This is a genomic window from Gardnerella greenwoodii 00703Dmash (assembly GCF_000263635.1).
Lineage (GTDB): Bacteria > Actinomycetota > Actinomycetes > Actinomycetales > Bifidobacteriaceae > Bifidobacterium > Bifidobacterium greenwoodii.
Genome location: NZ_ADEV01000009.1, coordinates 115,343 through 173,013, shown reverse-complemented (window position 1 = coordinate 173,013; position 57,671 = coordinate 115,343). Strand labels below are relative to the sequence as shown.

45 protein-coding genes and 1 pseudogene (2 of these 46 running past the window's edge) are annotated in these 57,671 nt (G+C 40.2%); 21 read left to right on the top strand and 25 right to left on the bottom strand.

The genetic code is table 11. The features are described 5' to 3' along the window. Positions 1 to 1,070, top strand: the final stretch of a protein-coding gene (locus NG78_RS01595) for a DUF2075 domain-containing protein (protein ID WP_004134992.1). 1,123 nt of this gene lie to the left of the window's left edge; only the last 1,070 of its 2,193 coding nucleotides appear in the window; its start codon lies off the left edge, out of view; it ends in the stop codon at positions 1,068 to 1,070. Positions 1,071 to 1,327: 257 nt separating this feature from the next. Here NG78_RS01595 and NG78_RS01600 read toward each other — a convergent pair whose 3' ends face one another. Next, entirely contained in the window at positions 1,328 to 1,717 is a 390-nt protein-coding gene (locus NG78_RS01600) for a hypothetical protein (RefSeq protein WP_004134990.1), read from the bottom strand. Positions 1,718 to 1,862: 145 nt separating this feature from the next. Between NG78_RS01600 and NG78_RS01605 the strand changes: the two genes are divergently transcribed. Then, on the top strand, positions 1,863 to 2,066 hold the full coding sequence (locus NG78_RS01605; protein WP_308410043.1) for a type IIL restriction-modification enzyme MmeI: 204 nt from the start codon (positions 1,863 to 1,865) through the stop codon (positions 2,064 to 2,066). A gap of 83 nt (positions 2,067 to 2,149) precedes the next feature. On the opposite strand, the gene NG78_RS01610 is transcribed toward NG78_RS01605, so the two are convergent. The 6 genes from NG78_RS01610 to NG78_RS01635 all read right to left on the bottom strand — a co-directional run bounded on the left by NG78_RS01610 (position 2,150) and on the right by NG78_RS01635 (position 10,338). After that, positions 2,150 to 4,756 (bottom strand): ATP-dependent Clp protease ATP-binding subunit, encoded by a 2,607-nt coding sequence (locus tag NG78_RS01610; protein ID WP_004134987.1) that lies wholly within the window; start codon positions 4,754 to 4,756, stop codon positions 2,150 to 2,152. Between the two features lie 137 nt (positions 4,757 to 4,893). Next, positions 4,894 to 6,213 carry a DUF3027 domain-containing protein gene (locus NG78_RS01615; RefSeq protein ID WP_004134984.1) on the bottom strand — a complete coding sequence of 440 codons (1,320 nt, stop codon included), beginning with the start codon at positions 6,211 to 6,213 and terminating at the stop codon, positions 4,894 to 4,896. A gap of 17 nt (positions 6,214 to 6,230) precedes the next feature. Further along, complete coding sequence (locus tag NG78_RS01620; RefSeq protein ID WP_004127843.1) at positions 6,231 to 6,620, bottom strand: cold-shock protein; 390 nt, start codon at positions 6,618 to 6,620, stop codon at positions 6,231 to 6,233. Between the two features lie 128 nt (positions 6,621 to 6,748). Continuing rightward, positions 6,749 to 8,695, bottom strand: a complete 1,947-nt coding sequence (locus tag NG78_RS01625) for a sensor histidine kinase (RefSeq protein WP_004134982.1) — start codon at positions 8,693 to 8,695, stop codon at positions 6,749 to 6,751. 14 nt (positions 8,696 to 8,709) lie between these two features. After that, a complete protein-coding gene (locus NG78_RS01630) occupies positions 8,710 to 9,438 on the bottom strand; it encodes a response regulator transcription factor (RefSeq protein WP_004127837.1) in 729 nt (242 codons plus the stop codon). Between the two features lie 75 nt (positions 9,439 to 9,513). Further along, positions 9,514 to 10,338, bottom strand: a complete 825-nt coding sequence (locus tag NG78_RS01635; protein WP_004134980.1) for a hypothetical protein — start codon at positions 10,336 to 10,338, stop codon at positions 9,514 to 9,516. A 127-nt stretch (positions 10,339 to 10,465) separates the two neighbouring features. Between NG78_RS01635 and NG78_RS01640 the strand changes: the two genes are divergently transcribed. After that, positions 10,466 to 10,759 (top strand): WXG100 family type VII secretion target, encoded by a 294-nt coding sequence (locus NG78_RS01640; RefSeq protein WP_004134976.1) that lies wholly within the window; start codon positions 10,466 to 10,468, stop codon positions 10,757 to 10,759. 124 nt (positions 10,760 to 10,883) lie between these two features. Here the strand turns inward: NG78_RS01640 and groL are convergent, their stop codons facing one another. Further along, complete coding sequence (groL, locus tag NG78_RS01645; protein WP_004134974.1) at positions 10,884 to 12,509, bottom strand: chaperonin GroEL; 1,626 nt, start codon at positions 12,507 to 12,509, stop codon at positions 10,884 to 10,886. A 247-nt stretch (positions 12,510 to 12,756) separates the two neighbouring features. Beyond that, positions 12,757 to 13,428, bottom strand: a complete 672-nt coding sequence (locus NG78_RS01650; protein ID WP_004134972.1) for a LytR C-terminal domain-containing protein — start codon at positions 13,426 to 13,428, stop codon at positions 12,757 to 12,759. A 129-nt stretch (positions 13,429 to 13,557) separates the two neighbouring features. On the opposite strand from NG78_RS01650, the gene NG78_RS01655 reads away from it, so the two are divergent. The 12 genes from NG78_RS01655 to NG78_RS01710 all read left to right on the top strand — a co-directional run bounded on the left by NG78_RS01655 (position 13,558) and on the right by NG78_RS01710 (position 26,274). Continuing rightward, positions 13,558 to 14,274: a uracil-DNA glycosylase gene (locus NG78_RS01655; protein ID WP_004127821.1), complete on the top strand. Its 717-nt coding sequence runs from the start codon at positions 13,558 to 13,560 to the stop codon at positions 14,272 to 14,274. A gap of 144 nt (positions 14,275 to 14,418) precedes the next feature. Next, positions 14,419 to 15,486: an AAA family ATPase gene (locus tag NG78_RS01660; RefSeq protein ID WP_413422822.1), complete on the top strand. Its 1,068-nt coding sequence runs from the start codon at positions 14,419 to 14,421 to the stop codon at positions 15,484 to 15,486. Then, positions 15,483 to 16,427, top strand: coding sequence for a DUF58 domain-containing protein (locus NG78_RS01665; RefSeq protein WP_004134968.1), 945 nt, complete (start codon positions 15,483 to 15,485; stop codon positions 16,425 to 16,427). The genes NG78_RS01660 and NG78_RS01665 overlap by 4 nt, the downstream gene beginning before the upstream one ends. Next, on the top strand, positions 16,427 to 16,957 hold the full coding sequence (locus tag NG78_RS01670; protein WP_004134966.1) for a hypothetical protein: 531 nt from the start codon (positions 16,427 to 16,429) through the stop codon (positions 16,955 to 16,957). The genes NG78_RS01665 and NG78_RS01670 overlap by 1 nt, the downstream gene beginning before the upstream one ends. Next, positions 16,957 to 18,090, top strand: a complete 1,134-nt coding sequence (locus NG78_RS01675; protein WP_004134965.1) for a vWA domain-containing protein — start codon at positions 16,957 to 16,959, stop codon at positions 18,088 to 18,090. The genes NG78_RS01670 and NG78_RS01675 overlap by 1 nt, the downstream gene beginning before the upstream one ends. After that, on the top strand, positions 18,087 to 19,241 hold the full coding sequence (locus tag NG78_RS01680; RefSeq protein WP_004134963.1) for a vWA domain-containing protein: 1,155 nt from the start codon (positions 18,087 to 18,089) through the stop codon (positions 19,239 to 19,241). Before NG78_RS01675 ends, NG78_RS01680 begins: the two co-directional genes overlap by 4 nt. Next, a complete protein-coding gene (locus NG78_RS01685; RefSeq protein WP_004134956.1) occupies positions 19,238 to 19,828 on the top strand; it encodes a DUF6466 family protein in 591 nt (196 codons plus the stop codon). The genes NG78_RS01680 and NG78_RS01685 overlap by 4 nt, the downstream gene beginning before the upstream one ends. A 176-nt stretch (positions 19,829 to 20,004) precedes the next feature. Next, positions 20,005 to 20,193: a hypothetical protein gene (locus NG78_RS01690; protein ID WP_004134955.1), complete on the top strand. Its 189-nt coding sequence runs from the start codon at positions 20,005 to 20,007 to the stop codon at positions 20,191 to 20,193. A 1-nt stretch (position 20,194) separates the two neighbouring features. Beyond that, the gene (locus tag NG78_RS01695) at positions 20,195 to 21,847 is read left to right on the top strand and encodes an alpha/beta hydrolase (RefSeq protein ID WP_004134954.1); all 1,653 of its coding nucleotides are present in this window, start codon (positions 20,195 to 20,197) and stop codon (positions 21,845 to 21,847) included. Between the two features lie 52 nt (positions 21,848 to 21,899). After that, complete coding sequence (purB, locus tag NG78_RS01700) at positions 21,900 to 23,342, top strand: adenylosuccinate lyase (protein WP_004134953.1); 1,443 nt, start codon at positions 21,900 to 21,902, stop codon at positions 23,340 to 23,342. A gap of 16 nt (positions 23,343 to 23,358) precedes the next feature. Continuing rightward, on the top strand, positions 23,359 to 25,794 hold the full coding sequence (locus NG78_RS01705) for a lysylphosphatidylglycerol synthase transmembrane domain-containing protein (protein WP_004134952.1): 2,436 nt from the start codon (positions 23,359 to 23,361) through the stop codon (positions 25,792 to 25,794). A gap of 198 nt (positions 25,795 to 25,992) precedes the next feature. Beyond that, on the top strand, positions 25,993 to 26,274 hold the full coding sequence (locus NG78_RS01710; RefSeq protein WP_004119480.1) for an HU family DNA-binding protein: 282 nt from the start codon (positions 25,993 to 25,995) through the stop codon (positions 26,272 to 26,274). 99 nt (positions 26,275 to 26,373) lie between these two features. On the opposite strand, the gene NG78_RS01715 is transcribed toward NG78_RS01710, so the two are convergent. The 3 genes from NG78_RS01715 to NG78_RS01725 all read right to left on the bottom strand — a co-directional run bounded on the left by NG78_RS01715 (position 26,374) and on the right by NG78_RS01725 (position 29,621). Further along, the gene (locus tag NG78_RS01715; RefSeq protein WP_004134951.1) at positions 26,374 to 28,725 is read right to left on the bottom strand and encodes a RelA/SpoT family protein; all 2,352 of its coding nucleotides are present in this window, start codon (positions 28,723 to 28,725) and stop codon (positions 26,374 to 26,376) included. A gap of 122 nt (positions 28,726 to 28,847) precedes the next feature. Next, entirely contained in the window at positions 28,848 to 29,327 is a 480-nt protein-coding gene (gene dut, locus NG78_RS01720; RefSeq protein WP_004134950.1) for a dUTP diphosphatase, read from the bottom strand. Beyond that, positions 29,328 to 29,621 (bottom strand): DUF4193 domain-containing protein, encoded by a 294-nt coding sequence (locus NG78_RS01725; RefSeq protein WP_004128217.1) that lies wholly within the window; start codon positions 29,619 to 29,621, stop codon positions 29,328 to 29,330. Positions 29,622 to 29,779: 158 nt separating this feature from the next. Between NG78_RS01725 and sepH the strand changes: the two genes are divergently transcribed. Then, entirely contained in the window at positions 29,780 to 31,048 is a 1,269-nt protein-coding gene (gene sepH / locus NG78_RS01730; RefSeq protein ID WP_004134949.1) for a septation protein SepH, read from the top strand. Between the two features lie 50 nt (positions 31,049 to 31,098). Here sepH and NG78_RS01735 read toward each other — a convergent pair whose 3' ends face one another. Next, on the bottom strand, positions 31,099 to 32,355 hold the full coding sequence (locus NG78_RS01735; RefSeq protein WP_004134947.1) for an alkaline phosphatase family protein: 1,257 nt from the start codon (positions 32,353 to 32,355) through the stop codon (positions 31,099 to 31,101). A 229-nt stretch (positions 32,356 to 32,584) separates the two neighbouring features. Between NG78_RS01735 and NG78_RS01740 the strand changes: the two genes are divergently transcribed. Together NG78_RS01740 and NG78_RS01745 are read left to right on the top strand one after the other, a co-directional pair. Then, positions 32,585 to 35,248, top strand: coding sequence for a DNA gyrase/topoisomerase IV subunit A (locus NG78_RS01740; RefSeq protein ID WP_004128207.1), 2,664 nt, complete (start codon positions 32,585 to 32,587; stop codon positions 35,246 to 35,248). Positions 35,249 to 35,453: 205 nt separating this feature from the next. Continuing rightward, the gene (locus tag NG78_RS01745; protein ID WP_004128204.1) at positions 35,454 to 37,205 is read left to right on the top strand and encodes a PASTA domain-containing protein; all 1,752 of its coding nucleotides are present in this window, start codon (positions 35,454 to 35,456) and stop codon (positions 37,203 to 37,205) included. A gap of 31 nt (positions 37,206 to 37,236) precedes the next feature. Here NG78_RS01745 and NG78_RS01750 read toward each other — a convergent pair. The 5 genes and pseudogenes from NG78_RS01750 to NG78_RS06255 form a co-directional block, all read right to left on the bottom strand. After that, a pseudogene (locus NG78_RS01750) lies at positions 37,237 to 39,451 on the bottom strand (cell surface protein). 174 nt (positions 39,452 to 39,625) lie between these two features. Then, positions 39,626 to 39,919, bottom strand: coding sequence for a type II toxin-antitoxin system YafQ family toxin (locus tag NG78_RS01755; protein WP_004134942.1), 294 nt, complete (start codon positions 39,917 to 39,919; stop codon positions 39,626 to 39,628). Between the two features lie 26 nt (positions 39,920 to 39,945). Further along, complete coding sequence (locus NG78_RS01760; protein WP_004134941.1) at positions 39,946 to 40,203, bottom strand: hypothetical protein; 258 nt, start codon at positions 40,201 to 40,203, stop codon at positions 39,946 to 39,948. A gap of 145 nt (positions 40,204 to 40,348) precedes the next feature. After that, positions 40,349 to 42,109 (bottom strand): InlB B-repeat-containing protein, encoded by a 1,761-nt coding sequence (locus NG78_RS0105880; RefSeq protein ID WP_004134940.1) that lies wholly within the window; start codon positions 42,107 to 42,109, stop codon positions 40,349 to 40,351. Beyond that, entirely contained in the window at positions 42,084 to 42,395 is a 312-nt protein-coding gene (locus tag NG78_RS06255) for a hypothetical protein (protein WP_004134939.1), read from the bottom strand. Before NG78_RS06255 ends, NG78_RS0105880 begins: the two co-directional genes overlap by 26 nt. A gap of 361 nt (positions 42,396 to 42,756) precedes the next feature. On the opposite strand from NG78_RS06255, the gene NG78_RS01765 reads away from it, so the two are divergent. After that, a complete protein-coding gene (locus tag NG78_RS01765; protein WP_004134937.1) occupies positions 42,757 to 43,725 on the top strand; it encodes an Abi family protein in 969 nt (322 codons plus the stop codon). Between the two features lie 192 nt (positions 43,726 to 43,917). Here the strand turns inward: NG78_RS01765 and NG78_RS01770 are convergent, their stop codons facing one another. The 7 genes from NG78_RS01770 to NG78_RS01800 all read right to left on the bottom strand — a co-directional run bounded on the left by NG78_RS01770 (position 43,918) and on the right by NG78_RS01800 (position 55,498). Continuing rightward, entirely contained in the window at positions 43,918 to 46,299 is a 2,382-nt protein-coding gene (locus tag NG78_RS01770) for an InlB B-repeat-containing protein (protein ID WP_004134935.1), read from the bottom strand. Next, on the bottom strand, positions 46,274 to 46,474 hold the full coding sequence (locus tag NG78_RS01775; RefSeq protein WP_032837833.1) for a hypothetical protein: 201 nt from the start codon (positions 46,472 to 46,474) through the stop codon (positions 46,274 to 46,276). The genes NG78_RS01770 and NG78_RS01775 overlap by 26 nt, the downstream gene beginning before the upstream one ends. Positions 46,475 to 46,638: 164 nt before the next feature. Beyond that, positions 46,639 to 47,826, bottom strand: coding sequence for an MFS transporter (locus tag NG78_RS01780; RefSeq protein WP_004134932.1), 1,188 nt, complete (start codon positions 47,824 to 47,826; stop codon positions 46,639 to 46,641). A 182-nt stretch (positions 47,827 to 48,008) separates the two neighbouring features. Then, the gene (locus NG78_RS01785; RefSeq protein WP_004134930.1) at positions 48,009 to 50,294 is read right to left on the bottom strand and encodes an InlB B-repeat-containing protein; all 2,286 of its coding nucleotides are present in this window, start codon (positions 50,292 to 50,294) and stop codon (positions 48,009 to 48,011) included. Positions 50,295 to 50,516: 222 nt separating this feature from the next. Then, positions 50,517 to 52,904: a DNA gyrase/topoisomerase IV subunit B gene (locus tag NG78_RS01790; RefSeq protein WP_004134928.1), complete on the bottom strand. Its 2,388-nt coding sequence runs from the start codon at positions 52,902 to 52,904 to the stop codon at positions 50,517 to 50,519. A 92-nt stretch (positions 52,905 to 52,996) separates the two neighbouring features. Next, on the bottom strand, positions 52,997 to 54,502 hold the full coding sequence (locus NG78_RS01795) for an RNA polymerase sigma factor (RefSeq protein ID WP_004134926.1): 1,506 nt from the start codon (positions 54,500 to 54,502) through the stop codon (positions 52,997 to 52,999). Between the two features lie 105 nt (positions 54,503 to 54,607). Next, positions 54,608 to 55,498, bottom strand: a complete 891-nt coding sequence (locus NG78_RS01800; RefSeq protein ID WP_004134923.1) for a hypothetical protein — start codon at positions 55,496 to 55,498, stop codon at positions 54,608 to 54,610. A gap of 234 nt (positions 55,499 to 55,732) precedes the next feature. On the opposite strand from NG78_RS01800, the gene NG78_RS01805 reads away from it, so the two are divergent. Then, positions 55,733 to 56,839: a polyprenyl synthetase family protein gene (locus NG78_RS01805; RefSeq protein ID WP_004134921.1), complete on the top strand. Its 1,107-nt coding sequence runs from the start codon at positions 55,733 to 55,735 to the stop codon at positions 56,837 to 56,839. A 107-nt stretch (positions 56,840 to 56,946) separates the two neighbouring features. Then, positions 56,947 to 57,671, top strand: partial view of a protein kinase domain-containing protein gene (locus NG78_RS01810; protein ID WP_004134919.1) — the beginning only. It continues 1,489 nt past the right edge of the window; the window shows 725 of its 2,214 coding nt (coding positions 1–725); the start codon lies at positions 56,947 to 56,949; its stop codon lies off the right edge, out of view.

Here is a 57,671-nt window from a genome sequence, read left to right as displayed (position 1 = left end):
ATATGTTATCTGATATCTTACGTAGGTCTCGAATTGTTATTGCAGCTTTTGATCCTAATCAAATTTTACAGAGTAACCAACGGTGGAATTCAGAAGAGTTAGAAAAATTATTGGGAGCATGTTACAGGGATAAAAAGTCTTCAGACAATAATACTAATAATGCCGAAGCGTTATCATTAAATAATAATTCAATAAGCGCGAATGTTCATCGTTTTATTCTTGAAAAGCAGATGCGTATGAACGCTAATGAAGATGTTCTAAAATGGATTAAAAATTTTGTATACAATGGTTGTATTGATACTCTTCCACTATGTAATAATTCTGAAACAAAAGATGCAGATTCGGATACTGAAAATAAAACTTTTGATTTCAAGGTATTTGATTCTCCTATTAGACTATTTAATGCTATTAAAACTAAATCTAAAGAAAAAGCGTCTGGGTGTAATGGGCATGGATTATCACGTCTTGTTGCAACATACGACTGGGAGTATAAGAGCAATAAGAATAACCCTAATGCGGTAAATGGTACTTGGAATGTAGATTTACATTGTGATAGCAATGGAAAATGGCATATGGGACTTGGAGAATGTTCTGATGCCAGTAGTTCCGAGTTAGAAATTTTGGAACAAGAAGGTAAGGTTTTTAGCCATCCATGGAATTATCAATTGTCTTCGCAAGATAGCCAAAAGCATTCACATTCAATAAAAGAATCAAAAAAATCATGGGCAGAACAGCATCATACTATAAATGAGATTGGATCTACATTTACTGTTCAAGGATTTGATCTAAATTATGCTGGAGTAATAATTGGGCCGTCAGTGCAGTATCGTAATGGCAAAGTTGTTTTTTGTCCGGAAAATAGTCGAAACGATAAAGCAACTAATAAAAGGCATGCTAAAGATTTATTATCAAATAAGAAAATTGCACTAGATTATTCAATTGATAATCTTAAAAATGAGCTCAATGTATTATTAAAACGTGGAGTTAATGGATTATATATTTTTGCTGTCGATACTGAATTAGAAAAAGCATTATTAGAAGCTCAACGCAAGCGTGATTCATTAATTTAAGTTGGATACTTTTTTGAAAAGAATCTTCAAGCGTATTTATCGCAATTGTGTGGTTGCGCTATATACGTGTAAGCGGCAAAAGTGCGTAAAGCTAAGCTGGTGAACATAGCGTACTAATGCAGTGCGCTACTGCTTAGTACGCATATAGTTGCACACGCCATGGAAAAGCATGGAAAAAGTCAAGTAAAATCTGCAAATTACTCAATATTTGTAAGAATTATATATTCTATAGGAGAATAAAAATACGAAGGATAAAATCATTGTCGTTCAAAAACGTATTCGCCGACAGTATCCCCTTTACCTGGAATTATGCATACTGTTATGAAGTTCCCTCTTTTGTTTTCGTGTGTATTTGAGAAAACACCAGAAGAAGTAAATTTAGAAGAATTCTCAGTAAATGTAATTACAGAATCATTGAGCTTCCAAGTTCCAGAAAATGTGCCATCATTGTTCGTATATATGTATGTACCGTCATCTTTTATTTTTAAAATACGCTCAGGATGTGCATAGTCGTGATCTGGATTATATTCATACCAAGTTCCTACAACTTTCGATGAACTACCACAACCTGCTAATGAAACGCAAAAACTCAGCAATAGCATCATAATTAAAGCCGAGGATGAGAATTTGCAAATTGCTTTTTTCATATTCATGCCCTCCTAAGTGTTATTTATATAATATGTATTCGTTTACTAGTCGTCAATAATTACACTCAAGTACTATAGGAACCCAGCTTAAAGAAGTCGTAGCGAGTCAAATCTTTTAACGATGGCCTTTGTTGAACAACGCTAAATCAAGGGCAAAAGCGCAAGTCGTCCTCGCCAATCATTAGAAGACCTGTATAGTCCAACATACATGCCTCAAGATTTGCGCAAAGCTCATGACGAGCTAGATAAAGTAGTAGATGTTGCTTTTGGTTCTGCAAAGCCTTGCTCTAATAATGACGAGCGCTTGGAAATTCTATTCAAATCCTATATTCGCATGACTAAGGAATGAAATTAAGTTAAATAAGTAGAAAAGCCCGACGAGATTTATGCGCCGGGCTTTTAGTGTATTCAGTTAGTTATTGCGTAGATTACTTATTTTTTGCTGATATCTTCTTTATCTGCACTATCTTCAGACTTATTATCTTCAGCATCATCATTACTAGATTCATCTAACTCCGCAACATCATTAGAATCCTTACTAGATTCATCTAACTCAGCAACATCAAACTGCTGGCTTTTAAAAGTAAACTCCCCCAGCAATCCTTCGCCTTCAGCGTCAACCTCAATTCGCTCGCCGTCAGAAATTTCGTTCAGCAAAATCTTCTCGGAAATAATATCCTCAATATCTCGCTGAATTACGCGACGCAATGGACGCGCGCCCAGCAAAGGATCAAATCCCTTTTGAGCGAGCAAATTCTTAGCAGCGTCTGTCAACTCCAAAGACATATGGTGGTCAAACAGCCTATTGTTAAGCAGCTTTATGTCCATATCAACAATTTGGCGCACTTCTGGCTCCGTAAGCTGACGGAACACAATAGTGTCGTCCAAACGGTTCAAAAATTCTGGACGGAACTGACGCTTAAGCTCTGAATTAACCTGATCCTTCATGCGCTGATACGTAGAATCAGAACTATTTCCAAGCGTAAAGCCAGTGTTTGCAGCCTTCGCAATATCGCGCGTACCAAGATTAGTAGTAAGAATAATAATCGTATTCTTAAAGTCTACTTTTCTACCTTGGCCGTCGGTTAAATGACCATCATCCAACACTTGCAAAAGCGTGTTGAAAATATCCGGATGAGCTTTTTCAATCTCGTCAAAAAGCACCACAGAGAATGGCTTCCTGCGAACTTTTTCGGTAAGCTCGCCGCCCTCTTCGTAACCAACGTATCCAGGAGGAGCACCGAAAAGCCTAGACGCAGCATACTTTTCAGCAAATTCAGACATATCAACGCGAATCAAAGCATCATCGTCATCAAACAGGAAGTTTGCTAACGCTTTAGCAAGCTCAGTTTTACCAACGCCTGTAGGTCCAGCGAAAATAAACGAACCAGAAGGACGTTTAGGATCTTTCAATCCAACGCGCGCGCGTCGAATAGAGCGTGCCAAAGCAGATACTGCTTCATCTTGACCAACAATACGCTTATGAAGCTCAGATTCCATTTGAAGAAGCTTCTGAGATTCCGCCTGCGTAAGCTTTACAACAGGAATTCCCGTAGTGCTTGAAACAACAGAAGCAATCATGTCTTCGTCAACAACCATTTTGACGTTAGACTCGCCTTCACGCCAAGCTTTTTCCTTTTCGGCAGCTTCGTTTTCAAGTTTTTCTTGATCGTCTCGAAGATTAGCAGCCTCTTCGAAATCTTGCTGCTTAATTGCTTCATCTTTCTTTTCAGAAATCTTAGCAATCTTGTGGTTAAGTTCCTTAAGCTCAGGCGGCTGAGTTAAGCGCTTAATTCGCAAGCGTGCGCCAGCTTCATCAATAAGATCAATAGCCTTATCTGGAAGGTGACGGTCTTGAATATAACGGTCGGAAAGCTCTGCAGAAGACTGTAAAGCTCCGTCCGTAATAGTTACATGATGATGATTTTCGTAGCGCGAACGCAAGCCTTTAAGAATCTCAATCGTCTCGGCAATAGTAGGTTCAGGAACCTGAATTGGCTGGAAACGACGCTCTAAAGCCGCATCTTTCTCAATATACTTACGATACTCATCGGTTGTAGTAGCACCGATTGTCTGTAGTTCGCCGCGAGCAAGCATTGGCTTAAGCATGTCGGAAGCGCCAAGAGCACCATCGGCAGAGCCTGCACCAACAATAGTGTGAATTTCGTCAATAAAAAGCACAACATCGCCGCGAGTTTTAATTTCTTTAAGAACTTTCTTCAAGCGCTCTTCGAAATCGCCACGGTAGCGAGATCCTGCAATCATTGATCCTAAGTCAAGTGAATAAATCTGCTTGTTTTTCAACGTTTCTGGAACATCGCCTTCAACAATTTTCTGGGCAAGTCCTTCTACAACTGCAGTTTTACCAACGCCAGGATCTCCAATAAGCACAGGATTATTCTTCGTACGGCGGCTAAGAATAACCATAACTCGTTCGATTTCCTCAGAACGGCCAATTACTGGATCAAGTTTTCCTTCGCGCGCTTCAAGTGTAAGATTTCGGCCGAACTGATCCAGAAGTGCAGACCCAGACTTGTTGCTTTTATCTTGCACGCTTCCAGCGTTAGCAAGTTCGCCCTTTTCATCTTCTGAATTTGTAGAGCTGCCTCCGCGAATTAAGTCAACTGTAGTGCTTCTTAAGTCTCCAAGATCGACTTCCATTTTAATAAGCACTTGTGTACCAATGCCTTCGCCTTCGCGAATAAGTCCTAGCAAAATATGCTCAGTACCAATGTAGCTATGGCCAAGCTGCAGAGCTTCTCGTAAGCTAAGCTCCAAAACTTGCTTTGCGTGTGGCGTAAAAGGAATGTGGCCGCTTGGCGCAACAGCACCCTTGCCAATCATTTCCTCAACTTGCTTGCGTGTGCTTTCCAAGTCTACGCCCTTTGAGCTCAACGCTTTTGCTGCAATTCCGTCACCTTCGCGAATTAGACCGAGCAAAATATGCTCAGTACCAATGTAATTATGCTGAAGTGAGCGAGCTTCCTCTTGAGCTAGCACAATCACGCGTCGTGCGCGATCAGTGAACCGTTCAAACATAACTGCCTTCCGTTCTTTTCGTTCATTCCATGGTAACTAGTCACCATGACGCGAAGTATTACACAACTTATTAGTATTTATTAGAATCTGTTAAGATTTTTAAGATTTTTCTGTATCTCTTAAAATTTCTTTAGATTTTACTTATGTTGTCTGCGTGATTTCCTTTTGTACAATCGCATTGCTGTAGTACCTGTGTTTTTATTAGGTTCTTCGCTTTTAGCAGATTCTTCAGTAACTTCTATTTTCTTAATTTCTTCGGTCTTTGCTTCATCCTCATAGTTAGATTCAACATCATTAGATTCAACATCGTTAGATTCAGCATCGGAAGATTCTGAAGTCAAATCTGCTGTCTTAGAATCAGCTGTATCTGTACTAGGGGTATCAGTTATATCAGCATCAGCTATAACAGCTGTATCAGCGGTATTAGCATCATTAGCAGCATCTTTATTTAATTTGCGACGCTTGCGGCGATGCGTTTTGCTATCTTCAATTGCTTCCTCAATAAGTTCAACATCTGCACGCTCTTCTCGAGGAGCTTGCTGCAAAATATCAATATGATAATCGTCGTATGCTGGAGCTGATTGAATCCACAGTTGTGATGGTTCAGGTGGCTCAATTTCGGAATGTTCTCCGCAAGCGTGATCAAGAGATACAACTCGCCCATCGTCTGGACTCCACATGTTTGCACACACGCCAAACATTGAACCCAAGCTTCCAGCTAGTGGAATCATAAAGCCGCATGAAGAGCAAACATTACCGTCAGCTATTTTTGTTGACAGTGACTTTGGACCGTGCTGCCCTGCATACCAGCGTTTTGCTGTTTGCGAAAGAGCTTCTGCAGTCATCACGCGTCTGCGAGATAGGCGCAAAGTCGAAACTGCCTCTTCAAGATCTTCGTTAGAATCATTATTTTCAGATGATTCATTGCTTTGCGAATCGCACGAGCCATTTTCATTCTCAACAGTTTCTATAGCGTCTACATTTTCAGCAGTTTCACCATCTTGCTTAAGTGTATTTTCTTCGGAACTTTCTTTTTCTTCTTTAGATTCTTCCTCAGATTTTTCGCTTAATTCATCTTCAGACTGATGATTTACTGGACGGAATCCATCTTCAAGACGAGAATCGTCCTCTTCTGTTCCAATAGAATCCATTACAGAAAGATCGCTTGGCTTCAATCGATCTTTCCACGGAATCCAAGGTGGCGGCAGTAGTGAATCGTCGGTAGGAATAAGCGTGGATTCGTTTACAGTCCAACGCTCAGTTTCCAAATCGTGATACAGCGTTACTGACCACTGCCAGCCCTCGTAACCAACAAGCTTACTTTCAAAGCGAAAATCGGTAACACCGTCACCAATATCCGTGGAAGACACAAAATCTCCCACGGCATCGGAACGCTCTGAAGTTTCCACAGCAATGCTACGAGCAATATCTTGTGGATTCATCACTTCATCAGTCATAAATAATATTCCCGAAACTATTCTTGAACGTCGAAATTGTCGGCTACTGCGCGCAAAAGCGTAGCTAGCTTCTTGCTTTCAGCAGTAGATGGATAATGACGACGACGCAAACCGTTACCTGCAGAATCAAGCAGCTTAATAAGATCTTCAACAATTGCTGCCATATCTTCTGCCTTTGGACGAGTTGCTTTAACTAGCGATGGCGCTGTTGCAATAAGATTAAGTCCCATCGCTTGAGGACCTTTACGACCCTCAATTACAGAAAATTCAACCTTTGCACCCTTATGCAAATTTTTTACAGTTGCAGGCAAAGCTGCAGCTGGTAAGAAAACATCCTTACCATCGTCGCCGGCAATAAAACCGTACCCCTTCTGCGCATCGTACCAACGCACACGCCCATTGGGCATAACACACCTCACTCAATAATCACTCATTGTCGCATATCAATATGCATTAAACACACAAGTGCATCGTTTATATGCGAAAACATCCGTATATAGTTTAACAGATATTAATGTTAATTGTTTCGCTTTTTCTATTGTAGCGCATAAGGTTCAATTTCTCTTACAGGAAGCACAACAGTAAGCGTTAATCCATGAGGATTAATATCCAGAGACTCCGAACCGTCCATTGTGTCGTCAACATTATTATCTGAGCCAGCAAAGTTTCCCGAAATAGTTGACGGGTCAGATATTGTTGCGCAAATAAAACCATGATGAGCTTTTACAACAGACTGTGCTATAGCCATTCCTAATCCAGTTCCGCCTTTTTCGCGAGCTCTTGAAGGATCTGCAATATAGAAACGTTCAAAAATGCGAGAAAGCGACTCTTCTGGAACTCCAGGACCATGGTCAACAACACGAATTACCGCGTAAGTATTGCCAGAATCAGTAGATTGGCTTTTTTCTGCAGCAATCAAAAACTCTTTTAACGAGTCACTAACTGAAGGAAGCTTGGAAAGCTGGTCTGGATCAATTGAAGCCTTCATTACGCCAATAGCAATTTCTACTGGAGAATCAGCCGGAGTGTATCGGTGAATATTTCCAACAATATTCGTCATGACTTGACGTAAACGCGCTCCATCACCAAGAAGAGATACGCTAGGAAGACTTCCGCTATTAAACACAAACTTGCGTTCAAAATTGCAGTCAGTGCAATCTTCCAAAGAAAAGTCTTCGGAAAGCGTAAGCGAACCCTGTTGAACCGCTCTAGCTGGATCTAAAGCATGCAAATCGTTAGCAGCATCCGAAAGAATTGGAGACAAGCTAACTTCCTGAGAAATATTAATTCCTCTACCCTCGTCAAATCGAGCCAAAGAAAGCAAATCTTCCACTAACTCAGTCATGCGCTCGCTAGAAGCCTTAATATGAGCAATAGAATCATCAGCGCGCTCCTGCTCTCCCGGCATATTGCGCCACATTGTGTAAAGCTCAGCATAACCGTGAATAGCTGCTAAAGGAGTTCGCAATTCGTGACTTGCGTCAGAAACAAATCGCTTCATTTTTTCAGTCATTGCTTCTTGCTCATTAAAGCCACGTTCAATACGCGCAAGCATTGAGTTCAAAGAAGCAGCCAAAGAACCAACTTCCGTGTTTTCTGGCGCGGATGGAACTCGCCTACTTAAATCTCCAGAAGCAATTTTTGAAGCTGTTTTTTCTATACGCTTTAACGGTCTTAAAGTGGACTGAATAATAAGCGCCGCAAATACCGCTCCAAGAAGAATAACTGCAATACTTACCATAATGCAGTATCTAGTAAGAGTATTTACAGTATCGCGCTGGTCGCTTAAAGATAAAGCAATATACACGTATCCGCGCAAACGCACGTCTGAAGTGTAGCTGCTTCGATGCTCCCATTCAAGCACCAAAACTCTCCAAGGAGCTTTTGCAGATTTTAAAGTAATCTCATCAACACTACTAGGGTCACCCTTAACTTTAGCCGGAGTAGTGTAAGGCTTATGTATAAGAACGCCCTTAATGGGTTTTCCGTTTGCAGGAAGCTTCGGCATAGAAACAAAATCTCCCTTTAGTTTTGGAACTAAAGGAGTAGATATGATTTTGTTATTAATATCGCGAATCTGCATAAAGTAGTCGTTTGGACCTGCTGTAGATTGGCTTGAATCTTTTGAACGAAGCAAATCGATATTGTCGTAAATAAGTCTTGCCTGATCCGTTAACTGTGCGTCAGTTTTTTCAAGCAAATAATTTCCTACCAATTGACGAATTGATAATGAAATACAAAATGCTGCAACAGTAAGTACTGCAAGAGTGCAAGCCACAAGACGAGTACTTAAAGGAATAGAATTTGCTTTGGTTTTAAGCCAGCAAATTCTGTTTTGTTTTGGCTTTTTTTCTGACGCAGTATTTTGTATAACAGCAACGCTTTTTCCAATATGCTGTCGCGCTGAGTCTTTGTTAGATTGTGCAGTTCCAGCATTATTTGGCTGCTTTTTATCGTCACTACTACGATTATTGTTTTCCATAATCAGGCTTGACCTTACTTTGGTTCGCGAATCATGTATCCAATTCCGCGTTTTGTTTCAATAAGAGGAACTACCTTTTGCAGCTTGCCATTTTCGTCCGTAATTTCAATTCCGTCAATTTTCTTTCGAAGATACGAAATATAGGATTCAACGATTGCAGCATCTCCGCCCCAATCGTACTGCCATACATGATTCAAAATCTGGCTTTTTGATAACACTCGGCCTTCATTATCCATCAAGTAATGTAAAAGCTTGTATTCGGTTGGGCTAAGCTCAATCGGTATGCCGCTTCTAGTTACATCGTGCGAGTCTTCGTTAATTTCGAGATCTGCTACGCGAATAACAGGAGTTATTTCATCCTGCTCCTGAGTGCGGCGAAGAATTGCGCGGATTCTTGCAACAACTTCTTCCAAACTAAATGGCTTAGTTACGTAGTCGTCACCGCCAACTGTTAAGCCCATAATCTTGTCTTGCGTGTCATCTCTTGCTGTGAGGAAAAGAACAGGTACTTTAATACCGTTTTGGCGAATTCGTCTTGTTACGGTGAAGCCGTCAATATCTGGCAGCATAACGTCCATAACAATAAGATCAGGCTTCACTCTTTCAATAACGTCAACGGCTTGAGAACCGGATGCTGCAGTTTCAACTTCAAAACCTGCAAAGTGTAAAGACGCTACTAAAAGCTCACGAATTGATGGTTCGTCGTCTACGACAACAATAGATGCTTCAACATTCTTACTCATACTGATTAGCATCACTTATAAAGCTGAATGTTTCCTGAATAAATGCTGAAAATCAACAAGTTGTAGCTGATTTTATTAGCGGCGACGAGCATGACGTCTACGTGCTTTTCTAACGCCTGCTTTTATCTGCTTTTGAATACGGCTTCGGTGAAGCAAAATAAGTGTCACTACTACACCTAAGCAAAGAATAATAATCAACATAATAAGTGTTGATATAAGACTTGCAGATGAAGTTGTAGCGGTTCGTTTAGAGCGAGAAATTTGCTTCATCATCATAATTGCAGACTGACCCCAATGAGTGCCAGTTGTTGTTACTAGAGGTTTATATGCTGCATCAGATAATGCGTCAACAGTATTTCTGCTTTTTAACCATTCGTCGGAATTAGGAGATACTGCAACTACTAGACGGCCGTCGCGAGTTGCAACAGCAAGTAATACCGTATTTTTAGCAGGAAGAGTGCTTATTAATAAATCACTCGCCCATTTTGATGGATCTTTAGTATCCCCAAAAGTAGACAAATAAAGTAGTCTTACAGTTACTCCAGTTCGCTTTTTAGTTGCTGCAATTTCGTCAGAAACTTTATTAACAGAGTCGCCAAGAAGATTTTCAGTATCCGTAATTGAATCAGTAGCAACAATTCCTGAATTTGAAGTTTGTTCTTCCGCATAAGCTTTATTAATTTTTATAAAATCAGACGGAAGTAAAGAAAAAGTTGGAAATATTGAAAATATTTGAAGAATAAGAAAAACACTAACTAAAAATGCCACAACCGCACGTAATACTTGCTTAAAGCGTGCGAGGTTTAAGCTTGTAAGCTTATAGTCATTTAAAATGTGGATAACCCCTGACCTTTTAACCACATTCTCTTCTAAAACTTTTGCGTAATTTTTCGATGGCATATATTCATAATAGCGTGACATCACACAAGTAGGTAAGACACGTTTATGTAAGAATGTTACTTAATAAGTGTGTTGTTGCGCTAATTAATACTAAATGCTTTTTAAGCAGATACAAATAGGGGGAAATATGGCACAATTTCGAGTTGATTCAGAACAAATTCAGCAGGCGGCTTCAGCAGTTGGAACCTCGGTTAATTCAATTAGAGAAGCAGTCAACGGCATGTATGCCAATCTGCAGCAGTTGCAAAGCGTATGGACGGGTTCCGCTGCTACAAAGTTTGCGTCGACCGCAGGTCAGTGGCGTGCAGCACAGCAGCAGATGGAGCAATCATTAGAAGCAATTCAACAAGCTATGCAACATGCTTCGGGAGTGTATCTTGATGCGGAAACTCAAGCTACTTCCCTATTTGGAATGGGCTGAATAGTCTGAAGAATCTGAATAATCTGAATAATCTAATGAAATATAAATGGCGGTATACTTCATTTCTGAGCATACCGCCATCTACTATGAGCTATTCAGCTATAAAATTTTTACAACTTTTAATTTAGTAACCCATATCAGCGCCAGCTTGTGGTGCTGCAGCTGGCTTTTCTGGCTTGTTAGCAACCACAGCTTCAGTGGTTAAGAACAAACCTGCAATAGAAGCAGCGTTCTGTAGAGCAGAACGAGTTACCTTAACTGGATCAGTAACGCCAGCAGCCATCAAATCTTCGTAAGTGTTGGTTGCAGCGTTGAAGCCTTGGCCTTCTGGAAGCTCACGCACCTTGTTGAGCACAACATCTCCAGAAACGCCAGAGTTCTGAGCAATCTGCTTGATTGGAGCTTCTACAGCGCGGAACACGATTGCAGCGCCCGTTGCTTCTTCGCCCTTAAGCTCGGTGATTGCTTGAGACTTTTCAATCTTTGCAGCAGCCTGAACCAAAGCTACGCCACCGCCTGGAAGCAAACCTTCCTCAATAGCAGCCTTAGCGTTACGAACTGCATCTTCAATACGATGCTTACGCTCCTTAGCTTCAACTTCAGTAGCAGCGCCAACCTTAATAACAGCAACGCCGCCAGCGAGCTTAGCAAGACGCTCCTGAAGCTTTTCGCGATCGTAATCGGAATCAGTGTTCTCGATTTCTGCGCGAATCTGAGCCACGCGAGCATCAACATCTTCCTTAGATCCAGCGCCAGAAACGATAGTTGTTTCATCCTTAGAAACAATAACCTTAGCTGCGTGACCGAACACAGAAGCGTCGATAGAATCAAGCTTCAAGCCAAGGTCGTCAGAAACAACCTGAGCACCAGTCAAAATAGCCATATCCTGAAGCATTGCCTTACGGCGATCGCCAAAGCCTGGAGCCTTAACAGCAACAGTGTTGAAAGTGCCACGAATCTTGTTAAGAACAAGTGTTGGTAATGCTTCGCCATCAACATCTTCAGCAATAATGAGCAATGGCTTACCAGACTTCATAACGAGTTCAGCAATGTGAACAATGTCCTGCTGGCTGGAAACCTTGCCAGAAGTGAGCAAAATGTATGGATCTTCAAGAACAGCAGTCTGATCTTCTGCATTAGTGACGAAGTAAGGGGAAATATAACCCTTATCAAAACGCATACCTTCAGTGAAGTCCAAATCAAGACCAAACTTGTTGTTGTCTTCAACGGTAACAACACCGTCCTGACCAACCTTATCCAAAGCTTCAGCAATCTTTTCGCCAACTTCAGGATCTGCTGCAGAAATAGTAGCAGTAGCAGCAATCTGATCCTTAGTTTCAACATCCTTAGCAGAAGCAAGAAGTTCTTTAACAATTGCTTCAGAAGCCTTCTCAATACCACGGCGAAGAGCAATTGGGTTGCTTCCTGCAACAACGTTCTTCAAACCTTCGTGTACCAAGGACTGAGCAAGCACTGTTGCGGTTGTTGTACCATCGCCTGCAACGTCATCAGTCTTCTTAGCAACTTCTTTAACAAGCTCGGCGCCAATACGCTCATATGGATCTTCAAGATCGATTTCCTTAGCGATGGAAACACCATCGTTAGTAATGGTTGGAGCTCCATAAGTCTTATCAAGCACTACGTTGCGACCCTTAGGTCCAAGCGTAACCTTTACAGTGTTAGCAAGCTTGTCAAGACCTGCGAGCATACCCTGACGGGCGTCCTCTTCATAGGCAATAATCTTTGCCATGTTTCCTCCACATATCGTAACTATGGAACACTCACTCGTAGGTGAATAAGATTTGATTAGCCGTCAGCTGCTAATTATCACTCTCAACCTTCGAGTGCTAATTAGCAGATTAGCACTCTATGTGCCCGAGTGCCAACTTTGGCGTTTATAATTATTTATTTTCAATAAAATTTTATAAACAAAAGCCGGTTAGAACTAATCCAACCGGCTTCTATATTTTGCTTTTATTACTTATGTGAGTAGAAAACTACTTGCAAAGAACTACTACAATCTGCGAAACAATCTCTTTTTCGTTTTCTACAGCAGTAATGCCCAAAGTTTTTGCTATATCTTCAGCAGCAGCTTTCTGAGAATCATCCTTGTACCATACAACAGATTCAGACGGAACTTTGCCGCTTGGATTACCAGCAGTAACATTTGCATAACCAGATTGCTTCAGCTTGTCTGCATTCTTAGCAGCATATCCAGCAACATTGGTTGCATTAATAACTTTTACAGTAACAGACTTATCTACTGAAGCCGTAGAATCAGATTTATTATCAGCATCCTTAGTATCGTCCGCTGATTTATCTTTGTTGGACTTTTGCTTTGCTGAAGTATCCTCATCTTCATCCGCATCTGCATCTTCAGACTTATCTTCATCTTTTCCATCTGACTTATCAGTATGCGATTTCTTAATTATTGTTGTAGACTTCGAGCTTTGATGCGAATTATTCCAAGGTAATGGAAGATGCGAAATCTCTCCAGAGCCGATTGCCCAAACAAGCAAACCAGCCAGTAATGCAATAACTATCGCAACAAAATAAGGAAGAATTACAGCGTACCAAGCGGGATTGCCGCGATGCACACCAACTGGTCCCTCTGGTGGTTCATCAAAAACATCGGGCGTATACGACACGTTGTGATTATTTCGCGCCATAATTGCATTCCTCCAAGTGTTTACTTAAAACAATATGCATCCATAGTAGCGAATGCTGGTCACAAAGCACAAATCAGAATTTTCAAGAAATTTTTCCTATTATGCTATGCCTTGTCATACAGTAGCCATATGAGTCCTTACAAAATTAAACCTTTAGAAGAATTAATGGATCCAGATTGGGCTAAAGCTCTTGCTCCAGTTGAGCCACAAATACGAGCAATGGGAGTGTTTTTGCGAGAACAAATCGAAAGTGGACACCATATTCTTCCCGCAAGTCACAACATTTTGCGCGCGTTTAGCATTCCACTAAAAAGCATAAAGGTTTTAATTGTTGGCCAAGACCCTTACCCTACTCCAGGCCATCCTGTGGGATTAAGTTTTTGCACTTCACCAAAAGTGCGTCCACTACCTAAAAGTCTTATTAATATTTACAAGGAATTAGTAAACGACTTAGGCGTTTCTACTCCTCAAAGTGGAGATTTAACGCCGTGGACTAAGCAGGGTGTAATGCTTCTTAACCGCTGCTTAACTGTTGAAGCAGGTAAAGCAAATAGTCATCAAGGAAAAGGCTGGGAAACTGTAACGGACGCTGCAATAAATGCGTTAAATTCTCGAAAAGACGAAAACGGAAACCCAATGCCTCTTGTAGCTATTTTATGGGGAAGAAACGCTCAAAGCTTAGCGCCATTGTTAACAAACGCAACACTTATTACTTCTTCTCACCCAAGCCCTCTTTCTGCCTCGCGAGGTTTCTTTGGATCAAAACCGTTTTCAAGAGCGAATAGTGCACTAATCAAAATGGGCGCTTCACCAATTGACTGGTCGCTAAATTCTCAAGAAATATAGCTTTAAAAATGCGTGTATTAATCAAATAATCCTTAGCAATATGGCGGTTTTTACCAATTTCAGTACCGTATATCAGCTAACATAGAGCCTATGGCATTATTTCCACCGCAACCACGTAAGCAACAATTAAATAATAATTCCAATATGATTCCTAATGCGAATATAGCTTCTGCATCAGGTAAATCTACAGTTGGATTATCAAATGCTCAAGATTCGGCTACTATTTCAGCAGACGATATTCGTCGCTGCCAGCAGATTGCAAACATTTTGCGCTCGCGCTTTGCACAAACTTTAGTCGGTCAGGAAGCATTGCGAGAATCTCTTATTTTAACACTTATTGCTGGCGGACATATTCTTATTGAATCTGTGCCAGGCCTTGCAAAAACCACTGCTGCGCAAACTCTTGCAACTGCAATGTCTGGTAGTTTCCGACGCGTGCAGTGCACTCCTGATTTAATGCCAGCTGATTTAGTTGGTACGCAAGTTTTTGATTTTGCATCCCAACGTTTTACTACTCAGATTGGTCCTATTCACGCGAATATTATTTTGCTAGATGAAATCAACCGATCTAATGCAAAAACTCAATCTGCAATGCTTGAAGCTATGGCAGAAGGCGCAACAACAATCGGCGGTGAGCGTATTGCGTTACCTCAGCCTTTTATGGTTATTGCAACTCAGAATCCTATTGAAGAAGAAGGCACTTTTAATCTTCCTGAAGCTCAAATGGATCGTTTTATGGTTAAGGCAATTATGACCTACCCGAATCCTGACGAAGAAGTTCGAATGCTTCAGTTGCTTACACAAAGAGGATCAGATGTTGTTGATCCTGCAACTTTAAGCACACAGCGCATTAGCTTGCAAGATGTTGTGTTTATGCGTGCTGCAGCACGACATATTCATGTTTCTGAAGCAGTTATGAAGTATGCTGTTGACATTGTTGCAACTTCTCGAGGTGAAGGTTCTCACCCTCTTGCAACCATCAATACTCTTGTTCGCATGGGTGCAAGCCCTCGTGCTTCTATTGCGCTTATTCGTATTGCTCAGGCTCATGCTTTGCTTTCTGGTAGAGACTATGTAATTCCAGAAGATGTTAAATTATTCGCGCACGAAGTATTAAGACACCGTATTCTGTTGACTTTTGAAGCTTTAGCAGACTCTATTACTACGGATCAAGTTATTGACGCATTGGTAAAGACTGTTCCTGTGCCATGATACCTATGAAGCGTTTAGCGTTGTCTGAGCCAGCAAAAGCTGTTCGCCGAAAAATTGAGCTGCTCGACCAACGCATAGATTTGCCTATTGCTCGTAAAGCATTGGGATTACTAGAAGGTGAGCATCCTTCGCATCGTCGTTTTGGAACCGGGGATGTTATTGATGTTCACGCTTGGCAACCTGGTGACGAAGCTCGAATGATGAACTGGTCTGCTAGTGCTAGAACAGGTCAGCCTATGGTTTCTTCGCGCGAACGTACTTCGTCATCTCATACTTGGATTGTGTGTGACGCAAGTATTAATATGAACGGCGCTTGCAAATCTTTTGAAACGTTGTATGAGATTGCTGCAAATGCTGCATGCTTTTTTGCAGCTTTAAGTTTAAGACGTCACGATTCTGTTTCGTTACTTTGCGTTGATGGTAGCAACACAGTTAAAGTTCCTCAAGCTCGCAATCTTTCTGATTTTGAAAGAAATCTTGACAATGCTTTGCTTAATACTCGAAGTCACATTCGAAATACTGAGTATTTGATTAAATCAATGCAAAAGTTTGTTGATTCAAATGGTCTTGTTCTTCTTATTACAGACGAGTATGCTTTACAAGCTCACGATGCGGATAGTTTACGAAAAATTACTCAAAATCATAATCTCGTTGTTGTAACTATTTGCCCAGTTAATTCTTTTGATAAAACAATTAACATGCGTATAAGCGATGGAATTACTTTGCGAAAAATTCCAGCATTTTTGCAAAACGATAACGTTAAGCAAGAGGTTGAAAATCGCAGAAGCGTAAAAAGTAGTGCCTTGCGTGACATGCTTGTTGGTGTTAAAGCGTCATTAATATGTGGATCATCTAGTGAGGAAATTTTCCGAGTGTCTGCTAAATCTGTAAGTCGTACGAATTATCTTACTGAATCATTACGCAAGGAGGATGTGCAGTAATGAGTATGCAAGATATTCACCCACAGATTCATAACGACATTCTTTTTGCAAGCATACTTGGCGCTGCTTTTGTTGTTATTGTTATTGCTGCAATTGTTTTGTATTTTTCTTTCAAAAAGCCGAAAGTTTTGTTATCTTCCGACGAAATTGCAGATAATGCTGTGCATGTTCATCGTGAAAACAAACAAGCTTGGCGAAATGAAATTGACGAAATTGTAAAACAATATCACAGCAATGAGCTTACTTCTGATCAGGCTTGTGCAAAGCTAGCGTCAGTTGCTAGAACTTACGTTTCTCGAATGAGTGGTGAAGATATTAAAACGCATACTTTAGGTGAAATTAGTTCTTTGCGCCTAAAGTGGCGAAATAAAAAGGGTGCAGATATGTTGCGCCAAACAATCGCAGCTTTGTATCCGCCGGAATTTGCTAATTATAAAGAGAACGAACAGGCACAAAATACTACTGTTGATCAAGCAGCAGAGTGGGTTCTTGTTTTGCTCGAAGGCTGGCAAACGAAGGGGCAACGCTAATGAGTAAGATATTTGAAACTTTGTGGCCTTGGCGTTTTAAGTGGCCTTTAATTTTTGCTGCAGGAATACTAGTATGCTTAGTTATTTTTGCTGTTTTGATTATTGGAGACGTTATTCGTCAGCATATTCTTAAAAAGCAGTATCAGAAGCATCACCACAATCTGAATCAAAAATTCTACACTTTTACTTTTGATGAAGATTTGCAAGGATCTTTAGCAAGTCACTCATGGTATATGTGGAGAAGGCTTAAAAGATGCGCAACAGCAATGTTGGTTTTGTCTTTATTAGGGTCGCTTGCGATTGCCTCTAGACCTTCTCGAGTGTTTAATGCAGATGAACAAATAAGTTCTAGAGATATTGTTTTATGCCTGGATGTTTCCGGCTCTGCATTGCCTTACGATCGCGAAGTTATTCTTGCTTATCTTAATTTTATTGAGCATTTCCAAGGCGAACGAATAGGTTTAAGTATTTTTAATTCCACTTCTAGAACCGTTTTTCCTTTAACGGATGATTATCGTCTAGCTAAAAAGCAGCTGCAGTATGCTGCTAATTTGCTTGGAGGCGTTCAGTCTCAAAATAAAATCGACAATTTGCAGCAACGCCAATATCAGGAGATTTCTGATTGGCTCGAAGGTACACAAAATAGAAAAAACGCGACTTCTCTTATTGGAGATGGCTTAGTTAGTTGCGCTGCAATGCTTCCTGGTTTTATTTATGGAAATGCGCATAATTCTAATAAATCTCAAAGTCGTTTTAACAGAAGCGCATCAATTGTTCTTGCAACAGATAATGTTGTTTCCGGAAATCCAACTTACTCATTAAAGCAAGCTTTAGACTTGACTAAGCAAGCAAATATAACTGTTGACGGCTTATATTCAGGCGCTAAACAGAATGAGAATGAAGATACGACTGTAGACATGAAGAATCTTATTGAATCTCACGGCGGAATATTCTTAACTCAACGAAATACTGATTCTGTTCTTAATCTTGTAAGAGAAATTGAAAAACGTCACTCAGTTATTCCTCAAGGCACAACGCAATCAGCGTTTAGCGACGATCCTGGAATATGGGTGCTTATTAGCGTTGTAAGCGTTGTTGTGTGGTTGGCTATTGCAAAGAGGATTAAGAGATGATATCAACACTATTTTCAGCAGCGGCTCTCAATTTCTCATACGGCAAAATTGTGGCAGATGACACTGCTAAAGCAGGTCAACTGGTTCTCGCTCCATCTTATGGTTGGATTGTTGCGATTATAGCCGTACTTATTGTTCTTGTTGCAATGTTTTTTGAAATCGTGCCTTTAAGAAGAAAATCGGCGCTAACAAACGAAACTTTAGCAATGAGATTGCGAAGAATAGCTATTTGCGCAATGCTCGTAATCTGCATACTATCCCCTAGTATTATGCGCGCAACTATGCAACGTGCTGTAAACGCAACTAACGTGATTATTGCAGTTGATATTACAGGATCAATGCGAGCTAAAGATGCAGATTATGATAATAAGGCAAATATTGAGCGCATTGATGCAGCTCGCTCTATTGTTAAGCAAATAACTAAGTCTTATGCAAACGCGAGTTTTGCAGCTATTTCTTTTGGAGCATCCACGTCTGTTGATGTGCCTTTAACTCCGGACGCAAAAGCAGTTGATAATTGGATAACGACCTTACTTACAGAGCCTACAAGTATTGCTACAGGAACAAGCCTGGACGCTCCAATAGATCAGACTTTGCTCACCGCAAAAGCTATTCATGACGCTCATCCAGACGACACAACAGTTCTGTATGTTCTTAGTGATGGCGAAGAAACAACTCAACGAAAGCGCAGAACATTCTCATCTTTACGAGCTTATATTACTCACGCTTTTGTTATTGGCATAGGCTCGTCTAAAGGTGCAAAAATACCGCTTAAAAGTACGAAATTAAGTATTGACGATTACGCTTCTGAGCAAGATGCGCAAGGAAAATCAGAAGGAGATTCCAATTTAAGTTCTTCAATACAATGGGTTAAAGATCCATCTACTGGAAAACCTGGCATTTCAAAACTTGATGAGAAAAACTTGCGAAATATTGCGGATGAGCTTAGCGGAAAGTATATTCATTCTTCTTTAAATCACGCTTTAGGAAGTGAAGCAAAGCCAATACTTTCTCATCAGTGGCGTATGAATGAAACAGCGAAACCGCGCTTGCGTCCAGAACCAATTATTTGGCCATTTGCCACAATTGCTGCTGTTTTGCTTATATGGGAATTAGTTGTTTGGTTTATTACATCAAGGAAATTAGTATGATGCGCATATCTAAACGAAATATTATTCGCGTTATTTCTATTATATTTCTTATTATTGCGTTATTCGCAGCATACTATGTGATTACTAATTGGCGTGCGCAATATGCGTATAATGCTGCAACAAACAGCCTTATTGCAAATATGAAATCTGCTAAAAATATTTACAGTGACAAAGACATATTGGTTACGCAACAGCAGCAGACTGACGCACAATTTAGTGACGCTAAATCTCAGCAAATACTTTTATTACCAAAACTTAGCGAAAACATTGAGCACAATTCTGAAATTTCTCGAAAGTTTACTGAGAGCCTTAAGCAAAAGAATGGTAAAAGTAATACTAAATCTCCTGCGTCTAAGAGTAAGCGACTAAAAAACTCTAGTAAGAGCGAAGAAAATAAGAATCAGACTGAATCAAGCAAGCCTAAACTTAATAATACGCAAAAGAATAAAGTGGAAGACTTGCTTAAGCAGAACAATAAGGTAAATCCTAAAGATCAACAAGATCAAGAAGATCAGGATAATCAAAACGGAAAAGAAAAAACAACTAAGCGCACAACGAGTTCAGACGGCGCAAATAAGCCTTGGTAATTCTTAGCGATTAGCAGAATTGTTGGTGTGCTAGTAGTAAATTTACTGCAAAATTTACTGCAAAAATTTTTAAGCAAAGCGCGAAAAAGTTTGCAAAAAAAAATTGCTTATAGCTTTTAACCACAATGCTTACTTTTTAGTGACTTTAATTTAGCAAGTGTGTTTAATACTTAACTATGCACACATATTACGAATGGAAATGGCTTATTCAGCGCACCGAACAGTGCGCAAGAAACATTCTTGCTGCAGCCTCATCAAGCGAATTAAACGAATGGCAAGGTATTGCTGCCCAGTATTTTCGTCATAGCATGAGCAATATTGCTAGTCAAGCATATTCACTCTACGAAATTAGAGGAGGAATGTAATATGCCTTGGAAAGTTCAATCTTCTGTTTCGGGCGGAATTTCTCTTACAGCTGCGCAAAACGAAGCATACTGCAGTGTATCTAGAAAACTAAGCAATCTTGCGCATGAAATGTCAATGTTAAGTGCTTCTTGGCAGCATGCTGCAATGGTTATTTCTAATCAAACTTCAGCTTTTAATAATTTATCAGCTTCTTACAATCCTTCCTCTCCTTTTGTTATGAACACTTCTCAAAGTTTTCTAACTCCCAGTATTTGCAATGCTTACGCGTCTAAATGTCAAAATATGTCTCAAAATTTAGAGCAGTTGGCAGCTCTTATTGTTAGAGCAAGTGGAATTTACGAGGATGCTGAGCAGAAAGCAAAAGAGCAATTTGATAATGGCATTGCGCTTCTTACAACAATTTTTCCTATAACATCCTTGCCATTTTTTATTTCAGCACTCTCTTCAGCTTCTAACGATGCTAATAACCACACAGGTCTTAAAAATGTTGGAAAATGGGCTCACAAAACTCGCAAAATTCAGCAAGGAACTATTCGAGGTCTTTCTCAAAATCTACTAATAAACCCAATTACAGGCATACCTCTGTCTATTTTAGGAGCAGCGCAAAGTAAAAGAAATAATCGAATGACAAAAACGTATAGAAATAAGTCGCTTAATTTCTTAAAGTACGCAAATAAGCATATTGATAATTCAAGCAAAACAGTTTCTTCAGTTCCGTTTGTTTCTGGAGCGCTAAGCCTTTTTACAGCACAGTTAAATAACAAAAAGCAAGGTAATAATCTAACTGTTACTAAAATTAACGAACCATGGAGAAAACCAGCTTTTGTTCTTCCTAAACCTGGAAGAAATTTGAGTGAAACTCTCGATAATTTAGCTGAGCTTGGCAGCGGAAATTTGGGAGTTCGCCCTCCACTTGTTAATCCAGATGCCGCAACTATTGCTATTTCACGCTTCAAAAAAGCGGACGGAAAAACATCATGGCTAGTTGTAATACCTGGAACAGATGGTAAGGCTCATTCACCGTTTGGATGGGAGCAGAATGCTGAGGTAATGAGTCATACTCCTTTAGCTAGAAAGCAAGCAGATAGCACAAGAATGGTTGTTGAAGCAATGAAAAAATCTGGGATTAAATCTAAAGATCCTGTTGTGTTAGTTGGTCATTCGCAAGGCGGTATTGTGGCTGCAAGTATTGCAAGCGATTATTCAAAACAGTACAACATACAGCATGTAGTAACTGCAGGCTCTCCTATTGCAAATCATCCTATTGCAAAACGCACTTGGGTTACGAGTATTGAAATGGAAGATGAGCTTGTTCCATCTCTAGACGGTAAGGAAAATCCTCGTCGCAGTAATTGGATTACTATTCACGGCAAAGCAACGCATGTTAAAGAAACGCAAAAGCCTTTGCCTCCTGGAGTAACGCGTTTTTCTGGAAGGAAATATTCTAATCAAGAATTTAGTAAAAACGGAATATTTGTAAACGATGTACCTGAAGAAGGAACTTTAACTCATGACACGCATTATCATAAAGCTGCCTACGATGATGCTCTGCAATTAGGCTCTAAAAATGTGATTATGCATAATCAGCATTTTAACAGTATTATCAACGGAAAGTTAGAAAGCACTACCCTATGGCAAGGCGTAATGAATTAGTTAAATAATTTATCTAACCGCCTAATTCACAGCATGATGTAACCTTGCAAGTATGAAGCTTACTGATATTTCTCCTGCAATAGCTCTAACTCCTTTAGACGGTCGTTATCATAATCAAACTTCAGCACTTGTTGAATACTTGAGTGAACCTGCGTTAAACCGCGAGCGCATGCGTGTTGAAGTTGAGTGGATGATTCTTCTTGCAAACGGATATGAGGGGAATAATTGGCAGCCTATTGTCAATGGTGTCAATCCTTTAACGGATGAAGAATGTGAGTATTTGCGCAGTATTCCTGAAGATTTCGACGCCGCAGGAATTGCGCGTCATGCTGCTCATGAGGCTGTTACGCATCACGATGTTAAAGCTGTTGAATACTACATTGATGACGCTTTGGATGAGGCTGAAAAGAAGTTAGGTCACGAAACTCAGCTGTCTAATCTTAAAACTTTGGTTCATTTTTCGTGCACAAGTGAAGATATTAACAATCTTTCTATTGCTCGTTGCGTAAAAAATGCGGTTTTGAATGTTTACCGACCGAATTTGGAAGCAATTGTTGAATATTTAGTGAGCAATGCTCAAAAGTACCGCGATTTACCAATGCTTTCTTTGACGCATGGACAGCCTGCTACTCCAACAACTTTGGGTAAAGAATTGGCTGTTTTTGCATACCGTTTGAAGCGTCAGATTAAGCATCTTGACAATCAGGAATATTTGGGCAAGATCAATGGTGCTACTGGTACTTTTGGTGCTCATTTAGCAGCATTCCCTAATGTTGATTGGATTGGCGTTTCTAAAGAGTTTGTTGACAATCGCATGTCTCTTCAATGGAATCCATTAACAACACAAATTGAAAGTCACGACTGGCAGGCTGAACTTTATAGCACAGTAAGCCACACGAACCATATTTTGCACAATCTTGCTGTTGATGTTTGGATGTATATTTCTCGAGGCGTTTTTGTGCAGGTTCCTGTAAAAGGTGCTACTGGATCTTCTACTATGCCTCATAAGGTGAATCCTATTCGCTTTGAGAACGCTGAAGCTAATCTTGAGATTTCTTGCTCTCTGTTTGATACTCTTTGCGCAACTCTTACAGAAAGCCGTTGGCAGAGGGATCTTACAGATTCTACAACTCAGCGAAATATCGGTTCTGCTTTTGGCTACGCTCTTTTGGCTCTTAACAATCTTTTGGGCGGACTTAATTCTATTCACCCTAATTCTGATTTTATGCTTAAAGAATTGGATGCTAATTGGGAAGTTCTTGGCGAGCCAATTCAGACCGCTATGCGTGCTGAAGAAATTGCTGGAGTTCCTGGAATGGAGCGTCCTTATGAGCAGGTTAAAGAGCTTATGCGAGGCCATAGTATTTCTCAAAAGGATGTTGAAGATTTTATTTCTTCTCGCGAGTTTGACGAGGATACAGCTTGCAGGTTAAAGTCTTTAACTCCAGCTTCTTACACTGGTTTTGCTTCACGATTGGTGGATTTTATTCAATAAGTAGACGGTAAGAACAATGCAATCTCGCATAAATCCAAATCTTGTTATTGAAGACACTCAGCCAAGTTTAGTGAGAAATTGGGCTGATTTGCTGTACGCACTTTCAGCTATTGCTGTTGCCATACTTACAGTTTTGTCAACAATGTGGCTTTCTGCAACAACAGTCGGCGTGGAAATTGATGCCCGTAGCGCTAGTAAAATTATTGGACTTACTGTTACTGGAATTCCATGCGCTTTAATACAGCAAGGTTTAACGCTTATTGTTGTTGCAGAAGTAATTGCTTTTATGGCTGCACAAAAGCGTTGGATTGATACTGCGATTTCTGTTATTACGCTGTTTATAAGCTACGGCTCAATATGGTTGCTTTCTGACGCTATTGCTTCTACACACAATTTGCCTCTGCTTTCTGCATTGCATTCTCAACCCACAAATTCGGTAACAGAATTATTGCCAGACATGTACGCTGTTCTGGTTGCGTTTCTTACAGTAAGTGGCCCGCGTAAAGAATATAAGCATGTAATGTGGGGCTGGAATGCTCTGTTTATTGTTTCTGCAATACTGCTATTTTCTTCATGGGACTCCTACCCTGCAGCGCTTATTTCTTGCTGCGTAGGAAGAGCTATTGGAACGTTAATAAGATTTGCTAAAGGCACAAGCAGTAAAGGCGCTTGGGGCGATGACATCGTTATTGCGCTTAAAAATATTGGTATAGATAATCTCACTCAGCTTACTCGCAGAACTCAGCAGGCCGACCATACTGGAGTTTTACGCTCAAGTTTAGATGACGATTTAATCGAAAATTCAAGACTTTATGACGCAACTGACATTCACGGAATGCACTATGTTATTTCAGTTTTAGACAATCAAGTGCATTTACCTGGATATCTGAATCAGCTGTGGCAGTGGGTGCGTTTAATTGATATTCCAACTCGACGCGACCGTTCGGCAAGACATTCCGTGCACCATCATCTTTCGATGCTTCTTGTATTGAGAAATCTTCATTTGCCAACTGCTAATGTTTACGGAGTATCTGACAGCGATAAATCATCAATCATGGTTTTTCACGCAGCAAATGCTTTACTTCCTTGTAATTTGAACACTCTAACTGTTGAAGATGCAGCAAAACTTATGCGATACGTTGACGCTGCAAATATGCGAGGAATTACGCATAGAAGAATTACTCCAGAAACTATTGCACGTTTAGAGGATGGAACTCCTGTTATTGCAGGATGGCAAAATGGCGATGTTGCCAGCGATTCAACAAATATTGCTTTAGATAAAGTTCAATTATTAACTCTTATTGCTGCATGTACAGATATTGACACTTCAATCAAAGCCGCTCTTAACGCTTGGGGTGCAGACAAGCTTGCAGAAATACTTCCTTTTATGCAAAAAGCTGCTATTCCTGCTTCTACACGTTCTCTTCCTTCTTGGAATAAGAAAGTTTTTGAGCATCTTTGCAATAAGCTAAGCCAAACAGTCGCACTGCATACTGATGAAGAAGACTACGATACAGTACGATTAGCACGTTTTAATATTCGATTCTTTGTGAGCCTTGTTTTAGCAATAATTGCTATTGCTGTTATTGCAACACAATGGCATCCTCAAGAAGTGTTTGCAGCGTTGAAGCATGCTAATAATCTAATGGTTTTGCTTTGCTTTATTTTCAGTATGCTTGCTTGGGTTGGCTCTGCAATTACTTTAGGATCGTTTATGGATGATCAAAAACCGTCTTCTACGGTTTTGTTTGCTTCTCAAGCAGCATCAGGTTTTACAGCAGTTTCTATGCCTGCAGGAGTTGGCCCTGCTTTTGTCAATATGCAATTATTGAAAAAGAATGGCTACAATTCAACTCAAGCTACGGCTATAACTAGCGCAGTGTGGCTTATTCAAGCTTTAATAACAACTATTGTTCTTCTTGTTATTGGTATTTTTACTGGAAAGAATGTGCTTTCTGGAATGATTCCAACACACATGCTTATTACAGTTATTGGCATAATAACCTTGTTAATATGCACTTTAATGGCCATTCCTAAGGCTCGTAAAATTATTCGCAAACATTATCTTCCAATACTGTCTGATTATGGCAGACAGATTAAAGAGCTTGTTTCACACCCTCTTCAGCTTATTGGCGGATCTTTTGGAGCGATTGTGCTGGTTTCCTGCATTGGATTGGGATATTGGGTTGCTTTACTTGCGTTTGGCTACTATGCGAATCCTTGGGAAACAATACTTTTGTTCATTCTTGCAAATACTGCAGGATCCGCAATACCAACACCTGGCGGCTTAGGCGCGGTTGAAGCTTCTCTTACTTTTGCGTTTACGTCTGTTGGAGTTCCACCTACTATTGCATTATCTGCAACCTTGCTTTATAGGCTTATGTTCTACTGGCTAAGAATTCCTATTGGTGCTTTTGCTATGAATTGGCTTAGCAGCCGTGAGCTAATATAAATGGCTTAATTACTCAACTTTTGTGTATTTTTCTATCAAAAAATCGCAATAAGACTATTCAGAATGAGTTTTTTATAAAAAAATACATAAAATTATTGAAAAAAATGCTAAAAATGGCCACATTTGTAGGGAAAATGTATTAGTATCGAGAATGAACGTGGCCTTTGCAAAGAAGGCCCCTGACCCAAAGGATGCTGCATGGCATACAACAAGTCTGATCTCGTTTCTAAGATCGCACAGAAGTCCAACCTGACCAAGGCACAGGCCGAGGCCGCCGTCAACGCATTCCAGGATGTGTTCGTTGAGGCTTTGCAGTCTGGTGAAGGTTTGAAGCTCACTGGTCTGTTCTCCGCAGAGCGCGTAAAGCGCGCTGAGCGCACTGGCCGCAACCCTCGTACCGGCGAAACCATCAAGATTCCAGCTTCTTACGGTGTACGTATCTCCGCTGGTTCCTTGTTGAAGAAGGCTGTTACCGCCTGAAATTAGACGGATGCGCATTCAAAATGTGCGATTAATAAAGAAGGACGTTCCAATGCTGGACGTCCTTCTTATTTTTATCTTATTTTATTTTATTTTTATTTATAAGTCTCCGCGCTCCATTTTACGCAAACGAGGCTCAGCGCTATCTTTTGCGCCAGTAATACGATAAACGTCAAAAACGCCTTCAATCTTACGAATAGCAGCTAAAAGCGTGTTCAGATGCTGAGGGTCTGCCATTTCAAACGTAAACTGGCTTGTTGCAACACGGTCGTCTCCAGTGGCAATAGTTCCGGAAAGAATATTTACTCCATGATCCGAAAGTACGCGAGTAACATCAGATAGCAAGTGTTGCCTATCCAAAGCTTCAACCTGAACCTTTACTAAGAACAAACCTTTATCGCTTGTCCATTGAACAGGAATAACTCGTTCAGGCTGAGTTTTTTGTAAATCAAGCATATTCTGGCAGTCAGTTCGATGCACAGACACGCCTTGATTTCTAGTAATAAAACCAATGATGTTATCTCCTGGAACAGGCATACAACATCTTGCAAGCTTTACCCAAACGTCTCCAACACCCTTAACAGAAACACCTAAAGCACCATTAGATTTTCTATTGCGCTCTACGTTCTTAAGAGGTAATGCTTCCTGCTCTACTTCTTCTGCAACCTCATCTGCACCAGCATCTTTTACTAAGCGCGAAATGACATTTTGCGTAGAAACTTGGCCTTCGCCAATAGCTGCATACAACGATTCAACGTTAGTAGGCAAATTGAGTTCATCAGCAACGCCAATTAAAGCCTGCTGTGTCATTAAAGTAGTTAAAGGCAAGTTACGTTTACGCATAGCGCGAGTTAGCTCGTCCTTGCCCTCTTCAATGGCCTCAGAGCGACGTTCCTTGCTAAACCACTGACGAATCTTATTTCGAGCACGTGGACTTTTAACAAAACTCAGCCAATCACGAGACGGACCGGCGGTATCTGACTTTGAAGTAAGAACTTCAACCGTGTCACCATTTGTAAGCTTAGTGTCCAAAGGAACTAATCTTCCGTTCACTCTTGCGCCCATCATTCGGTGACCGACTTCAGTGTGAACCGAATAAGCGAAATCAACAGGCGTTGCATCCTGAGGAAGAGCAACAATGCTTCCCTTTGGAGTAAACACGTAAACTTCAGAAGCTCCAAGATCTTGCTTTAATGAACCTAAGAACTCATCAGAATCAGGCGTTTCACTAGTCCAATCAGCAAGCTGCTGAATCCACTTAAGATTATCTGCCTCACTAAGCTCTTTACGCTCTTCAAGCTCACCTTCACGTTTACGGTCATCTCTGTCTGGCTTACTTAAAGCTCTACCAGCCTGACCATTTGCCTTGTACTTCCAGTGTGCAGCAATACCAAATTCAGCTCGCCTATGCATATCCCAAGTACGAATCTGAATTTCTACAGGCTTTCCACCAGGGCCAACAACAGTAGTATGTAAGCTCTGATACATATTTAGTTTAGGAGTTGCAATATAGTCCTTAAAACGTCCTGGAACAGGGCTCCAACGCGCATGAACCGCTCCTAATGCGGCATAGCAGTCTCGAATAGAGTCAACAATAATTCTAACGCCAACAAGATCGTAAATATTCTCAAAATCATGACCGCGAACAATCATTTTTTGATAAATCGAGAAATAATCTTTTGGACGACCCTTTACGGATGCTTCTATGTGTTGAACTGCTAAATCTTCGTTGATTTCTTCAAGAATTTGACGCAAATAAACTTCGCGCTGACCAGCTCTACGAGCAACAAGTACAACAATTTCGTTATAAATTTTTGCATAAAGTACTTTGAAGCTAAGTTCTTCAAGTTCAGTTTTAATAGCATTCATACCAAGACGGTTTGCAAGAGGAGCATATACGTCAAGAGTTTCTCGAGCTTTTTTGTGAGAACTTGATGGCTTAACATATCTCCAGGTTCTTGCATTATGAAGACGATCTGCAAGTTTTACAACAAGCACTCGTACATCTCGGCTCATAGCAACAACCATTTTTCGAATTGTTTCAGCTTGTGCGCTTTCGCCATACTCCATCTTGGAGATTTTTGTAACACCATCAACTAATCCGGCTACAGTGTCACCAAATTCTGCACGACATTCTTCTAACGTGTAATCAGTATCTTCAACAGTGTCGTGCAATAATCCTGCTGCAACAACAATCGGCCCCATACCAAGATCTGCAAGAATCTGCGCAACTGCAAGAGGGTGAATAATATAAGGCTCGCCTGATTTACGACGCTGACCTGTATGCTGTTTTACCGCACGGGAGTAGGCACGATGAAGAATAGTCATGTCTTCATCGGGATGATGCCACTTGCACATGTTTAATATTGGCAGCAATGGGTTACGAGAATCCTCACTGATTTCGCATCCAAGCCTATGAGCGCCTTTTACATCATCTTGAAGTTCACCCATCGCAGCACACCTCCTGTATTGTCTACTATCCTACCCGCAAAAATGCGTTATGCTCTACAAAATTGTCAAATAATACAATAAATCCGACTCAGCGCTAAAACTGGTCGGATTTACTAAAAAAATTATTGTACGCCGGTTGAACCAAAGCCTTTATTTGAACGATCAGAACCAGGCAATTGTGTTGCTGGAATAAATTGTGCTTCTACATAACGCTGTATAACCAATTGAGCAATACGATCGCCACGATTAAATTTCACGGTATTTTCTGAATCTAAATTAATAAGCGGTACTTTAATTTCGCCACGATACCCAGCGTCAACCGTTCCAGGAGCATTCAACACAGTTACGCCCTGTTTTGCGGCAAGACCAGAACGAGGATGAACCAAAGCAACGTATCCAGCTGGCAAAGCAATAGCAACCCCAGTTGGAACTAAAGCACGTTCAAATGGACGCAAAGTAATATCCTCAGTAGTGCGCAAATCTGCACCAGCATCGCCAGCATGTGCATAGCAAAGCGGCTGCATAGTGGAGGATTCGCCATCGAGATACTGAATTAATACCTCAACCTGCTCGGGGCCAGTGTAGGTCTCGTCGTATGCCATTTAAGCTGCGCACTCCTTGCAAACAGGCTGTCCATCAGCCGTAGTTTCTGCTAATTGACTACGATGCTTTACAAGGAAACATTCAGAACAAATAAATTCATCACCTTGCATAGGAATAACAGTTACAGACGCATCTTCATTGCTTAAATCAGCACCTGGTAACTCGTAGTCTTCAGCAATAGCATTCTCGTCATCGTCAATGTCGCTGCTGGAATTTTGAGAGCTTTTGCTCAAAGCTTCCAACGACTCTTCGTCCTCATCTTTACTACGAGGAGAATCATAATCCTGTGCCATTATGGTCCTTTCGTTTTAAGCTACCTACGCGCATAGCATACATTAATGCCACCCCGCATATAATACACACATTTTATCTTATATAGAATGGTAAAGAATGCAGTGTATGGACTAAAGTATATACATAGTATTGTTAAAAGCGAAGAAAGTGGTGCACAATGCTTGAAAATCCGCCAAAAGAGGCGAGTTTTGACCATGTTGATGCAGACGGCAATTTGATTTTTATTTTTGAAAACACGCCGTTAAGCATTAAAGTGGACGACACGCTGGAACACGCTATCGCTGAATCACAAAAGATTACTAAAAAGCATAGCGATAATAATTCGGCAGATAATAACGTATCTGCAGCATCGTCGAACGCTACCCTGCCTATTTCGCAGATTCAGGCTTTAATTCGCGCTGGAGTTGATCCAAGCCACGTTGCTAAGCGCTATAACGTAAGCGAAGCTCAAGTAAGGCGATTTTCTGCTGGAGTAGAAACAGAAAAACAATACGCTATTGAGCAATTCCTGCTTGTTCCTGCACCAAAACAAAGCAATATGCGCACACTTGCAGATTTAATAGAGCGCACTCTTGCCAAAGCTCATATTGGCATGGAAACAGTTCAATGGCGCGCGACACGCCGAGGCTTAGAACCATGGCTTATTAGCGCTACTTTCAAAACTGCAACACGCACTATTAAAGCTGAGTGGACTTGGAACATGCACGACAACTCAGTAACATGCGCTAATCCATCTTCTCGTTTACTTCTTGGAGAAGACGCAAATGGTAATGATGCTGCTAAGCAAGCACAATACGGCGGAATGTACCGTGACACTGTAAGCATAAACTTCCCATTTTCAACAGAAGAGTTGCCGGGAAATTCAATTCGTTCAGCAAGAATTGAACGCGCTGTTTCACAATGGGAGCTTCGAAATAGTGACAAGCTTTCTGAAATTTCGAATAGTTCTGATATTTCTGATAGTTCTGATATTTCTGATTCTAAGCAAGAGCATAAGCGCGCAAAATCTAGGAAAATCGCAGATTCTTCAAATGATTTAGCCGAAAACGCGCTATCAAATAGCAGCAGAGCTCAGCAGCCTTCGCTTATACAGTCAGATTATGATGAACAAGATGCATCGTCTAACATTCTTTCTTACGACTCGAGTGAAGCGCAAAAATCTTTGGCAGACAAAGTAAAGCAAACCGAAAAAGCTGAGAAAGAAAAAAGAGTTGAAGCAGCTGAAAACGCAGAAAAAGTAAGTTCTGATGCTGCAAAATCTTTGAATACCACTTCCACAAATAATGAAGCTGAATTTGACGCTAATCAAGAGTCTGATTCTGCTAAGAAAAACTCTTTAGATCATGCAGATCACAATAACAACAAGAGACGAAGTGGAAGAGCTGCAGTTCCAAGCTGGGATGAGATTTTATTCGGCGAAGGCTGATTCTTTTGATTTTAGAGCGAATTTTTACTACGCAAATTGCGCTAAAAAATTCACACTAAGTCAATAAGACATGGAATATCCGTTTCCATGTGAGTCATTGACCCATGAACACTTGGTAAGCTCATAGCTTTTTCTGTTTGAGTTCGAGAATCAACAATAGTAAAAGAGTTACGAGCCTGAACTAGAACGTCGCCAAGAACAGATTCTGCTCGCGGATTAACCTTGCCAAAAACGCCATCTAAAATAGCCTGCTTTTTGCTGCGAATAAGCGCATTTTCACCAATAATTTTGCGCCATCTTTCAATAATATCTTCTGGATTAGTGTTTTTATTCGCATAAAGCATAACAGAGCGAGGTTCTCCACCAACCAGTTCAACTCCGCGCATTAACTCTTCACTTTTAGCAATATCAATACGAGAGTTAGGGTCAGACTGAATCATACCGTGGTCGGCAGTAATAACAATCAAAGTACCTTTAGCGCAATTTCGTTGCAACAAGCGCAACTGCGAATCAACCTGCTCAAAAGCGGCAACCCAATGCTCAGAATCCCATCCATAATTATGCCCAACCTTATCCGTATCTCTTAAATACAAATAAGTTAATCCTGGAGTTTTAGTAGTGTTGGCGGCTTTCATGATTCTAGCTCTAGGAGTTCCAGCAGTAATATAAGTAGCTCCACGAAAAGCAGCTTGAGTAAGTGGGGAATTTTCAAACTTAGGCAAACTAATACTATCTGCACGAAAACCTTTAGAAACTAGACTTTCAAACACTGTTGGCTGCTGCTGCAATTCCAGAGGATTTGGAGCATCCTTAAATTGAATAAGTTGAGCAAGCTTTCCAGTTTGAGCATTTTTTTGAGTATAGCCAGTCATGCAAGTAAGACCTGGGCATGTGCCTGTGCCAAACGTTGCCATTGCAGCAACAGTTGTGCTTGGAATACAAGATTTAATAGGACGCTGATTTTTAGGCTCATTTAAAAGAGAACGCAAATATGGTGCATGACCTTGACGCATTAGAATATTCCAGTATCCCAATCCGTCAACTAAAACAACAATTGCAGATTTTACTTTAGGAAAACCAAGACTTTCGCGCAAAAAAGCTGGATTTTCATGCACTTTAGTACTTATAGGAGCGCCAATTGCATCGCTTAAAGCTGGTAAAACGGATGAAAGATGAAAAGCTCCGCCACTTTGCTCAGAGCAAGAATCATGCGAATAATCTTGCAAAGTTGAGCTGGAAAAATCTCCATAAGTAATATTGCTTACAAACTGCAACAATTCTTTTTTAGATGGCACATCAACACTCATACACACTATTGAACCACTTATATAGAACCACAAGCTACTACTGCTAACTGCTACTAAGCACTAATACTGAGAAAGCAAAATCATCCTAGCAAAATAAAAAATACTAAATTAGTAACAAATCTTCAGCAAATAAACCTACTTTTATTAACAATATTAAGAAAATACTTACAGTTTGTGCATAGAAATTGGTAACATTGAGAGCCGTAATGTCATTCAAGGAGTTCTAGATATGCCTTCACGCCGTCACTCAACACAACAAGCTTTCGACCCAAGAAAAGTCAAAGAGCATATTGTTGAAACACCATTGAATGAAGAAATGAGCAAATCATTCCTTGAATACGCTTATTCTGTTATTTACGCGCGTGCTCTTCCAGATGCAAGAGACGGCATGAAGCCTGTCCAGCGACGCATCATTTACCAAATGGGCAACATGAATTTAAGCCCTGATCACGCTTACATGAAGTCTGCTCGCGTTGTTGGCGAAGTAATGGGTAAGCTGCATCCTCACGGTGATTCTGCAATTTATGAGGCAATGGTTCGCCTTGCTCAGCCGTTCTCACTACGTTTACCTCTTGTTGACGGACACGGTAATTTTGGTTCTCTTGACGACGGTCCTGCAGCATCCCGCTACACGGAAGCACGTTTAGCTCCTGCAGCTCTTGGAATGAACGCGGATATTAACGAAGATACTGTTGATTTTGCGCCAAACTACGACAACAAACTAAAAGAACCTACTGTACTTCCATCTGCTATTCCAAATCTTCTTGTAAACGGAGCTTCCGGTATTGCTGTTGGCATGGCAACAAACATGGCAACGCATAATTTAGGCGAAGTAGTTTCTGCAGCAAAATATGTTATGAAACATCCTGAAGCCACATTGGATGATCTTATGAAACTCGTTCCAGGACCAGACTGGCCAGGCGGAGGAATTATTATTGGCAGAAGCGGTATTCGTGAAGCTTACGAAACTGGTCGCGGAGCGTTTACAACGCGTTCTACAACACATATTGAAAATATTACCGCTCGCAAAAAAGCGATTATTGTTACCGAGCTTCCGTTTATGGTTGGCCCTGAGCGTGTTCTTGAGCGTATTTCTCAAGGTGTTAAAGCTCGTAAACTCGACGGAATTTCGGGTGCTATTGATTTAACTGACCGACACAACGGCACTCGTCTTGTTATTGAAATAAAAACAGGTTTTGACCCTAACGCAGTTCTTGCGCAACTTTTTAAGCACACTCCTCTGCAAGAAAGCTTCACTATTAACAATGTTGCGTTAGTAGACGGCAGACCGCACACAATGGGCTTGCGAGAGCTTTTGGACGTGTGGATTGCGCATCGCAGAACCGTTGTTAGAAGACGCAGTGAGTTTAGACGCACGAAAGCACAAGAGCGTCTACACTTAGTTGACGGCCTGCTACTTGCCCTACTTGATATTGACGAGGTTATTCAGGTTATTCGCTCTTCTGAAGATGCAGATAGCGCAAAAACCAAGTTAATTAAAGTTTTTGATCTTGACGAAATTCAAGCACAATACATTCTTGATTTGCGCCTTCGCAGACTTACAAAAATGAGCCGAATTGAGCTTGAAGCAGAACGCGACGATTTACTTAAAAAAATTGACGAACTCAATCAAATCTTAAGCTCTGACGCAAAACTTGACCGAGTGGTAATAGCAGATATGGATTCTGCGGTTAAACAGTGGGATACTCCACGAAGAACAATTCTTCTAGACGAAAACGAAGACGGCAGTTTTGTTCCTGTTGAAACAAGCATTAGCAAAGATAGCGAAGACGTTGCAATTAAGGCAGTACAGTCCGCTAATAAACTTACTTCAACTCAAGCAGACTTGGCTGCTGCAGCTAGTGCTGCACGTAAATCTGGAGAGAATGATGCGGCTTACGCAGCTTTGCAATTAAGCGACGAACCTTGTGCGGTTGCGTTAAGTGCTTCCGGTTTCATTGCACGAACCGACGTAGAAACATTCGAACGCTGGAAGTCGCACAGCGAAAACGTTTTTAACACTCCTTGCTCAACAATGTTTAAAACAACAACTCGAGCAAGCTACGCTCTTATTACTTCCGCTGGACGCCTAGTATTAGCGCATGTTGCTGATTTGCCGCAGCTAAACTACGAAGAAGGAAAAACTTCTGAATTAACCAAAGGCGTAAAAGCACAAGAATTATTAACATCAACGCAAAGCACAGATCCCGTAAGAGGAGAACGTGTAGTTACAGCAATAGTATTAGAAAATTCCGAATCTCCTACCCCGCTTGCGATTGGAACTAAAAACGGCGTAGTTAAGCGCTGGAATTGCGAAGCTCCAACAACCATGGACTCGTGGAGCATAATTGATTTGAAAGATGACGATGCTGTTATTGCCGCAGCCCCAGCTAAAGACAATGACAGACTTGTGTTTATTAGCACAGATTCGTCACTTCTTACCTTCGACGCAAAACAGGTTCGTCCACAAGGGCGTACAGCAGGAGGAATGGCTGGAATTCGCCTAGCTGAAGGTGCAAAAGTTGCAAGCTTTGCAGTAGTGCCAGAGCAAGATATTGAATGGCATTATGAAGAAGGCGAAAATGGACTATTCTGCGCAACTGGAACAGTAGTATTCACAGTTGCTGGCGACAGCGATGCTCTTCCTGGAACAGAAAACGGTGCTGCAAAACTTACACCTTTCGACATGTACCCAACAAAGGGTCGCGGAACTGGCGGCGTGCGCTCGCAACGATTCCTTAAGGGGCAGAATACTCTTATTCATGCATACGTTGGATATTATCCACTGCATGCAGTAACAGATAGAGGAAGCCGCGTGGAGCTACCTAAGCCAGACATGCGAAGAGACGCCTCGGGAACCGAGCTTGTTTCCCCAATTGCGCACATTGGGTAGTAAATATCAAATAAATATTTAATACAGCATTTATTTATCAAAAGCATTTGTGTATTAATAACGTAGTAAAATTGACACTGTTGCTTACGGAAATAATCTGTATAAAAGCCACGAAATATCTTAGATATGGGTTTAAAAAATAAGTTATAAAAGCTATAAGTCGTATTGTCGGTTATATAGATTAGTACAGAGAAAAGGAACGATTATGGCATTTTGTACTAACTGCGGTGCCAGTGTTGACGCAGACGATAAGTTTTGCGACCAGTGCGGCGAATCTATTGAGCAAGTTACGCAAGTTAATCAAATTCCGCGAACTGAACAATTTGCACAAACTAATCAACCATACGAACAAGCCGCAATCACACAAAAACCTAATAATAAACATTCAAAGCTGATTGTTGCAATCATCTCATTAATTGTCATACTAGCTGCTGCTATTTTCGGCATCACATATTACTTTGTGAATCAAAACAAAACGGTTACAATTCCAGTAATCAAAGTTGCGAATGCTCAAGAAGCTGTTAAGAAACTTCAAAGCCAAGGCTTAAAAGTGCGCGTTACTCAAGAATTTGGGCGCGCAAAGCGAGGATCTTTCTTAAAGTTAAAGGGCGCCAAGCCAGGAGAAGCTGTAAAAGCATCTAGAATAGTTACAGTCGTTGAATCTTTAGGCCCTGGCATGCCAAAAAATGTTATTGGCAAAACATTGAAGGAAATAACTAAAGAAGTAAAAGAAATGGGAATCAAAGTGCAGGTTCATAAAGTTGTTGCAACTTCAAAGCCTGGCACTGTTGTAGCAACTTACCCAACTCCTGGACATGCTTTTGTTCCTGCTTACGATGGCGATAATATGCACATCGCTATTGCTACACCTATTGATAGTAAATACTATGGAAAAGTTGTGCCTGCAGACATATTAGGAAAGGATAAGAATACTGCAAAGAAGATGCTTGAAAAAGCTGGCATAACTAACTACAAATTAGAACCAAGATTCTCTTCGAAAGATTTCGTTGGTAAGATTACAGGCTCCTACCCTGATTTAGGCGACTTATATGCCATGAACACTGGCGACATTACAGTGTATTACGGTGTTGATGCAAGTGAAACAAAAGAAGTGCTAACTAAAAAAGAGCATTTGGACGGAATGGAAAATGCTGATGTTCGCATAACAAAAGGCCTTTCTCCAATTGCAGGAGTTTGGTGCAAGAAAGGCGGCGATTGCCTGTACTTCAATGAAGCACCATCGTTTAATCAAGGTGAATCCACAGTTGTGTTGGGAACTCGTATTGGCGATTTAATGCATGATGGAACGTCACCTATGCTTATGTCCGATGAAAATTATCTTAGTATGAATAACTACTCGCAAGATATATCAGCACCTATTCTGTACGATAAAAAATCACCTACGTATGACATGATGAAAAATCATTTGCTTTCTGGCGATACTGGTGCAGTAGAATTCTACAAAGGGTTAGATTTGCCATCTTGCGGAAACAATATCTTTTCCCCATCGCCAGGTGTAAGAGTTTGTGAGCATGGTAAAGATATAACCGCAGAAAACAGTCCTGAAAAATTTGATGAACAAGGAATGTATACTGGTTCTTCCAAAGATGCTAATACAGGATTAACTTACAAAATGCATGATTTCTTTGTGCTAGTTCCTGTAAATACAAAATTTGATGAACTTGAAAAGAGCGGATACTTTAAGGGCAAAGGCAAAAATAAGCCTGATTTTAGTCGACCGTTCATTATGCGAAGGGATCCAAAGCTGTACGATAAAACGCAAGTAGCTATTCCTGATGGACTTACTGGGGACGACTATCCGACGAGCCCGTTTGTGCCGACGAAAAAGAACAAGCCACTTCCTTTCGCGCCAGCTCCGGATGACAGCAACGTTTACTACAAGCTTGAAGATCCTATTAACTGGTCGCTGCTTGATATTATTAAAACGTTTAATTAGCGTTTTTGCTAAATTGCAAAACTTAACTAATTTACTCGTTACGCCTACGTTTTATTAACGTGAGCCCAGCGCCTGAAATAACGCAAGCAACAAAAGAACTTAATACATACGCGCATGCGGCACCGGTTTTAGATAATTGATGACGCTTAGCAGCGTGCTTAGGTTGTTGTTCCGGTTGCTCCGGTTGGAAAAGAGCTGGAGCTGGCTCAGGTCCAGACCAAGTCTCAGCAGGCGGCAAAATCGGAGCTGGAGCAACAGGAACCGATAAATCAGGAACTGGCTCTGCTTCTGGCTCAGGTTTTGAAATAGGCTTTGGCTTCGTGTCTGGATTTGGCTTATCACCAGCCGGCGTTGGAGGTGTAGGCGGAGTTGGCTTCTTCTTCAACACAAAAGTAACCGACTCCACAGCAGCATTGCCGGTTTGAAGACCAATATTAATATCTGCACTACCATTGGAAGACTGATCTGTTGAATCTACAACCCACTCGTATCCTTCAGGCGCTTTAACATTTGGCTTTACTGTATATTTTCCAGGTAGCAAATACACAGCACCATTAGATAAGTAGCCTGTTGAACCGTGTAATAAAGAACTATCCTTATTCTTCATCATTTTTACTAAATCATCTTTAGTACTTGTAGCAACATCACTACTTGCAGCAGCAAATTCATTGCCAATTTGCGCATTTCCAGAACCTAAAAGCTCATACTTTGCACCTGCTTCAAAACTTCCATCAGACTTCTTATATTTCACAACCAACTGAGTAGGAATTGCCCTAAAAGTCACATAATAATGCTTTCTAGTAAGACGCTTAACAGGCTTGCCGTTCTTCATTTCATAAGCAAAGGAAAGATAGTGATTGCCAGCATCCTCCTTAGTAGCATCGTCATTAGCAAACTTATGATTCTTGTTATTCGGCTTATCGATGTCATTGTCCCAATAAACGTATCCTGGAATATTCTTACCAGTAAGATCAACAAGCGTAGGACGGTATACATCAGAAGCTTTTGAATCTCCTTCATATGAAAGAATAGGAGTTTTCAAATCGCCACCAGTGCTGCGATAATATAAAGATTTATCTGTTTTAGTAACCTTACTGTCTATATCTTGTAAGCCTTCAATCTCATAGAATGGCTTTGCAGACATAAGATTACCTTTGGTTTTTTCATCTTCTTTAAGCGAAGTATGCTGATCAGAATTCCCTCTCTGCTTCAACTTACCGTATTTATCTACCCCATTTGGATTCTTAGACCTATATTGCAAATCATCCACAAAATGGAACTGCGCGTCTGTAGATACTACATATTCAGCTATTAAACTAGTGCGCTCATATCCGCCAGTGGTCATAGCCACTCCACCATTCATAAGCACACGTTCGTTAAGCTCATTATTGCTCGGACAAGTTAGTTCAAAGTAAAAATAATTATTTGGAGCATTTTGCTTATCAACATTAATAAGAATTCTATTCTTAGAATCGTTTTTAAGCTCATGCCCATTTAGCTTAAAAGTTCCTTGATGAAAAACATATTTCACAGTTGAATCTGATCCAGCATAAATACTACCGTCAGACGCAATAATTCCATTTCGCGACTGATAGGCATCAAAAGTATAAAGTTGTATAGGATAAGCTAAATCTGCAAATTTAAAAACTGCGTATATTTTGAACGTTCCTTTACCTTTAGGTAAAACTTTAGTGTTACTTATATCAACAGGTTTAGCTTTTTCGTCACTCTCTGTAGAGTCAGGAATAAAGTATTCCTTGCTTATACTAACACCTTTTTTAAACTCATCTTCAATTTCTTTATTAGAAATAAATTCAGGAAAAGGATTAGTTATTTTATTAGGATTTTTTAAATAATCGTATGTAATACTGTCATCATCTTCGCCAGTCTTTTTGTAGTTAGCAGCAGTATCAAATACAGGCGTTTCCTCTTGAACGCTTCTATCTTCACCAATAGATTTTGCTGATTTTGCGGAAGTGCTACCTAAAGCAGACCCCCCCCCCATTGGGCATATTAGAACTTGCGATAGATGCAGTTGCAATAGAAGAAGCTGTAGTAGAGGAAGTTTCTGTATTAGAAGTTGTGATAGAAGAATTATTTTTAGAAGAATCTACAGTTGCATTAGCGCTAGAAGAAGCAGCTGGAGTTTCAGCCGCATTCGCAGTCTGCGAAATACAAAAAGCACAAGCCGCAGTAGCAATACTAATCATAGTCGTGCTCAAAATAGCGCAAGTTCTCTTATTCATCTTCATCTCACCTAAATTTCTATTCCAAAACAATTGCCAAAATCAAGTACAAAAGTACAAAAATGGAATCAACACCCAAAAATAAACCACATATGGGTGTTCAGGCCGCTAACAATTATAGAACAAACCCAAAAACGAGCAACAAAATGTGAGCAAACTCACAAATTGCAATTACTATTTGCCAAACAAATCAGAATGAGTGCCAGTGCGAGTCAAATATAATATAAGTTCATCATCTGCTATCTCGTAAACAAGCAACCAATCAGGAGTTATATGACATTCTCGGCAACCATCATAATTACCAGTTAGTTTATGATCCTTATATTTTCCAGGAAGGCTCACACCTGACGCAAGAATATCAACAACTTCTTCAAGCAAACTAATGTTATATCCACGTTTAATAGCCAGCTTTAAATCTTTTTTAAACATGCGCGACTGCGCAATACGATATTTCTTATAAACGCTCATAGACATTCTCGTGATTATCGCTGCGGTCAATCATTGTCAATATCTTGCAAAAGTTCAGCAAATGAACCGTAAGTTTTTTTATTAGGATTAGCCTTAAGCTGTTTTACTTCCTCAATAGCTTCAATAGTATCCGCATTAGGAATATCATATTTAATAACCGATTGCATATATTTAACTAAATTGTTTTTTACATTATCTCCGCGTAATTTAACTACATGCTTATACTGGTTGTAAATATTGCGATCCATAACAAACGAGCATGTAACAGTATCTTGATTAGACATTTAATATTCCTCCACAATTGATAATGCAAAAAATGAGTCTATCAATTTACAAACTATATAATTACTAAGTAGTATTACTAAGTAATTTTACTTAGTAATACTACTCAATCACTTAACTTGCAGCAACATAAATAATTAAATGTTTTTAATTTTTGCGAAGATACTTTAAGGCTGCTACCAATTCTACAAGCCCGGCGAAAAGCGAGGCAATTGCGGAAGCAAGAACTGGGGTCGTGGTTGAACCAGTTTTAGGAAGATGCTTAACAACGCGCTCGGCTTGTTGTTGCTCTGGTTGCTCTGGTTGCTCTGGTTGCGAAGTAGCTGGAACGGACTCAGGTTCTGACTCTACTTCTGGTTCAAGCTCAGGAGGCGTAGGAGGCGTTGGCTTCTTAGTAACAGTTACTGTTGCAGACGCTGTTGCAGTAGCACCGCCATTGTCCGTTACGCTAAACGTAATAACATAAGAACCAACTTTACTATTATCAAAACCGCCATTATTTGTAATCTGAACCTTATTTTTTAAGTCTCCATCTTCTTTATCGGTTGCAGATACAATAAGTGACCTTAGATCAAGAGGGTCTCCCTCGGTAATCGTCTTATCCTGCACAATAAGAGTTGGCACTGCATTGAGCACAGCTGGCGTAGGAGTATAAATAGCATAAACTGTCATATCGCCTGTTACTTGTGTGGCAGCACTAAATTCCTTGGTTTTATCTTTACCAGTTTTGTCCGCACTCCAACCTCTAAATGTATAACCCGCCTTAGAAGGATTATCAGGCATAACCTGACCTGCAACGCTTTTATCCTTTATGGATTTATTCTCTTTTACCTGCACCTTGGCATAGTTTTGATCGGTTCCATTCACAAATGTTACGGTATAAATCTTAGACTTGGGAATAATGTTGTAAGTAAAGTGCGAAACTCCAAGTACTCTAAAATTATTATTAAGCATGTCGTAAAACAGGCACTGACCTTCCAATTTGCCGGTCTTCACTGCTACATATTTTCCATCATTATTCTTCTTAAAGTAAGATGAATTTTCTATTTGTACAGGATTGCCGTTCTCTTTAAATCCTTCCACTACACCAATACTATAATTACCGTTTTCCTGCGTAATTGTAATAGGGCGCTTGTATTCCTCTCCTACTTCAATAGTGAAAGGTCCTGGATTCTGGTTATCGAATACAGAATCGCTTTTTTGTGGATTATTAGATGGGTATAATTTATACTTTCCTAAGTTATCTTTTACTACAATTTCAGAAATTTTATTACCCTGAAATGCCTTTTCGCCAACTCCCGCAAGATAATACGGGTCAGCATCTGTATCGTGCTCTTTGCCCTTGCCATCAAGCACGCCTTCAAACACCACTTTTTCAATTTCATTAGCAACAAATGCTGCGCTATGTATTGAAATGACATTTTTCGGAATAGTAACAGTTCCCTTAATTTTGTTCCAGCCAAACGCACCGTATTCTATGATCTTAAGAGATTGAGGAAGAGTGACACCCTCAATATAGGTTTCGCCGTCAATATGTTCATGCTGCTTATTCCCAACTTGTTTTGCGTGTCCAGTAAAAGCACATTCATGAATAACTTCAATGCCTTCAGGAATAACAATGTGATGATTCTTCTTAAGCTTTTCCTTGCCCTTTTCGCTAAGTCCATCTACATATTCATTTACCGTTTGACCGGTATCCGGATAATGAACATCTTTCCTGCCTCCAATAGTTTTACCATCGGCAGAAATGTTAAAGTCTTCGCGCGTCCAGGCTAAGGATGGATCATTTGTAGTAGTTGAATCAGTTGAAGCTTCCCTAGATTCTTCAGAGGCAGGCATGCTTCTATCTTCACCAATAAATTTTGCTGGCTTTGCGGAAGCGCTATCTAAAGCAGACCCCCCCCCCATTAGTTGTATTAGAAGTTGTGGTATTAGAACTTGCGATAGAAGCAGTTGCAATAGAAGAAGCTGTAGTAGAGGAAGTTTCTGTATTAGAAGTTGTGATAGAAGAATTATTTTTAGAATAATCTACAGTTACATTAGCGCTAGAAGAAGCAGTTGAAGTTGAAGTAACATCAGTAGAAGAAGCTGAAGTTTCGGCAGCATTCGCACTTTGCGCCATGCAGAAAGCACAAGCCGTAGTAGCAATACCCATCATAGTGCTAGTCAAAATTATGTTAGTTCTCTTACCCATTTTTCCTCTTACAAAACCAAATCTTCTATAATCTTTAGAAAAAATAACGGAATCAACACTAAAACAAATACAATTCAGGTACTTAGTAGCATTGAACCATCAGATATTCTACAACTTACAATTCCAATCGCAACAAAAAAGTGAGCAAACTCACAATAATCTAATCAATCATCAATAACAAATCTTTAGCAAAGAATCACAAGAAAATATTCTTACGCTCGGCTTCCGGCTGTTCGAAGCAAACGCACGTGCATAAAAGTCATTAAAACGCATAGTAAGAAATCCACTTAAAAAAAAATGGCCAACCATAATACCAACCTCTTGATGTATGATTTCTAGTATTGTTAGAAGGAGGGGATTTATGCTAACTATTTATAAGTTGATGGAATATTTAAGGAATACACATCACATTAATATTGACCCAGAAACACAATTACAATCTTTGCGTAATATTGGCTATTATCATGGTTTCAAGGGATACAGGTTTGTACGCGAAGATGCTAATCGAATCAAGTTCTCTTCCTTCGATGAGGTTGTTGCATTAAATGATTTTGATATGAGTTTGAAAACTATTTTATATCCTGCTGTTATGTTTATTGAAAATGCGTTGAAAAGCTACGTGATAGAAGCGTTATTGAATGATTGTAAGTCTGAAAATTTCGATGATATTTACAATAAGTCGTTAACAGCTTACAAATCTTATAAATCTGGTTCTAGCGCATATAAAAATGCTTACATTAGAAGAATGAATCTTAAGGGCAGAATAAATTCAGCACTAATAAGAGATTATACTAAAAGGAGTGTTGTTGCACATTTTTTTGATAATGATAAATCTATACCGGTGTGGGCAATATTCGAGACTTTAACTTTAGGCGAATTTGGAATGTTGTATGAGTGTGCAAACATTAAGGTCAAAAAATATGTTTCCAAAATTATGAGTTTGCCGACCAATTTAGATTCAGATGGCATGATTACAAAATCTCTTATTTATGCTATTAAGGATTTGAGGAATGCTATAGCCCATAACAATGTTATTTTTGATACTCGATTTAAAACTGGAAAAGTAGATAATAGGTTATCAATACTTCTTGAAACTGAAATGAGCATTAATAATATTGATTTTAAATACATGGATGCTTATTTTACTATCATTACTTATTTTCTTAGTAGAATGGGCGCACCTGAAAAAATGCGTAAGGATTTTGTTGAACAGTATGATAGTGAAACAGAGTGTTTGAGGCATAGACTACCTGTAAACATATGTAGTAAAATACTTGGAACTCAACATAAGTCTAATATGAAATTGCTTAAGTGTTTTATGAAAAACTAGTAAAATTCGTTGCATAATTTTGCTAGTATGATAGCATTGTAGTTGAATTGCGGTGGACGTCTTCGGACTAAACCTGGAAGAATCTGATGAGTCGGGTTCTTCTTTTTCTTTTATGGGGTTATAAGTTGTAAGACTTATAACCCCAAATATTTCATCTTATGTTTTTCACTGATTACTGCCAAACACTTACAACTAGTCTCTGAGTTTGCGCGTTGCAGCAAATGATTCAGCAAGTACAACGAAGCCAGCAAAAAGCGAGGCAATTGCGGAAGCAAGAACTGAAGTTGCGGTTGAACCAGTTTGTGGAAGACTTTTAACAACGCGCTTAGCTTCCGGTTGCTCCGGTTGCGAAAGAGCTGGAGCGGACTCAGGTTCGAACTCAGGCTCAGCAGGCGTCAGAATCGGAGCTGGAGCAACAGGAACCGGCAATTCAGGAACTGGCTCTGCTTCTGGCTCAGGTTTTGGAATAGGCTTTGGTTTCGGGACTGGATTCGGCTTATCACCAGCCGGCGTTGGAGGTGTTGAAGGTTTAGACGTATATGAACTATACACAGAAATACTGCTACTAACAGTAGTATTTCCAGTGAACTTAGTACCTTTACCATCTTTCCCAGTAAACCAACCGTTAAAAGTAAAACCAGGCTTCGTAGGATCAGGCGGCATCGACTGGTCAGTTAAAGAATCGCCACTAATAGAAAGACCTTGCTGAACTTTCACAGTTGCATACGGATTATTTTCATCATCATTTATAAATTTGACTACAGCAATCTTTCTTCTCAACACAAAAGTAACAACCTTTTGAGTAGAATCCGTATCGCTTTTATTTACTTCAATATTAACGTTCGCACTAGTGGAAGAATTAGCAATATCTTTTGAATCAGCAACCCACTCATAGTTCTCTGGAGCATCAGCAGTTGGATTCACAGTATAGTTTCCTGGAGCAAGATACACATCGTTGCCAGAAATATAGCCAGCCGCCTCAGGAAGCAAAGCCGTGTTTTTGTCTGTGATCATCTTTTGAAGTTCATCTTTTGTAGGAGCTGTTGGAGTATTAGAAGATGAAGTAAGAGTATTACTTACAAGAGTATTTCCAGAATAAATAGCATACTTCTTACCACTCTCAATATTGTTTTGCGAATCTTTGTACTGCACCACAAGCTGCGTAGGAATCGGCCTAAAAGTCACATAATAGTGCTTTGTGGTTACTTGATTATCATCCTTATCTCGCACAATACCGTAATCGTAGTTGCCAAATTTCTTGGTATTGTCCTTGGTGAATGTGCCACCTTCAGGAGTGTCAATATCATTACTGTAATAAAGATAACCAGGGATGTCTGTCTTTTTAAGCTCTTCCATCGTTGGGCGTTCAACAATATCTTTCTTTGGGTCGCCTTCGTAGCTTAGAAGAGGAATAAAATAATTTGCAATAGCGTTATTGCAAAACTTTACATTATACACATTTTTATAATTTTGCAAATCAGTTATATTTAGCTTGGTAAACGATTTAGTAGAGAACTTGTCAGTTTCACCATCACTACGCTGAGAAAGTTCACCAGTACCTTCAATACGTGCAACATTGCGATATTGTAAATCATCTACAAAATGAAACTGCGCGCCACACTCTGGTATAAATACAAATAATCCCGGGGCAACACTTGAACCCTCATAATTAAGAGATTGATTTCCATAAATAATTTCATCATCTTTGCGACCGTACATTGTCATATGCACAAAGGTTTGATTTCTATGCATGTAATATTCAAAAGGCGTTTTTGTTGTAAGGTCTTTACCAATAAATTTCCCATTTATCTCAAGCGTGTATGGTATCACCGTATCAGGAGCTTTACTATAATCAAAGCTTAGAGATCCATCATTATTCCTAAACTCACGAGAAGATTTATATGGACGTATCTCACCCTCACCACCGTACGCTTTTTCGGCACGAGGGATAAAAATGTAATTATCAATGCGACCAAGCATATCATGATATTTATTCTGGATTGTATACGTAAATTCTTGAGTGTCCCCTACAGGTTTTCCATTCACAACTTTAAACTCTTTACCAGCAGGAGTATAAAAACTTTTAACAATAAGCGGGAAAGGATATGCGGACGTTGTTTTATCCTGCAACTCTTTTACTTCATCAGGCGTAATAACATTCGGGAACGGATTGGTTACATTCTCATCAGTAGTAAAATCGTATTTGCCATATTCGTTAAGCTTAACTTCGTTTTTCTTCTCGCCACTATTTGTAGAATCTTCGGCCGCTTTATTTTCTTTTGATACTTCTTTTGTAGACTGAGCCGACTTGTATACAGCTACTTTGCTTTTCTTTACATCAGACGAATCGTTTGCAGAACTATCATCTTTTACATTATTATTTGCAGCAGCATTGTTAGGAATGTTCGCATTACTAGAATTTACATCATTCTTCGAAGAATCAACACCATTGGAACTAGCATCATCCTTGGAAAGCGTAACGTTCTTCGAATTGTCATCACCCTTAGAAAGCGTAACATCTCTGGAACTAGCATCGCCCTTTGCTTTATCAGAATTTTTGGCGAAAGGATACATCCCCCCCCCCGTCAGAAAATCCCGTATTTGCAACATTAGAGTTAGCATTCACAGCAGCAGCCGCACTTGTAAGGTTTTCAGCAGCATTCGCAGTCTGCGAAACGCAAAAAGCGCAAGCCGCAGTAGCAATACTCATCATCGTCGTCGACAAAACAAGTACAGTCCTCTTGTTCATTTCTTCCTCGCAAAATAAACAAATTTAAAAAAACTTATAAAATAAAAATCGCACAGCTACAATCTCATCCTAAGAATGCAACCACACTAATAAATATACCATAATTCGGTATAATGTATATACAAAATTATGAAAGCTTACACTTAATCGCACACACAAACACTTCACGCTCGGCTTCCGGCTGTTCGAAGCAAACGCACGTGCATAAAAGTCATTACGGCAAGAAGAATAATCAAATAAGCCGGAAGCAGCACCATAGAAACATTCTGCGCAATTATTCCAAAAATCGCAGGCATTACCATAGATCCAATATATGCACTTGCCATTTGCATGCCAACAATCGCTTGCGATTTATCTGCACCGAAATATTGCGGAGTTGAGTGAATAATACACGGATACACCGGAGCACAACCAAGCCCAATAATTACAAATCCTGCAATAAGCTCAATATGATTTGGCAAAGGCAGCAACAATACCAGAATTCCCACAAGCATCACGCACTGCCCAATACGAATCATAGTTGCATCGTTAAAACACATAGTAAGAAATCCGCTTACAAAACGGCCAACCGTAATGCCAACATAAAACAGGCTTGCCCAGCCTGCTGCAACAATGCGGCTAACTCCTCCGTGCAAAACCATGTAACTACTAGCCCAAAATCCTGCAGTTTGTTCCAAAGCGCAATAGCAAAAGAACATAATAAGAATATTTTTCGCTCCTGGAATGCGCAAAACTTCCGCGTAAGATAGCACCCCAGAAGATTGTTTCTTCACCTCAGTAAGATTATGCGTCTCTGCCTTTTTATTATTATTTTTCCACAGCGGCAAACTTATAAACAGCACAAGAGTGAGAGCAATTTGTATAACAGCAATATACTGGTAGCCTGCAGGCCAACGCTGACCGTGAGAAAGTGCGAAACCCATAACGTAAGGACCTAGAGAAGCCCCAATTCCCCACATGCAGTGAAGCCAGCTCATGTGCCAGCTTTCATAGTGAATTGCAACGTAATTATTAAGAGCCGCATCCACTCCTCCAGCACCTAAACCGTATGGTATAGCTAGAAAAATAAGCACAAGATAATTCGGAGCAAAAGAAAAACCTAGTAACGCTAAAGCTGTTAAAGCAACTGAAATAAGCGTAACCTTCCCAGGGCCAAACTTATGCGTAAGCCTATTAGATAGCAGCGCAGAAACAATTGTTCCTGCAGAAATAACCATTGATATTCCACCAGCCCAAGAAATTTGCGCACCAACATCATGACTCATAGTAGGCCACGCAGCTCCAAGAAGAGCATCCGGCAAACCCAAGCTTATAAAAGCAAGATAAATAACAGCAAGAAGAAGGTTAACCATAAAAATTCCCAAACATTAGTTAATACATGTTTACAAAACAACTCACCAAACAAGTGTAACCCAATAAGCATTAACAGCATATCGCGTGACACAAAATAAGGCTTCTGCTTAGTGTATTAAACATTAAACAGAAGCCTTAATTACTAAAACGTAGACAATTAAAACTGCCTATTATTTACCACTTATAAATAGTTTCTGCGCTTGCGATTTGCAGCAAATGATTCAGCAAGTCCGGCGAAACCTGCGAAAAGCGAAGCAATTGCGGAAGCGAGAATTGGAGTTGTGGCTGAGCCAGTTTTAGGAAGATGCTTAACAACGCGCTTATCTTCCGGTTGCTCCGGTTGCTCCGGTTGCGAAAGAGCTGGAGCCGGTGCAGGTTCTGGCTCTGCTTCAGCAGGCGTCAGAATCGGAGCTGGAGAAACAGGAACCGGCAATTCAGGAACTGGAACTGGATTTGGCTCTGGTTCTGGCGTAGGCATTGGAGTTGGAGGTGTAGGAGGAGTTGGCTTCTTAGTAACAGTTACTGTTGCAGCTGCTGTAGCGGTCTCTCCGCCATTATCTGTTACACTAAACGTAATATTATACGAACCAACTTTAGTATTATCAAAACCACCGTTGTTAGTAAGCTTTACTTTGCTTGTTATGTCTCCATCTTCCCTATCTTTAGCAGACACAACAAGACTATTTAAATCAAGCGAATCGCCCTCAGTAATAGTCTTATTCTGGACTGTAATAACTGGTGGATAATCCTTGAAAATAGAGTAAACTGTTAAATCGCTACTCACTCTAGTGCTAGCACTAAATACTGCACCACTTCCGTCTTGCTTTTCATTCCACCCTTCAAAAGTAAAACCATCTTTCGAAGGATTTGCCGGCATCGACTCAGTAGTCCACTCATCACTATCAATAGACTTGTTTTCTTGCACTTTTACTTGTGCATACCGAGTTTCTCCATTCATAAATGTAACTGTATGGCCAGCAGCTACCCACTTCGGGAAGACAACAAAGGTGTGATTTGTAGAGCAATACTGCGTACCGAGTTTACTGCCAAACGTATTAACGCCCTTGCTATCTCTAATCACAGCAAATAAATACGGGTAGGTAATAGTCTGAGCATTAAACGGTACGTAAGCAACGGTTGTGCTATTAATGATTGTTTTATCATCATCACTCATACGGTCATACGATGTGTATGCTATGCCGTTTGTCTTTCTAGCAACATAGAACTGCCAGCCATCAAACTTAAAACCTGCTTTAACAGGATGTATAAGATTGCCATTGTTATCTTTAGGGAACTGAATAGCGTTATCTTTTACACGAATACGTTTAAAAATATTGTCATCATTATACTGGAACTTCCAGTTACCATCGGATCGATAGTCACCATTATCTTTTTTTGGCTGCTCATACGAGAAGCACTTGTCTGCTACCGACTCATCCTTGGCATACACAATTTCCAATGCGTTTAAACGGAAATATTTGTTTTGATACGCTTTATTAGACGCGTTAGCTGGAGTCCAAGTGAAGTTGCTAACACTAGGTGTAAATTCATCACCTTCACCTGCAGAAACATTGTTGTACGTCACATAATACGGACTTGGAATTGTGCTATTTACCACTGACACTTCGTAAGTATGGCTTGAATCATAGCTACCCAAGCTTTTTGTTGCACTAGTAGCAGTATTAGGATCATAAGTACCAGCAGTAGTTGCTACTACCTTGTTGTTATCGGTTGTATCTATTATCTTAAATTCAATTTTAGCAAACGCATTCTTTACGTCTTGCCTACTTGAGTCCAGCGTGGAACCAAAATCCCAATTCACAAAATTCAATTGGCCAAAATCGCTATCAGCTTTAACAAGCGCATTGTTATTATCACCGTTCATTGTTTCCCAACAGAGACTTACTCTAAGCTCAGTTGTTTGTGTTTGAGGTTTAGGAGTTTGATTAGGACCTGGCTTACCACTAGCAAAAAGCGCTTGATTAAAAATCGTTGTAGAAACTGGGGCTTCATTACCTTTAGGCTTTGAATCAATGTTTGATTCAGCTTTTGTATCAGTATTTACAACAGAATCTGCATTAGATTTAGCAGTAGTCTCAACTACAGTGCTTACATTAGTATTTGTATCAAGCTTTGCATCAGACTTTACATCGCTCTTAGCTTCAAGCTTGGATTCAGTTTTTGTATTAGAATTTGGTTTCGAATTCGTTTCAGGTTTTATATTATCTTTATCAGAAGAATCAGAAGGATCAGAAGACTTTATGCCATTTGTCTCAGAAGAATTGGTTTCTTGAGAAGAAGTATTTTCAATTGGGGGGGGGGTAGTGACTTTTGCAGTAGAAACACCCGAAATAGTAGGAGTAGAAGCTTCAGCCGCATTCGCAGTCTGCGAAACGCAAAAAGCGCAAGCCGCAGCAGCAATACTCATCATCGTAGTCGATAATAAAATCACAGTTTTCTTGTTCATTTTTCCCTCTTATAAAACAAATTCTAAGAAAATCAATAAATGCAAAATCCCAGACTCACTTCCACTATTGAAGTAAACCTGCATTTGCAATTATATCATAAAATCATTATAACTTAACAAAATGTCATAATGTAATTACAATTCAAAATTTGTAATACACATTACATAATGCGAAGAAAATTACAAATATTACACAACCTAAAACACAAGCAAAAGCAAAAATCAGGTATCGATTTTGGAACGATCAAAGTCGTCTGCGTTATCAACAATAAACTGCTTTCGCGGAGGAACATCATCGCCCATTAGCAAATCAAATACTTCACTCGCCTGCTGAGCATCTTCCATACGAATCCTTCGAAGCATGCGAGTTCTAGGATCCATAGTGGTGTCTGCAAGCTGATCTGCATCCATCTCACCCAAGCCCTTGTAACGCTGAATATCGCTGTTAAAATCAATGCCCTTAGCTTGCAAATCGTTGAGCTTTCCAGCCAATTCGTCGTCTGAATACGTGTAAATATACTCGCCCTTGCGCTTTCCAGCGAGCGCAATCCTGTGAAGAGGAGGCACTGCAGCATAAACATGGCCGTGCTCAATAAGCGGACGCATATAACGATAGAACAGCGTTAGAAGCAAAATACGAATATGCGCGCCGTCAACATCTGCATCGGTCATCATAACAATCTTGTTATAACGCGCTTGCGAAATATCGAAACTTGCGCCAGATCCTGCTCCAACAACCTGAATAATTGCAGCGCACTCTTTGTTGGAAAGCATTTGTGCAAGACTTGCCTTTTGCACGTTCAAAATCTTACCGCGAATTGGAAGAAGCGCTTGGAAAGCAGAATTTCGAGCAGCTTTTGCAGTGCCAAGTGCAGAATCGCCCTCGACGATGAAAAGTTCTGCAACATCGTCGTTTCCAGGCTGGCAGTCAGAAAGTTTCGGCGGCATTGAAGCAGACTCAAGAGCGTTCTTTCTGCGGGTAACTTCCTTAGTTTTACGCGCCTGAATACGCGCATGCATTTCGGAAACTATTTTTTCCAAAACTCTAGAAGACTGCTCTTTAAAACCTCGCTTAGAACCAGTTATCATTTCGCCAAATTGAGCGTCAGTCATTTTCATAACTATTGGCTTAACTTGAGCGGTTCCAAGAACATCCTTAGTTTGACCTTGGAATTGAGGCTCTGCAATACGAACAGTTACGACTGCTACCAAGCCTGCCATAATGTCGTCGCGCTCAATTTTTGTGTTAGCGTCTTTAAGATTTACTTTAAGCTTTCTAGCATTATCTTCCACGGCTTTACGAATTTGCTTAGTTAATCCCTGCATAAAGCCGTCAACGTGCATACCTCCGCCAGGAGTTTCAACAACGTTTACGAAACTAATAATCGTTGAATCGTAGCCGTTTACCCAGCGCATTGCAATATCAACACCGCATTTTCGAGTTACTTGCTGCGCGTGTAATTCACCAGAAGAGTCAACGGCTTGCGTTTCTTCTATATAAGTATCTTCGCCAGAAATGCGCCAAATATCGGATACTGCTTCACCTTTTGAAAGAAAATCAACGAAATCTTTAACACCGCCGTTGTGCAAAAACTCAATAACGCGAGGGTGATGCTTATTTTGCACTGAGTTAGCAGACTCAGCATTTGCAATAGATTGTGCTGTTGATTCTTCAGATTTATTGTCTTCAGACTCACTATCTTCAGACTTATCTTCATCTTCTAATGCTGTTTCAGATTCTAATTCTTCAAATTCAACCGCAGAGTCATCGATATTATCAGGCTGATTTTCAAGAAGATTATTTTCCGCAATATTATCTTCTGCAGCATTATTTTCTACAAGATTATCTTCAGAAGAATCAATTTCTTCAATATTTGCAGATTCACCTTCCGGAACGTGCTCGTCAATAACAGTAATTTTTAAGCCTGGAACCAAAAAACTTGTTTGACGAACCCTGTCAATAAGCTGCTCGTAACTAAAATGAGCAGTAGAATTGAAGATTTCTGGATCCGCCCAATAGCGTACACGAGTTCCGGTAGTTTTTGGCGAAACAGTGCCAATAATTTCAAGCTCAGTAGGCTTGTTCTTACGCGTACGCTTAAATGGAGAGGCTGGAGATGGATGCTCCGGGTCAGCATCGCTATACACACCAGGATGCCCTTGATGGAACGCCATATGATGCGTTTTACCGTCTCTATCGACTTCAACATCTAAACGCAAGCTTAAAGCGTTTACAACAGAAGATCCAACACCGTGCAAACCGCCTGCAGCATTATAAGAAGCGTTACCAAACTTTGCTCCAGCGTGAAGCTTAGTTAAAACAACTTCAACACCAGTGAGCTTTGTTTTTGGCTCAACATCTACTGGAATACCACGACCATTATCTGCAACTTCAATAGATCCATCGTCGTGAAGAGTAACAATAATATGGTCACAAGCACCCGCCAAAGCCTCGTCAACCGCATTATCAATAATCTCCCAAAGGCAATGCATTAAGCCTTGGCTGTCTGTAGTGCCAATATACATGCCTGGACGCTTTCTTACAGCATCCAAGCCTTCTAGCACTGTCAAACTGTCGGCATCATATTGCTCTTGCTCTTTAGAGACCACTTCTACCCCTTATATAAGCTAACTATTAAGCAATAAGTGTCGCATCTTACTAAAGTAACAACACGACACTTTTGCAATATAACGTTACAAAATCACTGATCCAAGAAGTCACGCAAAGTTTGCGATCTAGAAGGATGACGCAACTTAGACATTGTCTTAGACTCAATCTGGCGAATACGCTCACGAGTAACGCCATAAACGCGACCAATATCGTCTAAAGTCTTAGGCTGACCATCTTCCAAGCCGTAACGCATCTTAATAACACCAGCCTCCCGAGGAGCCAATGTTTCAAGAACCTGCCTGAACTGCTCTTGCAAAAGAGAGAATGCTACAGCATCAGATGGTGCGATTGCATCGGTATCTTCAATTAAATCGCCAAACTCGGAATCGCCATCTTCGCCCAAAGGAGTGTGCAAAGATATAGGCTCACGCCCATACTTTTGTACTTCCTGCACCTTTTCAACTGGCATATCAAGCTCGCGCGCAAGCTCATCTGGCGTAGGCTCGCGACCCAAGTCTTGAAGCATTTGACGTTGGACTCTAGAAAGTTTGTTAATAACTTCCACCATATGCACTGGAACTCGAATTGTACGAGCCTGATCTGCCATTGCGCGAGTGATTGCCTGGCGAATCCACCATGTTGCGTAAGTGGAGAACTTAAAGCCCTTCTTCCAATCGAACTTTTCGACAGCTCGAATTAAACCAAGATTACCTTCCTGAATTAAATCAAGGAAAAGCATTCCTCGGCCGGTATAGCGCTTAGCAAGAGAAACAACAAGACGCAAGTTTGCTTCCAAAAGATGGTCTTTTGCTTTCTTTCCGTCCGCTGCAGCCCACTTAAGTTCGCGCTTGCGCTTAAATTCCATATTGTCAATATCAGTATCGAGTAAATGCTGAGCATACAAGCCAGCCTCAATACGTTCCGACAAATCAACTTCCTGCTCAGCGTTCAGCAAGCTAACGCGGCCAATCTGCTTCAAATAATCCTTAACAGGGTCAGCAGTAGCTCCTGTAGCAATAACTCGACGCTTAGGATTTCCGGAAGGAGTTAAATTATCGTCATCATCGTCGTCACGAACAATAAACGCGCCCTTAGCTTGTGGAACCTGAGGAACATCATGCTTATGCTGATCATTATCTTCGGCATCTTCAAGATCATCTACATCATCTTCAAGATCAGTATCAACATCTACATCAACATCTTCAAGATCGTCAACATCAGCTATATCTTCCGGATGAATATCATCCAAATCGTCCAAATTCATTTGATCTTCATCGTCAAGATGATCATCATCTAATGAATCGTCAATAGCTAATGAATCACCATCTTCGATAGCATCATTTTGAGCATTATCAATACTGTCATCACTATTGTTACGAATTTCTGCTTCAACTTCAGATTCAACTTCGCTGGAGCCTGGCTCAGTATCAGTTTGATTTTCAACTGCTTTTTTTGAACGAGAACTACGCGTTTTACTAGCAGCAGACGAAGTGCGAGCGCGACTTTGTCGTGCAGTACTTGTTTTACGTGCTTTTACAGGCTTGTTACCATCTTGCTCTTCGCTCTGATCAGCTGATGATTCAACTTCGCTCGTCAAACTGTTCCTCCTGTAGTATCCCCTTGCAGCGCATATAGGCATAGTTCAAGCAAGGGCAAGTTTTACCTTAAGTAGTAAACCATTTAAGCACGACGATTATTCCCCTTATTTTTCTTGCGGCGTGGCGCATTCTGATATCCAGGCTGGTTCAAGCTTATTTTCATAAGCTCCTTCAACAATTTTTGCCATTGTGCAATCATTATCTATACTCAATGCTCGCTCAGTATATTTTTTAACGTTACCTAGCCTAAACCACCAGCTAATATATGCTAAAAGTGCGTAAATTTGCACTGTTAACTCTGGAATACTTTGTGTAGCAAACGCCATAACTTGTAGCACTCTGCATGCTGTTATGGCTCTTTTTATATTAGGTATTTTGCTTGTTTGAATAAACTTAGCTTCTAAAAATTGGCGCAATCTATCTGACACCATAGGCGTGTGTGGATACCATGCGAATTCTGCTAAAGCATTGTCGTCATACCATTCTTGATTTTCATCTAAAATAGATATAAGCATTGCGTCGCGCACGTTAATATTGTGAAACATTCCAATAGCAAGATTTACTAAATCATAGCCAAACATTTTCTTGTCGTGTAGAAACATGTCGCACCATCGTACGAACGCAACGCATGCAGTATTTCTAACAGCGCTTTCTTTACCGTTTATGTTCGCGTTTTGAATAAAAGATTTTGAAACTGTTGGAATCCAATGCTGTATGCCTTTAACCCATTGCGAATTTTCGTCACAATTAAAATACGCATATTCTTTTGAGAATGTCATAAAGAAGCTGCATTCTTTTGAAGGATATATTTTTCCTTTAATGTCTGAAATCTCTTGGCCAGCAAAACTAGTAAAATCATCCAATCCAACAAAATCTATTGAATCATCACAAAGATCAGCGCTTTCACCATAAACTTCCAATATGCTTTGAGTATCAAAATCATCAATGCAACTATGCGAAATCTTCTCTTCTAAATCAACACTTGCTACTGCCATAACAATTACTCCCCTTCATTAATGTGTATTGCACATATACATTGCACATATATGTATTTGCTCATGATTTTTTATTATTAAATCAAGCTTTACGAGCGTAATTCTTGATATGTGTAAGTTTCTCAATATGCGAAATAGTATTCAATAAAAAACGATTGCAACGGTTAGAAGCTCATTAAATCGTACAAACTATTGTGTTTTACATTGTTTAGCCCTGTGGATAACTTTCATAATATGAGCACTTTAACGGACGATACTTGCAATCTTGCTGCTATTGAATCTCGAATTGCGTATTTAATTTCGCAACAATTTTGCACAAGCGCCGAAAATAATCTTTCTTCAACCTGTAAAACAACGTTACAGCAGGTAATAAAGCAAGCTATCGTTTCTAGCGAAGGTGGTAAGCGTCTTAGAGCTCTACTTACTATAAGTGCTTATAATGCTGCTTCTAGCGAAAAAGCCACGAATAAGCTTCAAGATACAGCTTTATTTGATATTGCTTGTGCTTTAGAAGTATTTCAAACCGCAGCATTAATTCATGACGACATTATTGACGAGTCAGCTTTAAGACGAGGAAAACCAAGTGCATATTGTGCATTAAGTTCTGTGTGCAACAACAAGCACATAGGATCAGGGCTTGGCCTTATGCTTGGTGATTTGCTTGCTACAGAAAGCTTTGATATTACTAGAAATTCAGCGAAATATTTTACTTATAGTGAAGAATTACTTCAAGCTTTTGCTTCAATGCAACGAAATGTGGGTATTGGTCAAGTTTTGGATTTGTCCATTGAAATGATGCAACTTGACAATCCATCTGAGCTTGCACAATCTTCTCTTAATGTGTTTAGGTGGAAAACAGCAAGTTATACGACTATTGCCCCTTTAACACTTGGTTTTCTTGCTGCATCAATGAATCCAGACGATGCTTATAATCTAGCTAATTCTATTGGAGACCCTCTTGGCATCGCTTTCCAGCTTGCTGACGATTTGCTTGACATTGTTTCAGATAGCAAGCTTACAGGGAAACCTATTGGTGGAGATATTCGCGAAGGAAAACGTGCTGTACTGCTTGCAGACGCGTTGCAATACGGCAGTAATCAAGAAAAAGAAATACTAACTAAAGCTTATACAAGCGAAGAACGCTGTGAAAGCGACGTTGAAAAAATAATACAAATCTACCATACTTCGGGAGCTATTGAACGTTCAAAACAACGTATTATGAATCTTTGGCAGAAGTCAAATAATTCAATTGATGAAAGTCCTCTAAGTGGCAGCGGTAAAGCAATACTTCATAATATAAGCGAACGCTTTATACCTGAAGCATGGCGTAATGTACAATAGTATTTGAGTGTAACTATCGAAAGCAACCATACTTACTACGTTACTTGTAAAATCATTCGTAGGCTTGTAAATAGTAAGCAAGGTTTACGCGTATAAGGATTGTGACAATGGATGAAGCTACTCAGGTTCAGCCTGGCATGTGCATTGAAAATCGCTATCGTATTGTGCGTAAAATTGCTCAAGGTGGTATGGCTACGGTGTACCAGGCGCAGGATGAGCGTCTCGATAGGCCTGTCGCAATTAAAATAATGCACACTCAGCTTGCTCAAGGAGTGCATCGCCAGCAGTTTATTGCTCGATTCCGCAGAGAAGCAACTTCTGCAGCAGCTATAGCAAACCCGCATATTGTCCAAGTTTATGACACTGGCGAATACGACGGTCTTGATTATCTTGTTATGGAGTATGTGCATGGCGTTAATTTGCGCTACGAGATGAACATGCAAGGCACTTTTAGTGTTCGTGACACCTTACGCTTATTGGCTGAAACTTTAGACGGTCTTGCTTCCGCACACCAAGCTGGAGTCGTGCATAGAGATATTAAGCCTGAAAATATTTTGATTAATGATCGCGGCCACGTGCAGATTACTGATTTTGGCTTAGCTCGCGCAATATCTCAGGCAACTCTTTCTTCTACCGGATTATTGCTTGGAACGGCAGCTTATCTAGCTCCAGAACTTATTGAGAACAATCTTGCAACACCTCAAGGTGATTTATATTCTGCCGGAATGATGGCATGGGAAATGCTTGCGGGACGAGTTCCTTTTACTGCAGATAATCCTGTAACACTAGTGTTTAAGCATGTTCACGAAAACACTCCTTCAATAAGCACAGC

Excerpts from the sequence above, each read along its gene's own strand:
- NG78_RS01600 (WP_004134990.1), bottom strand. The coding sequence starts at position 1,717 with ATGAAAAAAGCAATTTGCAAATTCTCATCCTCGGCTTTAATTATGATG.
- NG78_RS01610 (WP_004134987.1), bottom strand. The coding sequence starts at position 4,756 with ATGTTTGAACGGTTCACTGATCGCGCACGACGCGTGATTGTGCTAGCT.
- NG78_RS01615 (WP_004134984.1), bottom strand. The coding sequence starts at position 6,213 with ATGACTGATGAAGTGATGAATCCACAAGATATTGCTCGTAGCATTGCT.
- NG78_RS01620 (WP_004127843.1), bottom strand. The coding sequence starts at position 6,620 with ATGCCCAATGGGCGTGTGCGTTGGTACGATGCGCAGAAGGGGTACGGT.
- NG78_RS01625 (WP_004134982.1), bottom strand. The coding sequence starts at position 8,695 with ATGGAAAACAATAATCGTAGTAGTGACGATAAAAAGCAGCCAAATAAT.
- NG78_RS01630 (WP_004127837.1), bottom strand. The coding sequence starts at position 9,438 with ATGAGTAAGAATGTTGAAGCATCTATTGTTGTCGTAGACGACGAACCA.
- NG78_RS01635 (WP_004134980.1), bottom strand. The coding sequence starts at position 10,338 with ATGCCATCGAAAAATTACGCAAAAGTTTTAGAAGAGAATGTGGTTAAA.
- NG78_RS01640 (WP_004134976.1), top strand. The coding sequence starts at position 10,466 with ATGGCACAATTTCGAGTTGATTCAGAACAAATTCAGCAGGCGGCTTCA.
- groL (WP_004134974.1), bottom strand. The coding sequence starts at position 12,509 with ATGGCAAAGATTATTGCCTATGAAGAGGACGCCCGTCAGGGTATGCTC.
- NG78_RS01650 (WP_004134972.1), bottom strand. The coding sequence starts at position 13,428 with ATGGCGCGAAATAATCACAACGTGTCGTATACGCCCGATGTTTTTGAT.
- NG78_RS01655 (WP_004127821.1), top strand. The coding sequence starts at position 13,558 with ATGAGTCCTTACAAAATTAAACCTTTAGAAGAATTAATGGATCCAGAT.
- NG78_RS01660 (WP_413422822.1), top strand. The coding sequence starts at position 14,419 with ATGATTCCTAATGCGAATATAGCTTCTGCATCAGGTAAATCTACAGTT.
- NG78_RS01665 (WP_004134968.1), top strand. The coding sequence starts at position 15,483 with ATGATACCTATGAAGCGTTTAGCGTTGTCTGAGCCAGCAAAAGCTGTT.
- NG78_RS01670 (WP_004134966.1), top strand. The coding sequence starts at position 16,427 with ATGAGTATGCAAGATATTCACCCACAGATTCATAACGACATTCTTTTT.
- NG78_RS01675 (WP_004134965.1), top strand. The coding sequence starts at position 16,957 with ATGAGTAAGATATTTGAAACTTTGTGGCCTTGGCGTTTTAAGTGGCCT.
- NG78_RS01680 (WP_004134963.1), top strand. The coding sequence starts at position 18,087 with ATGATATCAACACTATTTTCAGCAGCGGCTCTCAATTTCTCATACGGC.
- NG78_RS01685 (WP_004134956.1), top strand. The coding sequence starts at position 19,238 with ATGATGCGCATATCTAAACGAAATATTATTCGCGTTATTTCTATTATA.
- NG78_RS01690 (WP_004134955.1), top strand. The coding sequence starts at position 20,005 with ATGCACACATATTACGAATGGAAATGGCTTATTCAGCGCACCGAACAG.
- NG78_RS01695 (WP_004134954.1), top strand. The coding sequence starts at position 20,195 with ATGCCTTGGAAAGTTCAATCTTCTGTTTCGGGCGGAATTTCTCTTACA.
- purB (WP_004134953.1), top strand. The coding sequence starts at position 21,900 with ATGAAGCTTACTGATATTTCTCCTGCAATAGCTCTAACTCCTTTAGAC.
- NG78_RS01705 (WP_004134952.1), top strand. The coding sequence starts at position 23,359 with ATGCAATCTCGCATAAATCCAAATCTTGTTATTGAAGACACTCAGCCA.
- NG78_RS01710 (WP_004119480.1), top strand. The coding sequence starts at position 25,993 with ATGGCATACAACAAGTCTGATCTCGTTTCTAAGATCGCACAGAAGTCC.
- NG78_RS01715 (WP_004134951.1), bottom strand. The coding sequence starts at position 28,725 with ATGGGTGAACTTCAAGATGATGTAAAAGGCGCTCATAGGCTTGGATGC.
- dut (WP_004134950.1), bottom strand. The coding sequence starts at position 29,327 with ATGGCATACGACGAGACCTACACTGGCCCCGAGCAGGTTGAGGTATTA.
- NG78_RS01725 (WP_004128217.1), bottom strand. The coding sequence starts at position 29,621 with ATGGCACAGGATTATGATTCTCCTCGTAGTAAAGATGAGGACGAAGAG.
- sepH (WP_004134949.1), top strand. The coding sequence starts at position 29,780 with ATGCTTGAAAATCCGCCAAAAGAGGCGAGTTTTGACCATGTTGATGCA.
- NG78_RS01735 (WP_004134947.1), bottom strand. The coding sequence starts at position 32,355 with ATGAGTGTTGATGTGCCATCTAAAAAAGAATTGTTGCAGTTTGTAAGC.
- NG78_RS01740 (WP_004128207.1), top strand. The coding sequence starts at position 32,585 with ATGCCTTCACGCCGTCACTCAACACAACAAGCTTTCGACCCAAGAAAA.
- NG78_RS01745 (WP_004128204.1), top strand. The coding sequence starts at position 35,454 with ATGGCATTTTGTACTAACTGCGGTGCCAGTGTTGACGCAGACGATAAG.
- NG78_RS01755 (WP_004134942.1), bottom strand. The coding sequence starts at position 39,919 with ATGAGCGTTTATAAGAAATATCGTATTGCGCAGTCGCGCATGTTTAAA.
- NG78_RS01760 (WP_004134941.1), bottom strand. The coding sequence starts at position 40,203 with ATGTCTAATCAAGATACTGTTACATGCTCGTTTGTTATGGATCGCAAT.
- NG78_RS0105880 (WP_004134940.1), bottom strand. The coding sequence starts at position 42,109 with ATGGGGGGGGGGTCTGCTTTAGATAGCGCTTCCGCAAAGCCAGCAAAA.
- NG78_RS06255 (WP_004134939.1), bottom strand. The coding sequence starts at position 42,395 with ATGGGTAAGAGAACTAACATAATTTTGACTAGCACTATGATGGGTATT.
- NG78_RS01765 (WP_004134937.1), top strand. The coding sequence starts at position 42,757 with ATGCTAACTATTTATAAGTTGATGGAATATTTAAGGAATACACATCAC.
- NG78_RS01770 (WP_004134935.1), bottom strand. The coding sequence starts at position 46,299 with ATGTATCCTTTCGCCAAAAATTCTGATAAAGCAAAGGGCGATGCTAGT.
- NG78_RS01775 (WP_032837833.1), bottom strand. The coding sequence starts at position 46,474 with ATGAACAAGAGGACTGTACTTGTTTTGTCGACGACGATGATGAGTATT.
- NG78_RS01780 (WP_004134932.1), bottom strand. The coding sequence starts at position 47,826 with ATGGTTAACCTTCTTCTTGCTGTTATTTATCTTGCTTTTATAAGCTTG.
- NG78_RS01785 (WP_004134930.1), bottom strand. The coding sequence starts at position 50,294 with ATGAACAAGAAAACTGTGATTTTATTATCGACTACGATGATGAGTATT.
- NG78_RS01800 (WP_004134923.1), bottom strand. The coding sequence starts at position 55,498 with ATGGCAGTAGCAAGTGTTGATTTAGAAGAGAAGATTTCGCATAGTTGC.
- NG78_RS01805 (WP_004134921.1), top strand. The coding sequence starts at position 55,733 with ATGAGCACTTTAACGGACGATACTTGCAATCTTGCTGCTATTGAATCT.